The organism is Chroococcus sp. FPU101 (genome assembly GCF_017312365.1).
In the GTDB taxonomy this organism is placed as follows: Bacteria; Cyanobacteriota; Cyanobacteriia; order Cyanobacteriales; family Microcystaceae; genus Chroococcus.
The window spans coordinates 1-57671 of record NZ_BLJI01000010.1; the positions used below are offsets into that span (position 1 = coordinate 1).

The 57671-nt window shown below is 37.0% G+C and carries 52 protein-coding genes, 1 tRNA gene and 1 pseudogene (1 of these 54 running past the window's edge); 8 read left to right on the forward strand and 46 right to left on the reverse strand.

Annotation, left to right across the window (positions count from 1 at the left end):
- From pgk to CFPU101_RS26265, 8 genes and pseudogenes are all read right to left on the reverse strand, one after another.
- Window positions 1-149, reverse strand: a pseudogene (pgk, locus tag CFPU101_RS11000) (phosphoglycerate kinase); the annotation flags it as partial.
- A 162-nt stretch (window positions 150-311) separates the two neighbouring features.
- The gene (locus tag CFPU101_RS11005; RefSeq protein ID WP_206815402.1) at window positions 312-911 is read right to left on the reverse strand and encodes a HEAT repeat domain-containing protein; all 600 of its coding nucleotides are present in this window, start codon (window positions 909-911) and stop codon (window positions 312-314) included.
- A 127-nt stretch (window positions 912-1038) separates the two neighbouring features.
- Window positions 1039-1533, reverse strand: coding sequence for a bleomycin hydrolase (locus CFPU101_RS11010; RefSeq protein WP_206815403.1), 495 nt, complete (start codon window positions 1531-1533; stop codon window positions 1039-1041).
- A gap of 58 nt (window positions 1534-1591) precedes the next feature.
- Complete coding sequence (locus CFPU101_RS11015) at window positions 1592-2122, reverse strand: bleomycin hydrolase (RefSeq protein ID WP_206815404.1); 531 nt, start codon at window positions 2120-2122, stop codon at window positions 1592-1594.
- 262 nt (window positions 2123-2384) lie between these two features.
- Window positions 2385-3233 carry a photosystem I biogenesis protein BtpA gene (gene btpA / locus CFPU101_RS11020; RefSeq protein ID WP_206815510.1) on the reverse strand — a complete coding sequence of 283 codons (849 nt, stop codon included), beginning with the start codon at window positions 3231-3233 and terminating at the stop codon, window positions 2385-2387.
- 663 nt (window positions 3234-3896) lie between these two features.
- Window positions 3897-4895, reverse strand: a complete 999-nt coding sequence (locus CFPU101_RS11025; RefSeq protein WP_206815405.1) for an IS630 family transposase — start codon at window positions 4893-4895, stop codon at window positions 3897-3899.
- Window positions 4896-5020: 125 nt separating this feature from the next.
- Window positions 5021-5224: a hypothetical protein gene (locus CFPU101_RS11030; RefSeq protein WP_206815406.1), complete on the reverse strand. Its 204-nt coding sequence runs from the start codon at window positions 5222-5224 to the stop codon at window positions 5021-5023.
- A 60-nt stretch (window positions 5225-5284) separates the two neighbouring features.
- Window positions 5285-5425, reverse strand: a complete 141-nt coding sequence (locus tag CFPU101_RS26265) for a hypothetical protein (protein ID WP_374191948.1) — start codon at window positions 5423-5425, stop codon at window positions 5285-5287.
- 319 nt (window positions 5426-5744) lie between these two features.
- On the opposite strand from CFPU101_RS26265, the gene rimO reads away from it, so the two are divergent.
- Together rimO and CFPU101_RS11045 are read left to right on the forward strand one after the other, a co-directional pair.
- Window positions 5745-7067 (forward strand): 30S ribosomal protein S12 methylthiotransferase RimO, encoded by a 1323-nt coding sequence (gene rimO, locus CFPU101_RS11040; RefSeq protein ID WP_206815407.1) that lies wholly within the window; start codon window positions 5745-5747, stop codon window positions 7065-7067.
- A 102-nt stretch (window positions 7068-7169) separates the two neighbouring features.
- Complete coding sequence (locus CFPU101_RS11045) at window positions 7170-8600, forward strand: DEAD/DEAH box helicase (RefSeq protein WP_206815408.1); 1431 nt, start codon at window positions 7170-7172, stop codon at window positions 8598-8600.
- Window positions 8601-8649: 49 nt separating this feature from the next.
- Here CFPU101_RS11045 and CFPU101_RS11050 read toward each other — a convergent pair whose 3' ends face one another.
- Window positions 8650-9141, reverse strand: coding sequence for a crossover junction endodeoxyribonuclease RuvC (locus CFPU101_RS11050; RefSeq protein ID WP_206815511.1), 492 nt, complete (start codon window positions 9139-9141; stop codon window positions 8650-8652).
- Between the two features lie 73 nt (window positions 9142-9214).
- Between CFPU101_RS11050 and CFPU101_RS11055 the strand changes: the two genes are divergently transcribed.
- A tRNA-Gln gene (locus CFPU101_RS11055) sits at window positions 9215-9286 on the forward strand.
- A 5-nt stretch (window positions 9287-9291) separates the two neighbouring features.
- Here CFPU101_RS11055 and CFPU101_RS11060 read toward each other — a convergent pair.
- The 9 genes from CFPU101_RS11060 to rfbC all read right to left on the reverse strand — a co-directional run bounded on the left by CFPU101_RS11060 (window position 9292) and on the right by rfbC (window position 20957).
- Window positions 9292-9837 carry a TetR/AcrR family transcriptional regulator gene (locus tag CFPU101_RS11060; RefSeq protein WP_242577873.1) on the reverse strand — a complete coding sequence of 182 codons (546 nt, stop codon included), beginning with the start codon at window positions 9835-9837 and terminating at the stop codon, window positions 9292-9294.
- 294 nt (window positions 9838-10131) lie between these two features.
- Window positions 10132-11490, reverse strand: a complete 1359-nt coding sequence (locus tag CFPU101_RS11065) for an SLBB domain-containing protein (RefSeq protein ID WP_206815409.1) — start codon at window positions 11488-11490, stop codon at window positions 10132-10134.
- A 160-nt stretch (window positions 11491-11650) separates the two neighbouring features.
- Entirely contained in the window at window positions 11651-12583 is a 933-nt protein-coding gene (locus CFPU101_RS11070; RefSeq protein WP_206815410.1) for a beta-1,6-N-acetylglucosaminyltransferase, read from the reverse strand.
- A gap of 45 nt (window positions 12584-12628) precedes the next feature.
- Window positions 12629-13384 carry a DapH/DapD/GlmU-related protein gene (locus CFPU101_RS25555; protein ID WP_242577874.1) on the reverse strand — a complete coding sequence of 252 codons (756 nt, stop codon included), beginning with the start codon at window positions 13382-13384 and terminating at the stop codon, window positions 12629-12631.
- 79 nt (window positions 13385-13463) lie between these two features.
- A complete protein-coding gene (locus tag CFPU101_RS11080; protein WP_206815411.1) occupies window positions 13464-15149 on the reverse strand; it encodes a GDSL-type esterase/lipase family protein in 1686 nt (561 codons plus the stop codon).
- Between the two features lie 22 nt (window positions 15150-15171).
- Window positions 15172-17406 carry a hypothetical protein gene (locus tag CFPU101_RS11085; RefSeq protein WP_206815412.1) on the reverse strand — a complete coding sequence of 745 codons (2235 nt, stop codon included), beginning with the start codon at window positions 17404-17406 and terminating at the stop codon, window positions 15172-15174.
- A gap of 15 nt (window positions 17407-17421) precedes the next feature.
- Window positions 17422-19080 carry a GMC oxidoreductase gene (locus tag CFPU101_RS11090; protein ID WP_206815413.1) on the reverse strand — a complete coding sequence of 553 codons (1659 nt, stop codon included), beginning with the start codon at window positions 19078-19080 and terminating at the stop codon, window positions 17422-17424.
- 15 nt (window positions 19081-19095) lie between these two features.
- Window positions 19096-20409, reverse strand: coding sequence for an NAD(P)H-dependent oxidoreductase (locus CFPU101_RS11095; protein ID WP_206815414.1), 1314 nt, complete (start codon window positions 20407-20409; stop codon window positions 19096-19098).
- Window positions 20410-20411: 2 nt separating this feature from the next.
- Window positions 20412-20957 carry a dTDP-4-dehydrorhamnose 3,5-epimerase gene (rfbC, locus tag CFPU101_RS11100; RefSeq protein WP_206815415.1) on the reverse strand — a complete coding sequence of 182 codons (546 nt, stop codon included), beginning with the start codon at window positions 20955-20957 and terminating at the stop codon, window positions 20412-20414.
- A 542-nt stretch (window positions 20958-21499) separates the two neighbouring features.
- On the opposite strand from rfbC, the gene CFPU101_RS11105 reads away from it, so the two are divergent.
- Window positions 21500-22570, forward strand: coding sequence for a heparin lyase I family protein (locus CFPU101_RS11105; RefSeq protein ID WP_206815514.1), 1071 nt, complete (start codon window positions 21500-21502; stop codon window positions 22568-22570).
- Between the two features lie 93 nt (window positions 22571-22663).
- A complete protein-coding gene (locus CFPU101_RS25980; protein WP_206815416.1) occupies window positions 22664-24145 on the forward strand; it encodes a proprotein convertase P-domain-containing protein in 1482 nt (493 codons plus the stop codon).
- On the opposite strand, the gene CFPU101_RS11115 is transcribed toward CFPU101_RS25980, so the two are convergent.
- The 26 genes from CFPU101_RS11115 to CFPU101_RS11240 all read right to left on the reverse strand — a co-directional run bounded on the left by CFPU101_RS11115 (window position 24131) and on the right by CFPU101_RS11240 (window position 52472).
- A complete protein-coding gene (locus CFPU101_RS11115; protein ID WP_206815417.1) occupies window positions 24131-24940 on the reverse strand; it encodes a sulfotransferase family 2 domain-containing protein in 810 nt (269 codons plus the stop codon). The genes CFPU101_RS25980 and CFPU101_RS11115 overlap by 15 nt on opposite strands.
- 25 nt (window positions 24941-24965) lie before the next feature.
- A complete protein-coding gene (locus CFPU101_RS11120) occupies window positions 24966-27296 on the reverse strand; it encodes a sialidase (RefSeq protein ID WP_206815418.1) in 2331 nt (776 codons plus the stop codon).
- Window positions 27297-27301: 5 nt separating this feature from the next.
- On the reverse strand, window positions 27302-28327 hold the full coding sequence (locus CFPU101_RS11125; RefSeq protein ID WP_206815419.1) for an NAD(P)-dependent oxidoreductase: 1026 nt from the start codon (window positions 28325-28327) through the stop codon (window positions 27302-27304).
- Between the two features lie 6 nt (window positions 28328-28333).
- The gene (gene lhgO, locus CFPU101_RS11130) at window positions 28334-29557 is read right to left on the reverse strand and encodes an L-2-hydroxyglutarate oxidase (RefSeq protein ID WP_206815420.1); all 1224 of its coding nucleotides are present in this window, start codon (window positions 29555-29557) and stop codon (window positions 28334-28336) included.
- 26 nt (window positions 29558-29583) lie between these two features.
- Window positions 29584-30357, reverse strand: coding sequence for a glucose-1-phosphate cytidylyltransferase (rfbF, locus tag CFPU101_RS11135; RefSeq protein WP_206815421.1), 774 nt, complete (start codon window positions 30355-30357; stop codon window positions 29584-29586).
- Window positions 30358-30521: 164 nt separating this feature from the next.
- Window positions 30522-32003, reverse strand: a complete 1482-nt coding sequence (locus tag CFPU101_RS11140) for a glycosyltransferase family 39 protein (RefSeq protein ID WP_206815422.1) — start codon at window positions 32001-32003, stop codon at window positions 30522-30524.
- Window positions 32004-32138: 135 nt separating this feature from the next.
- A complete protein-coding gene (locus CFPU101_RS11145; protein ID WP_206815423.1) occupies window positions 32139-32492 on the reverse strand; it encodes a hypothetical protein in 354 nt (117 codons plus the stop codon).
- A 113-nt stretch (window positions 32493-32605) separates the two neighbouring features.
- Window positions 32606-33076: a glycosyltransferase family 2 protein gene (locus CFPU101_RS11150; RefSeq protein WP_206815424.1), complete on the reverse strand. Its 471-nt coding sequence runs from the start codon at window positions 33074-33076 to the stop codon at window positions 32606-32608.
- A gap of 12 nt (window positions 33077-33088) precedes the next feature.
- Window positions 33089-34399, reverse strand: a complete 1311-nt coding sequence (locus CFPU101_RS11155; RefSeq protein ID WP_206815425.1) for a hypothetical protein — start codon at window positions 34397-34399, stop codon at window positions 33089-33091.
- A gap of 37 nt (window positions 34400-34436) precedes the next feature.
- On the reverse strand, window positions 34437-35585 hold the full coding sequence (locus tag CFPU101_RS11160; protein ID WP_206815426.1) for a mannosyltransferase family protein: 1149 nt from the start codon (window positions 35583-35585) through the stop codon (window positions 34437-34439).
- 12 nt (window positions 35586-35597) lie between these two features.
- Entirely contained in the window at window positions 35598-36332 is a 735-nt protein-coding gene (locus CFPU101_RS11165; protein ID WP_242577875.1) for a DapH/DapD/GlmU-related protein, read from the reverse strand.
- 5 nt (window positions 36333-36337) lie between these two features.
- Window positions 36338-36850, reverse strand: a complete 513-nt coding sequence (locus CFPU101_RS11170; protein WP_206815427.1) for a glycosyltransferase — start codon at window positions 36848-36850, stop codon at window positions 36338-36340.
- 284 nt (window positions 36851-37134) lie between these two features.
- Window positions 37135-37584: a PssD/Cps14F family polysaccharide biosynthesis glycosyltransferase gene (pssD, locus tag CFPU101_RS11175; protein ID WP_206815428.1), complete on the reverse strand. Its 450-nt coding sequence runs from the start codon at window positions 37582-37584 to the stop codon at window positions 37135-37137.
- Window positions 37585-37615: 31 nt separating this feature from the next.
- Entirely contained in the window at window positions 37616-38476 is an 861-nt protein-coding gene (locus tag CFPU101_RS11180; protein WP_206815429.1) for a heparin lyase I family protein, read from the reverse strand.
- A 9-nt stretch (window positions 38477-38485) separates the two neighbouring features.
- Window positions 38486-40048: a glycosyltransferase family 39 protein gene (locus CFPU101_RS11185; RefSeq protein WP_206815430.1), complete on the reverse strand. Its 1563-nt coding sequence runs from the start codon at window positions 40046-40048 to the stop codon at window positions 38486-38488.
- A 98-nt stretch (window positions 40049-40146) separates the two neighbouring features.
- A complete protein-coding gene (locus CFPU101_RS11190; RefSeq protein WP_206815431.1) occupies window positions 40147-41412 on the reverse strand; it encodes a glycosyltransferase in 1266 nt (421 codons plus the stop codon).
- Between the two features lie 55 nt (window positions 41413-41467).
- On the reverse strand, window positions 41468-42985 hold the full coding sequence (locus CFPU101_RS11195; protein ID WP_206815432.1) for a lipopolysaccharide biosynthesis protein: 1518 nt from the start codon (window positions 42983-42985) through the stop codon (window positions 41468-41470).
- A gap of 14 nt (window positions 42986-42999) precedes the next feature.
- Entirely contained in the window at window positions 43000-44118 is a 1119-nt protein-coding gene (locus CFPU101_RS11200) for a glycosyltransferase (RefSeq protein WP_206815433.1), read from the reverse strand.
- Window positions 44115-45287 carry a glycosyltransferase family 4 protein gene (locus CFPU101_RS11205; protein WP_206815434.1) on the reverse strand — a complete coding sequence of 391 codons (1173 nt, stop codon included), beginning with the start codon at window positions 45285-45287 and terminating at the stop codon, window positions 44115-44117. The genes CFPU101_RS11200 and CFPU101_RS11205 overlap by 4 nt, the downstream gene beginning before the upstream one ends.
- A complete protein-coding gene (locus CFPU101_RS11210) occupies window positions 45280-46677 on the reverse strand; it encodes an O-antigen ligase (RefSeq protein WP_206815435.1) in 1398 nt (465 codons plus the stop codon). Before CFPU101_RS11210 ends, CFPU101_RS11205 begins: the two co-directional genes overlap by 8 nt.
- 15 nt (window positions 46678-46692) lie before the next feature.
- Entirely contained in the window at window positions 46693-48768 is a 2076-nt protein-coding gene (locus tag CFPU101_RS11215; RefSeq protein WP_206815436.1) for a GumC family protein, read from the reverse strand.
- A gap of 10 nt (window positions 48769-48778) precedes the next feature.
- Complete coding sequence (locus CFPU101_RS11220; RefSeq protein WP_242577876.1) at window positions 48779-48931, reverse strand: ribbon-helix-helix protein, CopG family; 153 nt, start codon at window positions 48929-48931, stop codon at window positions 48779-48781.
- Between the two features lie 114 nt (window positions 48932-49045).
- Window positions 49046-50098, reverse strand: a complete 1053-nt coding sequence (locus CFPU101_RS11225; protein WP_206815437.1) for a glycosyltransferase — start codon at window positions 50096-50098, stop codon at window positions 49046-49048.
- Between the two features lie 14 nt (window positions 50099-50112).
- Entirely contained in the window at window positions 50113-50508 is a 396-nt protein-coding gene (locus tag CFPU101_RS11230; protein WP_206815438.1) for a hypothetical protein, read from the reverse strand.
- Window positions 50509-50885: 377 nt separating this feature from the next.
- Window positions 50886-51695 (reverse strand): sugar transferase, encoded by an 810-nt coding sequence (locus tag CFPU101_RS11235; protein WP_206815439.1) that lies wholly within the window; start codon window positions 51693-51695, stop codon window positions 50886-50888.
- A gap of 612 nt (window positions 51696-52307) precedes the next feature.
- The gene (locus CFPU101_RS11240) at window positions 52308-52472 is read right to left on the reverse strand and encodes a hypothetical protein (protein ID WP_206815440.1); all 165 of its coding nucleotides are present in this window, start codon (window positions 52470-52472) and stop codon (window positions 52308-52310) included.
- 645 nt (window positions 52473-53117) lie between these two features.
- Between CFPU101_RS11240 and CFPU101_RS11245 the strand changes: the two genes are divergently transcribed.
- The gene (locus CFPU101_RS11245) at window positions 53118-53537 is read left to right on the forward strand and encodes a hypothetical protein (protein ID WP_206815441.1); all 420 of its coding nucleotides are present in this window, start codon (window positions 53118-53120) and stop codon (window positions 53535-53537) included.
- A gap of 28 nt (window positions 53538-53565) precedes the next feature.
- Here CFPU101_RS11245 and CFPU101_RS11250 read toward each other — a convergent pair whose 3' ends face one another.
- Window positions 53566-54786 (reverse strand): RNA-guided endonuclease TnpB family protein, encoded by a 1221-nt coding sequence (locus CFPU101_RS11250; RefSeq protein WP_206815442.1) that lies wholly within the window; start codon window positions 54784-54786, stop codon window positions 53566-53568.
- Between the two features lie 196 nt (window positions 54787-54982).
- On the reverse strand, window positions 54983-56125 hold the full coding sequence (locus tag CFPU101_RS11255; protein WP_206815443.1) for a hypothetical protein: 1143 nt from the start codon (window positions 56123-56125) through the stop codon (window positions 54983-54985).
- Window positions 56126-56223: 98 nt separating this feature from the next.
- Here CFPU101_RS11255 and CFPU101_RS11260 point away from each other — a divergent pair, with 98 nt between their 5' ends.
- Window positions 56224-56658 (forward strand): hypothetical protein, encoded by a 435-nt coding sequence (locus CFPU101_RS11260; protein ID WP_206815444.1) that lies wholly within the window; start codon window positions 56224-56226, stop codon window positions 56656-56658.
- Between the two features lie 216 nt (window positions 56659-56874).
- Window positions 56875-57671, forward strand: the 5' portion of a protein-coding gene (locus CFPU101_RS11265) for a DUF3536 domain-containing protein (protein ID WP_206815445.1). The gene runs 1783 nt beyond the window's last position; only the first 797 of its 2580 coding nucleotides appear in the window; the start codon lies at window positions 56875-56877; the stop codon falls past the right edge of the window.

Below are 57671 nucleotides of genomic sequence, written 5' to 3' on the forward strand. Positions count from 1 at the left end.
AATAGCGCAACTTGACCATTATTTAACTGACTAATTTGTGCTGTAACCTCGTCACCCACACAATCATCACATTTAACGACTTCTTGCCCTAATAGTTCCGATAAACGCGCTGCAACTGGAGTTAAACGCATACTCTCAACCACTTTACCAACTCCAGTTGTATGGGTTGATGGCAATAAGCAATCAACCCAAAAAGCCTTCTCTTGAGATGAAATAGGTTTTGCCTCAATCCGCTTAACCCGAACTCAGGCTAGATAGAATACGACGAATTCAAGTGAGTAGCAACGACAAACAGGGTTACTACCATATCCCTAAGATTTAGTCATTAAATCTAAACGAGATAACGCACTTGTAGCAGACTCTCTTAAGTATTCATCAACAGATTCATCATTCGCTAATTGAGTCAATACTTCTAAACCTCTGCGATCGCCTATTGAACCTAACGCATTAATGATTGCAATGGATAGAGCTAAATTATCGGTCGTTTTTAAAGATTCTACTAAAATATCAATTGCAGGTGTGCCAATTTGCCCTAAAGCCATTGCTGAGGCGATATAGACAACTGGATCAAGATCATTGAGAGATTGCTTTAATCCTAGTAGACCCATTTCGGGAAAAGTAACTTCAGGATGATTAAGAGAAATTTGGGCTAAAGCTTTGACACAACTGCCTTTGATGGTTGTATCTTGACTATTGAGTAATGTTTCAACTAGAGGAGGAACCGCATCAACACCTATTACCCCTAAAGCAACTACTGCCGAACGACGGTGGGAAACATCCGCTTGATCTAACATCTGCATCAAACGAGGAATCGTAGTTTCATCTCGAACTTCGGCTAGATCGAGCATCGCTCGTTTTCTCATGTGAGGGTTAGGGTGTTTGAGTTGTTCAAAAAGAGCGTCTATCGTCATATTTTTAAATATAATTTTTTAGATTTATTATCCATAGCTTAGGGGACTCATAGCCGATCACTTAACCCTATTTATAGGCAAAGCAACTGACTAAAAGTCCCCTAGAGTTCAATTTTAAGAACAATTACTAGGACAAGGAATTGATCAAATAGTCTAAGTAAGAACGGAACTCAACTAGAGCTTGAGAAGACATATCACGAGGAGCGCAAGCGCGATCGCGAGTGTATTCCATAGCAGCTACATAAGGAGCAGTAGGTAGGTTTAAAGCGCGGTAAACTTCACGTTGACCAGCAATACCCCACTCATCAAGAGGACCTGTACCACCAACAACTAAGCTGTAGTTGATCAGACGTAGGTAGTGTTTGATATCGCGGTAGCATTTGTCAACTTTAGTTTGGTTTTCACCAGCTTGACCTGCTTCTCTTAAGTAGGGGAACTTTTTGAAAACAGTATCTCCAGCTTCTCTGGTTACGTTTTCGAGACCAGCAGCGAGTTTTTCAGCCGCTTCTAAACGAGCATTAGCGCGCTGTAAACTTCCTTGTACGGACTCTAAATCCGATTGGGTGGGAAAACGTCCGGCTGAGTCAGCCGCAGCAACAGTGGTCGTAGCAACAGATTTCATAATTTCGATATCTCCGAATGGATCACAAAGTAATTGACTTTATTGTTAAAGGGATAACTTAGCTAAGAACGGAAATAACGCGATCAAAGTAGCTAGCCGCTTCAGCAGTGATAGCAGAGCAGTCACCTTGAATCATTTCCATTTTCCGTTCAGAGGTGTTGTTGATGTGAGCAACAGCACAAGCTTTCATGATGCCAACAGCACGAGCAGTAGACTGAAGGGGTACACCTAAAGCAACGTAGGTTTCTTTAAGACCATTTAAGCAACGATCATCTAATACAGACGCATCACCTGATAATAAAGCGTAGGTTACATAGCGTAGGATGATTTCGGCATCGCGTAAGCAAGCAGCCATACGACGGTTGGGGTAGCAGTTACCACCAGCTTGAATTAAGCCTTGGTTTTCGCAGATCATTCCAGCTACGGAGTCAGAAACGATACAGCTTGCGTTGCTAGCAATAGCGTTAACAGCGTCTAAACGTTTGTTACCATCAGCAATAAATTTTCTGAGGTTGGCTAGTTCTTGTCCACCGATGGCGGAAGTTTTGCTGTCAGCAGTTAAAACTGCTCTGGAAAAAGCGTCAAGCATTGAGCTCTCCTTGAATATAAACAAAATGACTTTCTTATGACTCGATTAACCTTGAGTATTCTTGGCTAATCGATATCTGAAGATAAAAGTTAGAGGCACCCAATGTCTCGATTCTTAAAAACTAATTAACATTTCGTAATCTTTCTTTGATTTGTTCTCGTCCTTTTTTGCTTGATCCCCTTATCCAATAAGACTTTTCTCGTTACTGTCTATTGAGAGTGCGAAAGTTATGTAAACGTTTTCTGAGATTTCAATCAATTTTTTAACGCTTGACTTTCAGTGATTGTAAAGTTTTTGCTTGTTCTTTCGCTTCACTGACTTGTCTAGCGGCTTCGACAAACTGCGCGACTCGGATCGGATCGACGGGTTCTGTAATTTTGCCCTGACGTTTGAGGGAACTGGCAACAATGACACCATCGGCTGCTTGCATCAAACTACCTACATTTTCCCAACTCGCACCACTGCCGATAAAAACGGGTGTGCCTTTAGCAGCTGCCGTCGCCAATTCTAAATCTTCTAAACTCGGTGGGCTACCCGTTGACCAACCTGATAAGATTACACCATCAGCGAGTCCTCTTTCAATGGTATCTTGTACAGCAGTCGTTAAATTCGGCGTTCCTAAAGGTCGGGCGTGTTTCACCAAGACATCTGCTAAAATTCCGACATTACAGCCTAATTCTCGACGATAACGCAATAATTCGTAAGCTTGCCCTTCGATAATCCCCTGATCGGTCGCCATGACCCCTGTTAGAACATTAACCCGAATAAATTGAGCATTGACACAAGAAGCGATCGCCATGCCACTTCTTGCATCATTACGCAGTACATTAATCCCGATCGGTAAAACCACTAAATTTTTGATTCGATCTACAATCAAAGTCATGGCACTGACAACGACTGGATCAACTTGAGATTTGGTAAAAGGGGCATCAAAAAAATTTTCGATAATAATACCATCTACACCGCCCGCAGCTAAAGCAGTTGCCTCTTGTTCCGCCCGTTCAATCACTGCTTTAAGACTGCCTCCCCAACGGGCAGACGTTGGTAAAGGCCACAGATGAACGACTCCGATAATCGGATGGGCTGTATTGAAGATTTTGAGCAAGTCCACTGGATCTATGTTTACCTTTCTGACATCTGTATTTGTTGGCCAATTGCCCATTATACACTGAATTCGGAACACAAAAACAAAGATCTGGTCTGGGGTAGGGCGATCGCTACTCACTCTGTAGCAGTAAAAAATGAGCAATATTCAACAATTTGATCTAGTTTCTCCAATTCATCTTTATAAATTTTTTTTAATTGTTCGTTAAGCTTCCTATAAAAATCGAGAATTATTTTGTAACAATCATTGAGAATTTCTTGAATATCTAATTAATCATCTTTATCTATTTTGTTAAACTCACTTTTAAATTTTTGATTGTCTCAAAAAGATTTACTTTTAATTTTCATTGCCTAGCTATAATTATGCTCACCATTTTTCAAAACTGCATTGATTAATAAACTATTAATAAAATAATGTAAAAAATAATTTCGTAAAAAAGATAAAATTTTTAAAGCGTTTTTTACATTTTGTTCAATAACTTGATATTTTTTTAAAATCATCGTTTGTTAATTGTGATCTCTTTAATCTTTTAATCAAACTCTTGCTATGTTCAAAAAATATCTGTGTAGAAACCATAAAATTTAGTAATCTTACTGTTTCATCAATCGCTGACTCAAAGCTCTCAATTTTTTTAGCTAAATATGAAATTTGGAAGTTATTGCTAAGTACTTAAGCAAAATTAATTACATATTTAGTACCAAATTCTTTCAAGATTTGCTCGACAGCATTAACCAAACTTATCCAATTTTGATAAGCATTCACATCTAACCATTGATACTTTATGAATCGCCAAAGAGTTTCAATCAAGTTAAGATGAGGAGAATAAGTAGGAAGCCAAAAAATCTCTAAATTCTTTTCCTGCCAAGAAGCACATTTCTCAACAAGAGAAGCACTGCGATGAATGGAAGCATTGTCCATAACGATAACTGTTTTTTGAGTCAAAGTTTCACTAAACTTATCTAAATAAGTAATGACGACTTGACGGGTAATTTTTCCTTCAAAAATATCAGGATAGAATTCATTTCTTTTATTCATTAACCCTAATAAGTTTAACCGTTGTCCTTGACGACTTTTTAAGGTGATCGTTGCTCCTTTTTCCTGCCACACATCCGGAACATAAGGAACTAAGCAAAACCCTGTTTCATCAAAATATCTTAAGTCAATTTCTCCTAGAATATCTAGCTTTTTTAATCGTTCCAGTTCTTGTTTTTTTTGTTGATAATCTTCTGGGTCAGGTTCTCCGCCTACTCCTTTTTTTAATCTTCTCCAACTCATCAAGAATGATTTTAAAACTCGCTTGATGGTATCTTTACTAACTTTAATTCCCCATTCTTTATCAATTTTACCCAGAATATTTTTTAGATTTTTTGGCGATTCTTTAGCCCAAGAACGAATTTCTTCTTTTTGTTGAGAATTGAAGATTTGTTTTCTTCCTCTACCCGCTTCATCGTATAAACCCACTAATTTCTTTTCTGACCATGCTTTTATCCAGTTGTGCATTGTCTTTCTACTGACTTCAAAAATTTTCATTAATTGAACAAAACTATACCCTTGAAAACTTAAAAGAATACAATGCGCTCTTTGCCTGACTTTATGATGTTTACTTTGTTTGTAGATCCTCTTTAACATATTTATCGTTTCTGGGCTTAGATCTGAAATAAATTTCATTACTGCTTTAGCTCTTAGGTTCGCTTTTAGCTTAACCCTTTTCTGAGTTTAAGTATGTAACTTATTTTGCATTACTACTTATCATCTCAATATTTTAGCCATTGATTTAATTCATCAAAATTGCATTAAAAAATTTTAGAACGTAGTTTTAACGCTTGTAATTGTTGCTCAAAAAAACCTAGAAACTGTTCAAATTCAGCTATTTTTCCAGCTAAATATGATTGATTATTTGGTGTTAGGTCTGTATGATTTGATTCTTTACGTCCTGAACCAACTTTACGAACTCGTAAGCTTTGTAAATCATATTCTGGTCTTAGTTCATCATTCATCTATGTATCAAGATTTTTCATAAACTTTTCCCTCTCTAGATGTAGCTTCTCTTGCACTGATTAAACGAATAGTATTTCCTCTTCTGTATAGTAAACAATTAGTAAACGACCTTGCTGTGATTCCCCAATTATAATATGGCGATCTGCATCAATAGAGTGATCGGGAGCGTAAAAATCGATGTAGAGAGGATCATTAAACACAGTTTTTGATTCTTCAAAAGACACACCATGCTTTGATTAGATAATGCTTTATTTCGATCCCACTCAAACTTCAGCATAAATATCTAGCCTACAATCTCTACTAGCTGTCACGCAAAGGGATAGCTGTGATTTAAGCTTGTTAGTCGAGTATGGGCCCAGAGCAGCCTTAAAAGATGATGAGGGGTTGGCATAACTGACCTTTCCGAGGCTAACATAAACTTGAGCAATCTTGGATAATTTCTTCAAATAAATTTGATGTTCCCCAAAATGTGTTAAAATGTCTTAACATATAGAAATGGTTACGCATTTTTCTTAAAGCATGGGCAACAAGCCAACCATTGCAATTTCTCACTTAGGTTGTGAAAAAAACCGCATCGATTCTGAGCATATGTTAGGGCTACTCGCGGAAGCGGGCTACTCAATAGATGCTAACGAAGACTTAGCAGATTATGTTATAGTAAATACATGTAGTTTTATTCAAGCCGCAAGAGAAGAGTCAGTAAAAACTTTAGTCGAATTAGCCGAATCGGATAAAAAGATCATTATTGCTGGCTGTATGGCGCAGCATTTCCAAGAACAACTCTTACAGGAATTACCTGAAGCCGTCGCTGTTGTTGGAACAGGGGACTATCATAAGATTGTCGATATTGTAGAACGGGTTGAAACAGGAGAAAAAGTTAAAGAAATCTCTACCGACCCCACTTACATCGCAGATGAACGTACTCCCCGCTATCGCACTACAACTGAGGGAGTCGCTTATCTAAGAGTAGCCGAGGGTTGTGATTATCGCTGCGCTTTTTGTATTATTCCTCATTTAAGAGGAAACCAACGATCGCGTACAATAGAATCAATTGTTGCCGAAGCCGAACAATTAGCAGAGCAAGGCGTACAAGAACTGATTTTAATCTCTCAGATCACCACTAATTACGGGTTAGACATTTACGGAGAACCAAAGCTTGCAGAATTATTAAGGGCATTAGGTCAAGTTGATATTCCTTGGATACGAATACACTATGCTTATCCAACGGGGTTGACACCAAAAGTCATTGAGGCGATTAAAAATACGCCAAATGTGATACCCTACTTAGATCTTCCCTTACAGCATTCCCATCCTGACATCTTAAAGGCAATGAATCGCCCTTGGCAGGGACGGGTAAACGATGGCATCATCGAACGAATTAAAGAAGCCATTCCAGAAGCGATATTAAGGACAACATTTATCGTTGGTTTTCCTGGGGAAACTGACGAACATTTTAACCACTTGGTTGAATTTGTCCAACGCCATGAATTTGATCATGTTGGAGTGTTCACCTTTTCAAAAGAAGAGGAAACAACGGCTTATAAGATGCCAAATCAAGTTCCCCAGGACATTATGGAAGAACGACGAGACATTTTAATGCAGGTTCAACAACCGATTTCTCTAAAGAAAAATAGAGCTTGTATTGGTCAAGTTGTTGATGTATTAATTGAGCAAGAAAACCCCCAAACAGGTGAATTAGTTGGTCGTTCAGGACGTTTTGCGCCTGAAGTGGACGGATTGGTTTACGTTACTGGGGAAGCTTATCTGGGTTCAATTATTCCAGTCAAAATTACTGATGCAGATGTTTATGATTTATACGGAGAAATTCTTATAGAAACTTAAAATAGCATCCTACTTTTTTTGATTTTCAACCGTTTTATACGGTCGTTTTTCCTCAAAAATTCAGAAACCCATTAACGTAAACCTTAAACCAAAATCATACTTATGACGACAACTTTTGCTGAATTAGGACTCTCAGAAAACCGTACTCAATTACTAGAAGAAATCGGATTTACTGAGCCTACAGAAATTCAAGTTAAATCGATTCCCTTAGTCTTAGCTGGACATGATATTGTTGGGCAATCACAGACAGGAACCGGTAAAACAGCAGCTTATTCTCTGCCTATCCTAGATGGAATAGACACCAAAAACCCATCAGTCCAGGCTCTTATTCTCACTCCGACTCGTGAACTAGCGCAACAAGTCGCCACAGCTATCAAAGATTTTTCCAACGAAAGACGGCTCTACATTCTAACCGTTTGTGGTGGTCAATCGATGGAACGCCAAATCCGTAGCTTAGAAAAAGGCGTGCAAATTGTTGTCGGGACACCAGGTCGCATTATTGATTTATTAGAACGGAGAAAACTAAACCTAGATCAACTCCGTTGGGTCGTTCTTGATGAAGCTGACGAAATGTTAAGCATGGGCTTTATCGACGACGTGAAAAAAATCATGCAACAAACCCCTGAACAGCGTCAAACGACTTGTTTCAGTGCCACAATGCCTCGTGAGATTCGAGATTTAATTAATCAATTCCTTAAATCTCCCATCACCGTTACCATCACCCCGCCACAAGTCGCGCCCTCGAAAATCGAGCAACGTCTTTATTTCGTGCCTCGGGGTTGGTCAAAGCTAAAAGCCCTACAACCGATTTTAGAAATCGAAAATCCTGAATCAGCCCTAATCTTCGTTCGGACAAAACAAACTGCTGCCGAATTGACCAGTAAACTGCAAGAATCAGGGCATAGTGTCGATGAATATCACGGCAACTTGACCCAATCTCAAAGAGAACGTTTAGTCCAACGTTTTCGAGATGGCAAAATTAAGCTAGTAGTCGCCACTGATATCGCAGCGCGGGGCTTAGATGTAGAACACATGACCCATGTCATTAACTACGACTTACCCGACAACACCGAAACCTACATTCACCGTATTGGACGAACAGGACGCGCTGGCAATACTGGGATCGCAATTTCTTTGCTTGAACCGATTGACCGTCGGATGCTCAAACAAATTGAATATCGTCTAAAACAGCGTTTAGAAGTGACTCAAATTCCGAGTCGTTCTGAAGTTGAAGCAAAACGCCTAGATAAATTACAAACTCAAATCAAAGAAACTCTAGCAGGGGAAAGAATGGCTTCTTTCTTACCTCTGGTGCGGGATCTAAGTGAAGAATATGATCCCTTAGCGATCGCTGCTGCTGCTTTACAAATGATCTATGATCAAAATAGCCCAGCATGGATGCAGAGTGATTGGGATGTTCCAGCATCGGGATCCCCCAAACCTGTACTAACTAAAGGTGGCGGTAAGTATTCTAACAATAAACCGAATCGCTATTCTGGTAGCAAAAAGCCTGTGTTTCAGCAAAGAGGCTAGAATTTTAGATTATTGTAGTTAAATGAAGGTGGGGATCAGCCCACCTTTTTTATTGTATTTCGTTTCTCACGCCAGATAAACCTGCATAGGCAATAGCGATCGCATCTACACTATCATTAATCGGCAATTTTTTTAGATCAAAAAGACGCTGTACCATTTCGCCAACTTCTTGTTTACTAGCCCTACCATTGCCTAAATGACATTTCCAGCTAGATTGATGTAAAAAAATCGGTTCGATATTGCCTTCGCGGTAACTGACTAGACTGACGATACCTAGTGCTTGGATTACTCCACCTGCTGCTTTAATCTGTCGGTTAAAAAAAGGCATTTCGATTGCAATTCCATCAGGTTGAAAATTGCGAACCAACCAAATCAAATCTTTTTCAATCTCGACTAACCGTTGAGGGGTAGATAAAGTCTTTGAAGTTTCGATCGTACCATAATCGACTAGACAAGGCGTTAATGACCCTTGATCTTGTAGGATAGCCCATCCAAGAATCGCTAAACCTGGATCAATGCCTAACCAAGTTTTGTAGGTTATTTCTTTGATATTCAATAAAAAACACTTGACAACTAGGGGGGAATTATTGTTATTATAAGTGAGGCGTGAGCATTGGGGTGTAGCCAAGCGGTAAGGCAGCGGGTTTTGGTCCCGCCATTCCTAGGTTCGAATCCTAGCACCCCAGTTAAATTATGAGTTAGTGTTATGAGTTGGTGTGATTCCAAGGACAAGCCGCAAAGCTCGACGGCTATAGTTTTCCCATGACTCAGATGAGACGGGGAAAACCAGTGTATAAAGCATCATGCCACTAATCGAATCAAAAGCTAACAAAGGATCTAAATTTTCTCGAACTTCCCTTCTAGCCTTAGCGCGTTCGATCACAGCCACAAACGCTTCTCGTCGAGGTTGTAGATATTTTGTCCAGTAGATTTGAGCAAACTGAGGATTAGTCGAGGTATGACTAATAATCATCGCCACAATTTGCCGCCCTAAAGGATTAAGGGTAATTTGTGCTATATTTTGGATTAAAGCCTCAAGATCTCCCCAGAGTGTACCCGTATCAGGAATAATGATTTCTTCTGGAAATTTGTCTAGGGCATCAGCTACTAATTCTTCTTTATTGGTATAGCGTCGATAAATCGTCGTTTTTCCAACTTTAGCACGGGCGGCGATCGCGTCAATACTCATCCCATCAAAACCAACTTCAGCTAGGAGTTCTAAAGTTGCTAGTAACATAGCTTGATGTGATTTTTCGCTACGGGGTCTTCCGGGTGATCTCTTATTCAAAACATTTATCCGTGCTATCATAATAAAAAATTTCCGACGTGTCGAATGAGCAATCAGCGTCCTTGTTCTGAATAGACTAACAAAAATATTATTCAAATCTGGGTAAGATTGGAAAAATCTTATCAATCAAGTAAGTGATCGCTTCGGTGGATTAAGATTTAATAAAACAGCTTTTCTGTTCATCAACAATTGAGTCTGTTACCGTTGATCAATAACAGACCAATACTTTTGATGATACATTATTTAAAAAGCAAAGAATCTGAAGATAGAAAAGATCGAGCCAAAAGGTTTTAAGATGGTTTGTATGCGATCGCTGGCGGTGGTTTGTCTGGAACGTTCAACCATAATCACATCTTCATTTTGCAAAGTTGGATTATTGGCATCACTAATATCTTTAGCTAAATCGATCCGAATTTTTTGTTTAGAAACCGTACCATCAGGATTAAGACGGATTAAATCAACCGTTTGAACGTCAGCCCGTTCCATATCAAAGCCACCCGCCGCTAAAATGGCATTATTAAGCGGAGTATTAGGCGGAACATCAATCGGGCCAGGTTTTTTCACTTCACCGACTACATTAACGCGAATTGTTGCTGGTGCGAAAGTTGCGCTCGAAAGTGTACTGACTTCAGATGAATCGAGTTTGTCGGCTTTAGGAATAATAATTGTATCCCCTTTTTGTAAAACAACATCTTTATTGGTATCGCCTGACTGTAACATTTCCCATAAATTAACATTAATCACTTGTTGAGTACCTGTTCGAGTCAAGCGGTGTACTTCAACATTGCGTACATCTGCAAGAGGTTTAATACCTCCTGCTTGAGTAATCGCCTCACTAAGTCTGGGTAAAGTAGACTGAGGATTTTCTTTATCTAGTTTTGATTCGATTTTATGAGTCCCTGGGCGATAAACTTCACCGACAACAGCAACATTAAGAGACTCAACGGGTTGTATGCCAAAATTAGCACTCGCCAACATCGGTGTTTCAGCAACATTTATTTGGTCTACCGTTGGGACATAAATTGTGTCGCCATCTTGGAGGGTTAAATCTTCGTCTTTGTTACCTTGTTGAATAAAATCCCACAAATTAGCCGTTAATACTTCGTTTTTGCCGCTAATGACTCGGCGAATTTGGACTTGACGAACATCGGCTGCTGTGGTGATGCCCCCCGCTAATTCCATGAGATCACTGACTGAGGGATACTGTAAATCGTCTTTTAAAGCAACTTCATAAGAACCAGGACGATCTATTTCTCCAGCGATCGCAATTTTCAAAGGACGGGGTTGACTCAAAATCACTGTAACAACAGAGACTTTGAGATAATCAGCATATTTGCGTTTTAGGAGATTTGTCGTTTGTGCGATGGTTAACCCTTTAACTTTAATATTACCAAGCAGGGGTAAGGTTATAGTTCCATCAGAAACAATTGCATATTCACCGCTATAGTCTTTTGCTTGAAAAATATCAATTCGTAGGCGATCGCCCGAACCTAATGTATATTCACTTGGATCTAATACTCTTTTGACTTCTACGGGTTGAGAAATCGCACTAATTGTTTGTTGTTGAGCCAAAGCTGGTAAGGGCAATGCTAATGATAACAAGAGTATAGAAGTTGAAAACAATTTATTTTGAGAAATCATGAAATAGTACCTCATGGCTAAAAAAATTTGAGAAAATTAAAAAAAGGTTATTACCGATGGGTTTTGTGGTGCAGTTGTTATTACTGCACCTCTCACTTACGCTACTTCGTCTTTCATGGTGTTACTTTTTAGATGTAAGTAACAACTCATTATCAATAAAATCAAAAATTTGTGGATTCTTATCTAAATCAAACTTTCTGGCAAAAAAGTAGTTTTGCCGAACAATATTAGCTAAATCTTTAAAAAGAACATCAGCAGCAAAACCACGCAAACCTAAAGGAAAGTTAGCATATTGTATAGAATTTTGAGACAGATTAAAAATTTTGCTATTGACTAAAACGGTCGCAATAATCGACTCTTCAGGTGCTAATGTTTTTTGATAGTATTTTAGTATTTTCGGATGACTTATTAAGAAATTTCTAAAATAGATTATACAGTCTTTAGAAAGAGTATTCCAATAATAGCCCCGATAAGGAATAAAGTTATTATTAAAAGGAGTTGACCACGATTTGATGCCGATCATATTACAATAAGCCTGTACTTTTAATAAAGGAATAAATCTTTCAACTTTCGATAGTCGATTGAGTAATGGTTTACTCCAATAAGGTAGACTAATATATTGACTTGTATAGCGTTTAATAGCATCTTTTCTTTTTTCTAAAGGTCGTTCTGAGTCCGTAAAATCATAATAATTCAAAAATCCATCATATTGAGTTGTTTTGAGCAAATTTTCAAGTTTATAGAGCGGTTGAATTGGGTAATCTTGTCCTGATAGAGTCACTAACCAATCAAAGTTTATTTGATTCTGTAATAAATAGTCAATGACTTGAATATAAATATTCAGAATTGAAGAATCACCTCGTCTTGCAGGCTTATTTCTTCTAATAATATTGATATTGGATAAATTATTAAAAGCCGTTACATCTAGAGTAGAACTACTAAAATCGTGACTGATAATAATGTGATAATTATTACTATTACCTTGAATATTTTTGACTAATCTAACAATTTGTTCTGGAGTTTTATGACTTTGAATAAAATAGCATATTTTCATGTTCTTCCTGTGGTTTTGAAATACTTGTCTAAGAAAAAATTAAATTTAAATAGGTTCTAATAATGTATTAATCCGTTTAGAAATTACTTGAGCAGGGACACCCATTGCTATTGAATAAGCAGGAATATTTTTTGTTACAACGGCTCCTGCACCGATGACACTTCCTTGACGGATCGTAACGCCATCCAAAACTTTTACACCGCTTCCTAGCCAACAATCATCCTCAATAGTAATTCCTTGACAAATAATACCTTGTTCAAAAATAGTGCGGTTAGGATCATTATAACGATGATTATTTCCATAAATACCTGATTGTGAAGCAATTAAACAATTATTTCCGATTTTAATTGGGCCTGGCCCTGCAATACAAACATAGGGGCCGATATAAGTACCTTGACCAATATCAATTAAGCCATTATCAAGAGATCTGATATCAACACCTCGATCCAAAATAGCTTTTTTTCTAAGGTAGATAGTACTATTTCGGCCATGACATTTGATATGAACATCGCAGCCAATTTTCACGCCATCTTCAAGATAAATGCGATTATTACCAACTTCAGTTTTATTGAGAGGAGCAGTACTAATATAAGCATGACGGGCAATATTAACCTTACTCCCTATTTCAAGATAACGAGGTTGAGTAAATTCTACAGCAGATTCAATACGAATCGAGTTTCCCATCCTAGCAAAAAGATAACGATAAAGCCAATTTCGCAATATTATTCCAGGTTTTTTGGGTATCCATCCTACTAATTCAATTAAAATTGTTTCTTTTTGATGAAGCAAGGATAGCGACATAATATTTAGTATTTTGAGATAAAAAGGGGTTAAGAGTTAGGAAACAATAATAAAGTTTATTCCTATAAACTAATTGAAATTAAGCAATCAAAAAATCATTGACACTAAGTGAGGGTAAACCCGTTAGAGTAGCAATTTTACGAGCAACTTGTGAACCCAGTCCATCAACATCAAAACTGAGTAGACCTTGATCAGTGTCATAAAGGAAATTAGCATTATTACCAATTGAAATTGGTGTCCTACTACTGACAAAGGTACCTGTTGAAGAAGCCGTTGTTTTTAGAGCTACACCCGCTTGTAAACCACCGCCGAAACCAGATGCACTAATCCGAAAAAGATCATCTGTAGGATTAAAATCGGTAATCGTGTCATTGCCGTCGCTTGATCGATTGTAGGCAAAAATATCATCGCCATCGCCACCAGTAAGTCTATTTATGCTATTTCCATTGATGAGTACATCATCATAATCTGTACCAACAATGTTTTCAATGCCAATCAGAGTATCTTTAGGTACAAGAGCTTTGTACCATTCATTCCCGAATTTTTGATAGCCTGTTGCGCTAGGATGGAAGCCATCCGACACCATATCGCTTAAACTTAGGCTACCACCTGCATTGACAAACGTTACTTTTTTTCCCACCTCCGCTTTATCCCTAACTAAGTCTGGAATCATCAGATTAAAATTTCTGACTTTATTGGCGGCTATCTGTCCTCTAGTTGCTGGATTAATTGGACTAATTGATGAAATTAAAACTTGAGTTGAAGGGGAGAGATTGGTAATTCGATCAATTAAATTGCTCAAATCTCCATACATTTCCGTCAGAGATTTGCTAGTTAAAATATCATTAGTGCCAATCATTAGCGTAACAATACTTGGTCGATAGGTGTTGAGGATGCCACTATTGATTAAACTATTAATCTGATCGATCGTATACCCTGGGTGTCCTTCATGATTTTTATCTCCTAACTGACTAGGCCCATTTAACTGTGAACCAACAAAATCGACCGTGATTCCATTAGATACAAAATTATTCCATAATTGAATTCGATAGCCTCCAGGAGTCGGGGAAACGGTGTGTTGTCCCGCAGTAATTGAATCACCCAACGGCATGATTTTAGGAACATTTGTACCAAATAATGGTTTAAGAACGATTCGCGTACTTAAATTGACAATAATTCCGTTAGATAGCTCACTATAATCCGCTGTATCAATCCCCGATTCACCATTAAGGATATCATTTCCTTTTCCAGCTTTAAGGGTATCATTTCCTGCTCTACCTGAAAGAGTATTATTTTGAAAATCACCTCTTAAGGTATCGTTAGCATTGGTTCCCACAACTGGATTAGGGACAACGGGAATCAATTCAATATAATCGATTCTTGCGGGTTCTCCTTGGTTTTCAAAACCTTGTATTTTAAGAACATCTCCTGCTTTTAAAGAAATGCGATTCCCTATCACTTCATAGGTTCGTGACTGTTGATTAGCAAGCGTACTTTCTCGAAGTTGATCCAAAAGCAAAGATTTAATCTGTACATTTTGCTTATAAAATTTAAGTTGGCTTTTGCCATCAGCTTCATCAAAATAACTGATAGCAATATTATAAAGACCTGTCGCACCCGTAAAAATAGTAGATGCTGTTCCGTTTTCTGTAATGCTTCCTCCTACTAGACTAATAAATTGACCACCTGATGCAAAGCTTCCTGACTCAAGATGATAAGCTCCAGACAAGTTCATGTCTTCAGCTTCGATCCGAATATTAGGCATTTTAAACACTCCTCTTAGTTGATTAAGACAAAACGACTTGATGAGATGATTTCCTAAAGAAAATTTTTCGACTCAGTTTTATAAATTTCCAAAGTAAATAACTAAACAGTGCCACCAATAAAGTAAAAATGATTTTTCGCTCTGTTGTATTGGTGATGATGTAATACAGAAGATCCAACCCATTATATTTTTTGAAATTAATTGGAAGAGTTTGCCATGTTAGACCGCCATCTATTGATTTGATTAACTCCATATTAGTTGAACCATAAATCGTTTGATCAACAGCATAAGACGGGGATAATTCAATCGAACCATAGAATGCTTGATGAATTTTTGTAAAAGTTTGTCCACCATCAATTGTTTTAAACAAACCTTGTCCTTTGAGATTAATCAAAAAAGTTTGATCTTTTTGATAATTAGATGATATGACAATATCTTCAACATTACTCTCTTGAGAATAAGCTTTATTTTCTAGCTTTTCCCAAATTTTACCTTGATCATGAGTTATAAAAAGCCCTTTAGAGGTTCCAGCAAATACTGTTTGGTCATTTTGATAATTGGGTGAAATGACTAATTTTTTACTAGCTCCCTCAATCTCAAGTATTTTAGTAACTGAGTGCCAAGTTACACCTCCATCAACTGATTGATTGATTCCACCTGTAAAACCTCCTAAATAAAGTGTTTGATCGACTGAAAAATTAGGCGATATCGCTAATGAAGGTGGCTGTATTGCTTTTCCAGTTAGTTTTCCAATTGCAGAAAAGTTTTCACCTCCATCGGTTGAACGTAAAATATCTCCTTCAAAAGTTGTTAAATAAAGGGTTTGATCGACCCCGAAATGAGGAGATATAGTCAGATATGAATCTGCTCTTAGATGTTTGGGTACCCAAAGTTTTTTCCAGTGTTTACCTTGATCAGTTGTTTTAAAAAGACTACCCCAAGTACTGGCTAATAGTGTATGATCATAGCGATAATTTGGAGAAAAAGCTAAGGAGATAATATTAGTAATTAAATGTTGTTTAAGAAGTGCATCTAACTGCACTCCACGCTCAATACTTTGCCAAGTTTTTCCTTGATCGTGGCTAATATAAGGCGCATTAAATAAGGTATTTATCGCTAGTGTCTGATCATTCGCAAAATTGGACGATAGGGCGATATGGTGAATATTATTAGCGACCGAAACAGCAATATTTGTATCCTGCCAATTTTTTCCGCTATTAGTTGTTTTAAACAATCCATCAAAACCAGCTACAAAAATAGTTCGATCTTTAACAAAATTCGGAGAAATAGAGATTTGAGAAAAGTTTGGATTATTCCAAGACGTTGCTTGTTCAACCGTTTGTAAACCTTGATTTGACTTTTGCCAACTTAGTCCACCATCATTAGATTGAAAAATGCCGTCTTTCCAAGCAGAAGTAAATAGAGTTTGATCTTTTTGGTAATTGGGTGATAAGGCTAAATTAGCAATTGAAAGATCGGTTAGTCCTTGATTGATTGAAATAAATGATTGTCCCTCATCAATCGTTTTAAATATTCCTTTTTCAGTTCCAATAAAGAAAGTATGATCTGTATTAAAATTAGGTGATATTTTGATATCTCGAATCATTCCACTATTATTAAAATGAGCCAAGGGTTGCCAAGTTTCGCCGAAATCTTTCGATAAAGAAATTTGGCCTTGACCATCACCGATAACAACCTGATTTTCTAAATTCGGAAAATATGCGATCGCGGTTATGTGCTGCTCTTTAATAACTGAAGTCCAACTTTCCCCCCCATCTTTAGTTTTATAAAGTCCATTTTCAGTTCCAAGGGCAAAAACTAAATTAGACGAATGGGGTGAAATCAAAACTTTTTTAATATTTAAGTTTTCTAAACCACTATTAACTTTTTGCCATGTGCTACCATGATTTTTAGATAGATAAATTCCATCGCCTAAAGAGGATAATAATAAAGTCTCTGGTGATTGAGCAGAAATATCCAACGAAGATAATTTATATTGATTATCTAAACCGTCTTCGATTCGTTGCCAGCTTTTACCTTTATCCTCTGACTTAAATAAATTGCCCCATGTCTGAATTCCCAGTTGAGTTATATGATAGAGGGTTCGATCTTGAGCATAGTTTGGTGATAGTTTAGTATCAATCACCACATCATGGGGAATATGCGCTAAAGCAACATTTACATTAAAAAATAAAACAGTTAAGAGTGATAGTCCTAAACCAACCATCACTCTAAATCTGGTCAAAATAGTATTCATTGGATATTAGGCAACTTATATTTTGAGTAGACGTTGTTCAGTAAGATTTATAGGTTGAGTCGCTTTTGTTTTAAGATGATCAGCAAGACGAATCGCTAAAGCAACGATCGTTAGTGTTGGATTAGAAAGCCCACTGGTCGGAAAAACCGAGCTTCCTGCAACATAAAGATTGCTAATGCCATGAACTAAACAATTTTCATCAACTACGCCCTGTTTCGGGTTAAGACTCATGCGGGTTGTTCCCATATGGTGGTAGGAACCTTGAACCTTTGACCAAATTTCGTCACTCTCTTCGATTTCAAGTTGTCCTAAACCAGAACGCGCTAACTCATCGGCGAGGATTTGCTGTGAGCGTTTAATTGTATATTTATCGAGTGAGCTTAAACGCCAGTCGAGTTGAGTCCGATTCATACCTAATTGATCTCGCTCAGAACTGAGAGTTATTCGACTATCAGGGTTAGGTTCTTGTTCTGCGATTAAATGAGTTTCGTAAAAGTTGGATTGTCCAGAATAGAAGGATTTGTTGAACAACTTGTGATAAGCTCTTGCAGAAACTTGATCGAGATTCGTGATGATTGTTTTCAAATCTTCTAGAACAGAAGTATTACTCTTATAACGGCAGATTTCAGTGATCGATGGGAAAGCTTGATGGATGGCTTCATGTTTGCGTTGTAATTTATACTTTAGGCTGTTAATCGCTTCCACCCAGTCGGGAAGAACACTGAGTAATCTTGTACTAAAATTAAGAACTTGCTCACTTTCTTGTCTTTTTTCGGATAACCCTAAAGCAGTCGCTAAAAACGTCTTACCGATTTGGATATTTTGCTGAGTGTATAGAATGGGAGGTTGAGCAAAGTAAATTTTTCCTGAATTTAAATAGGGATGTTCCATAAAGAAACGTCCCACTAAATCATGTTGATTCCCTAAACCATTTTTCTGAACTTGATTAGATGCTAGGAGTAAACGGGGGTTTTCAATACCACCGACTGCCAGAATAAAAACTTTAGCTTGAACTGTAAATTTTTTCCCGTTGAGACAGCCTATCCGTAGTTGTTGAACTTCTCTTGCACTATCGTTCGTTTCAATTTCTAAAACATTAGCATGAAGATAAGTTGTAACATTTTTAGCCTGTTCAAGTTCATTTCGGTAAACTTCTCCAAAACGTAAACGGTTCGGTGGAATAATTTGCCAAATGTTCGTTTCTATATCTTCCTTGAAGTTAGGACAGTGACAGCCTAAAATTAAGAGTGCATCTTTCCAATAACTAAAATTATAGGCAAATGAGCCAAGTCCCGACACTTCTTGAGCGCGTTCATAGTAGGGAATCAGTTCAGTTTTTGTAATGGGCCAGCTACTATAATTCATCCAAGGGCGATCTTGAAAATCGATGTCATCAAGAGGACGACTCCAACCACCCCAAAGATTAGTGGAACCCCCTAAAGAACGTGAACGAGTCTCTTTTAGCGGAAAATAGGCATCACCAATATTTTTACCCGCATAAAGATCTTGAGTGGTTTCCTCATGCTCAAAACCTCCACTTTCGAGTAAACAAACTTGCTCAGGTTGATTAATAAATTCTCTAGCAAGGGTAATTCCTGCGGCTCCTGCTCCAACAATGCAGATATCGCAGACAATTAGAGAATCATCTGATAAAGTCAGGGCATCAATTAACACGATCGATTTTCCTCGTTATTTGACTAAAACTAAATTTTTGGCAGGGAAAAAGTAAGCGTTTTGTTCAGCGCGTAATTGGTCGCAGAGTCGTCCTTGAGGAAGTTCTACATCGTCGTAGGTAAGAACTTGATCTCTGTCTAAATCACGTTTGAGACGACATCCTTCGGCTAATCCCATTGGTAGCAAATTTTGAGTTTGAACGATTTCTGAATTTTCACATTGCCCATAAGTCATGTAAAAACCAATGCCATCAAGAACATCACCTGCTTTAAGGTTAATTTTGGCGGTGGTTACTACATCTACTTTTGGCCCTGCAAGAGGCGACATCACTGCATCTTGCAATAAGACCGCCCGCGCTACAGAAAGAGGAACTTCAAAATGACACAGATGATAGGGGGTATAAAAGCTATAAAGTGGCCCTTCTCCAAGTTTGTATAGATTGAGATAATGGCGTTGTTTGGGGTCGTCATGGGTGGCAAAGACAAATACACCCGGCCCTGGTTGAGAACCGACGACATAATCAACAATACCGCCTAATTCTTTAAGCTGTTCAACATCATACATTGAGGTCATTTCATCAACATGACCTTTGTATTCATAGCCTAGCATCCCTCGTTTGGCGACTGTCATATTAGTTGCATTCGCCACAATTGCCTGTTCAAAAGAAATTTTTGTCCCATCGGCGAAACTGGTTACCATATGAGCTTTTTGTCCCCAACGTTTCGCAAAGCCTTCTTGAGTGGTAGGGTTGCGATAGGGGTCTTGTAATCCTTTGATATTGCCACAGAGTAGGGGAGTGAGTCCGATACTTTTGACAAAACGATAGAGATTCATTTGTACACCGGGTTGATCTCCATCACAAGCACTGAGAATCACACCAGCGCGATCGGCATATACTTTGAGAATGGGGCCAATTGTGCCATCGAGTTCTGCATTCATTAGGATAATATGTTTGCGGTGGGCGATCGCTTTCATGACGATATGTGCCGCATACTCAATTGTTCCTGTGACTTCGATTAAGGCATCAATTTGCTCGGCTTGACACAATAACATCGCATCATCGGTGATGGCGTAATGGTCAGATGCGATCGCTGTTTCTAAATCGATCAGGGTGTTGACGGTTTGAATATCTTCTATCCCTGTTTCTGTATAGGCTCGTTTTGCTCCTTCGAGATTTCGATTAGCAATGGCGACTAATTTCATGCCGGGGACTGAGTTAATGATCTGATTGGCAATCCCGCGACCCATAAAGCCTGCGCCAATCATGCCAACTTTAATCGGGTTACCCGATGCGGCGCGAAAAGCAAGCATATTATCAATAATAATCATGATTAAACACCTACTGTAATTTTTTGGAGTATTGGCCAAGCGGCATCTTTAGCAGAAATTTCACTGACTCTTAAAGGCCATTGAATGCCTAAAAGTGGATCGTCATAACGTAGTCCTCGTTCACATCCTGGGGTATAAAATTCACTAACTTGATAGAGAACTTCAGCACCATCCGTTAAAGCTTGATAACCATGAGCGAACATTTCGGGTACATAAAGCGCACTTCGGTTTTCTGCCGTTAGTTCGACTCCGATATGCTGTAGAAAGGTGGGAGATTCAGAACGCATATCGACGATGACATCATAAATCGCACCTTGAGTACAACGAATCAATTTCGTCTCAGTTGCGGGAAAAGTTTGGTAGTGCATTCCTCTGAGTGTGCCTTTGCGGTAGTTAAAGGACAGGTTGCATTGTGCGATCGCTGACTTTAAACCGTGATTTTCTAACTCTTGAGCGCAAAAAGTACGAGCGAAAAAACCTCGATGATCAGGTCGTGGTTCTAAGTCGATGATGAAAGCTCCTTTGAGTTTTGTTTCGATAAATTGCATAATTGTTTACTAATTTAATAAAGGTTAAAATTGTTAATTAGAACAAAGAAACAGATTTTTAGACAAAATTACGGGCTTAAAAGGCGTAAAATACGGTTACTTAGATTGGCACATAAGCTAATTTTATTGATAATCCATTTTTGATACAAATTGTTGACTTCCTTCAAAAATATTTGACTTTTTAACTATTTTTTGTATTTTCACTGAGTCTTGAATTCATACTTCAATATTTAACTTTTGGGTGTTAATTTCTACTAAGTACAAACATGGAGATAAGAACGAATCAAAAGCCGTAAAAGTCTTTAAATGTGCTCATTAATCAGGTCAGAGATTGCTCTAGTTTAGCCTCAGTTCTTGTTTTATACATTTTCTCTGTGTAGATTACTTATTAGCCTATTAATTTTTAATAGGCTTAAGTGACTGATTCCGTGTTTTCTCGGAGCCTTCCGCAGATTATATGAAAACTTAGTAGTTTTTCTCGTGACCATTTAAGAGCAATGGTTATTATCTTGGTAAAAATGTAAATTTCAAGGAACAATTAAATGATCAATCATCCGCAGCAGAATCCTATTGGTGTGAAATTTTGTAATGAGTTGCTATCCAAATTAGCTATTAGTATTAGTGCTTTACCATTTACCTTAATTAGCACTCCCTCAGAAGCAGTTATTATTAGACAATATGATTTTGAGAGTGGAAATTACAATGGAGTTAGCCGACAATATCAGGACAAAACCTGTAGTACTAGCCAATCCTATATCGACAATAGTCTGTTTGATATTGTGCCATCTCCAGGGGGAAGGTCTGGAAATGCAGTTAAGCATCATTTAGAAAATTGTGATGAACGAAGTGAGTTAGTTGTAGGGGGTGGAACGTTAAGAGCAGGTGAAGAATATTGGATCGGTTGGAGTATGTTTTTGCCGAGTAACCATAATATACCAGGCAGAGAATCTTATACCATCACTCAACAAATGGGGTTTCAAAATACTTGTTGGCAAAATCCGAATGGAGCTAACTGTAATAATCTGATTAAAAAGCCAGATGGTACAATTACACCCAAAGTTGGCTCACCAATTCATGCACTATTGCCCAGTGTTGATGGCACCAGCATCAAGTATGACCTTTATGGCTATCTTTCTACTGACTCAACTGGACGACATCTTTTTGAGAAAAAAGTATTTATCATGCCCTCACAACCTAACCAGTGGCAAGATTTTGTCATGTATCTCAACTTGTCAGGTGACCCAACTCAAGCCCGTTTTAAATTGTGGAAGAATGACAAACTATACATTAATGAAGCTGTAAGATTACTGCCTCCTTCTGTTTCAACATTGGGGGATTGGAAAATCGGTGCTTACAATGGTGAACCGGGCAATGGTGAACGGACTCTTTACACGGATGAATTAAGAGTTGGCGATCGCACCTCAAATTATTTAGATGTTGTTGCCCCCGCCCGCAGAAATAGATTAACTGGACTAGGGCAAAATCCTACTACTCTTTCAAGCTTGGCTACCCCCGTTCAAACAGCTTCTGCTTCAGTTCCAGAACCGAGTATGTTGGTCGGTTTATTAACGATAGGTGCTGTTGCTGTGGGTATGAGAGCAAAGCGGCACTAGATAGATATCTAGATTCATTTAATCTTTTTTTAAATCTAGTCATGGTTTTAACCCTTATATGGAGAACGTAAATATCGTTTACGCACAAATTTTATGGTGACAATATATGGCAACTCGAACAATAATAATTTGTTAGGAACCAGTGTTAATGACATTATCTACGGCTACGACGGAAATGATACCCTTAATGGCGGAATAGGTGCCGATACTTTTTATGGTGGTAAAGGGGATGACACTTTTATCATCGATAATGTCGGTGACACAATTGTTGAACTTCCTGGCGAAGGAGTCGATACCGTACACGCTTTGATTAACTATACACTGGGAAATTATGTTAATCATTTAACCCTCATTGGCACTGCTGCAATTAATGGCACTGGAAATGAATATGATAATGTCGTGATCGGCAATAGCGGTAACAATATTGTTAATGGAGGCGCAGGTAATGATCGATTAACAGGAGGAATCGGTAGTGATAGTTTGATTGGCGGAGTTGGGATTGATCAGATTATAGAAACAGGAGATTTTAACTATACGCTGACTAATACCACTCTCTCCAAAACGACTAGCAATATTACCTCTACTGCCATTACCGCTAATGCAACCGCTTACACTTTTACGTCAAACACGGTTATGACGATCGCTGACTATTCTACGATTACCTCTAACTTAAGTGTTAGTGGTGTATCGGGGAATATTAGTGATGTCGATGTTCTCATTAACATCAATCACACTTGGAATAGCGATTTAAGAGTGTTTTTAATCAATCCTTTGGGTACCCAAATTGAGTTATTTACCGAAGTGGGTATCGGTGGACAAGGATTTCTCAATACACGTTTAGATGATGAAGCAAGTGCCTCCATCGCTAGTGGTAGTGGAACTTTTACGGGATCATTTCGCCCAAAAGGCAGTCTTTCTAATTTTGATGGCACGGATGCCAATGGTAGCTGGAAACTGAAAATTACTGACGGTGCCGAGGGAGATACAGGCACTCTCACCAGTTGGTCATTAATGATCAATGGTGGAACGACACCACCGCCACCGCCGCCGCCACCACCCGCATCTGAAGTTGATACCCTCAGTGAAATTGAACAGGCTAATTTAACGGGAGGAAACAGTAACAATCGGTTAGATGCAACTACTTTTAGTTTAGGTGCCGTCACCGTCAATGGCGGAAATGGTAATGATACTTTAATTGGAGGCAGAAGTAACGATTTTCTTTATGGGGGAATGGGTAACGACAGTTTAACGGGTGGAAGTGGTGCGGATCGTTTTATCTATAATGCCAAATTAGAAGGGATTAATCAGATTACCGATTTTGTTGTCGTTGATGATACGATCGCTGTTTCGGCTGCTGGTTTTGGGGGTGGACTCTCATCCAGTACATCTATTAGTACCTCTCAATGGAGAGTCGGAACAGCCGCTACAACCTCAAGTCATCGTTTTATCTATAACAACACTAACGGTAGTCTATTTTTTGATTCTGATGGTAATGGAGCAATTGCACCGATACAATTAGCTACATTAATTGGTAATCCTACCCTTACTCAAAGTGACATTCTAGTGATGGCTTAATGACACTTTTGGCTTTGATTCAAAGGTATAACTAAACATAGCAAGTTCTTTTCCTAGTTCCTGTTCAACAAATTTGCGGGCTTGTAAAGAATAATAATCCTGATAAGGTATCTTATCAGGTGTTTTGTTTGTGTGCGGAATTGGAATAAAATCATTAACTCCTATTTTTCTCAAAATTTGGTTAAAATCACCTTCAAGATCTTCATGATGGATAATCTCATCAACACCTTCAATATAAGGATAGGCAATATTCATTTTAAGAGCATCTTTAGTGAAATACAAAGAATTTCCTTTGAAGTATGATTTAAGTCCAGAATTAATCCTTTGATCAAAGCGTTGAGGTAAAACAATTTTACGCCATAACCATTGTTCAAACCCTTCTAGTCGAGCTAACTTGATTTCGCGTTGCATTGTTCTCAGGTATAATAAACGATTGAGTTGACCTGAGCGATTAGCTGGACTATTAGGATCTTGAAGTTGTTTAGATAAATTATCTTCCCACCAACGACCAACACATCTTTGATAGTCAGTCACAAAGCGATCAAAAGGATTTCTTACCGTCGCAAATTTTACATAAGAATCGAGTTCAGTTTTAGAGATTAAATTAAACCTCCTCAATTGACTAAGTGTATTATGCTTAACGGCTACTAATTTATAGTTACCTGCTAATAAAACATCAGATTTGGGAAGTTTTTCACCGCCAAACTTTTTGATTAAAACATCGCTAATAGATGAACATCCAGTACCAGGGACTTGAATAAATAGAAGTTTGTAGTCACGACAAATAATCGCCATATATCACCTATAGATGAGAATTAAATTAGATAGTCCAAGCCGATAAAAACACAAACACGCCAATAAATGTCATGAGTGCCACACCCGTTCTAAATAAAACTTTTTGCCAACGCTTCAGTAAAAAATAACCCATCATTGCAGCAATTCCCGCAATCATAAATCGATAAAATGGTGAGTTAGTTAAGCGAGCATAGGCATAAAAAGCAAGACTTTTAACTTGAGGTTCAGGAATTGTACAGATTTGCCAATTCAAACCGCCATCAGTTGATTTTAAAAGCTCAGTTCCAGAAAATCCGAAAAGAGTATGATCCTGTACATAAAACGGTGAAAATTGTATTGGCATCGTTGCTGATGGAAAATGGTGCATATGAGAAAATAGACGATTTTGATTGAGTAAATCTTTACCAATTTGAGTAAAGCTTTTCCCTCCATCAATCGTTTTAAAGATTCCATCACCTCTAATACTAATGATAAAAGTTTGGTCATTTTGATAATTAGGTGATAAAGCAACTGCTTCAACATAACCCTTTTGGTCTATTGTCGGAAGTGGTATTGCTTGCCATTTTTCTCCAGCATTGACAGTGCTAAAGAGTCCTTTTTTAGTTGCTACTAAAAGCGTTTGGTCGTTTTGATAATTAGGAGAAATAGCAAGCGCAATCCAATTATTTTGTTTTAAACTACGTTGATAAGCTGTAGGTTGCCAAGTATAGCCCCCATCAACCGTTTTATAGATGCCAAATGAACCATCTGAAACACTAGCATACAACGTTTTATCTACTGCAAAATTCGGTGAGATGACTAGATAATTTACTGAATGTTTCATATCACCTATCATTGAAAAACTGTCACCGCGCTCAGTTGAGCGATAAACTTCTCCATTCCAAGTGACTACATAAATAGTCTGATCGGATGTAAAATTTGGAGAAACAGCAAACATTGGCTTTTTAGCTTCAGACTGATTTAACCACCAATTTTTCTGAGTTAATTTTTGCCACCAAGATGAGTTAGATAGACTGATTTTATGCCAATTCTGTCCTCCATCCGTTGACTTGAGAAAGTGCGTCCATGATGCCGAAAAAAGTGTATGATCTTGAGCGTAATTTGGAGAAAAAACAATTCCAAATAATCGAGCTACATATTTACGGCTGCGAATTTCCTCTAATCCTTTATTAATCGCTGTCCATGTTTTACCTCCATTTTTACTTAGATAATTGCCGCCTAAATAGGTTGTCAGAGCAACAGTCTGATCGTTTTTGTAGTTTGATGATAACGCGATTCCTTGAATCAGAGAGGCTGATAAGGTATCCATTTCTCGCCAATCTTGTCCGCTATTAGTTGACTTAAATAAACCATTAAATCCTGCTAAAAAAATAGTCTGTCCCTGATGTTTTTTGTCTAATGGAATCATTAAGTTACTAAAAGACGGACGACGATAATCAGGTAAATCTGCTTGACTATTAGTCGTTAATCCTTGGCTTGTTTTTTGCCATGTTTTGCCATTATTATCCGATTGAAACACGCCTTCATGCCATGTCGAAGCTAAGAAGATAGAATCTTTTTGAGCATTATGTGAAAAAACAAGAGATGTAATCGATAAATCCTCTAATCCTTCATTAATAGGGGAAAAACTTTTACCACCATCATCACTTTTAAAAATGCCTCCCGTTTCAGTTCCGACTAATAGCGTATGATCTTTGAGGTAGTTTGGCGAAATGGCGATCGCTCTAATTGAACCACTATTTGAAATAGTCTGGAAAAGTTGCCATGTATCACCCCCATCATCGGATAAATAGATATTGCCTATCTGATCTCCAATCATTATTGGTTGTTTTTGTCCTGGAAGATAGCCAATAGCCGTAATTTTTTGCTCGCTCACTTGATGCCAGCTTGTACCGCTATTTTGAGTTTTATAAAGTCCTTGTTTTTCTCCTGCTGCAAAAACAATCTGATCAGAAATAGGCGAGACAGAAATCAGAGCAATATCTAAATTGCCTAACCCATTATTCACTTTTTTCCAAGAAACACCCCCATTAAGAGATTGATAAATTCCATCACCTAATGAGGAAACAAATAACGTTTTCTTGGTTTGAGCCGACATCGCCAAAGAATACAAACGAGATTTTTGATCTAACCCGTTAATACTTCGTTGCCAACTCAAACCCCCATCTACAGATTTTAGTAAATTACCTCTGACGATAATAAATAGTGTGTGATCTTGTTGGTAAGTTGGTGAGACTTCCACATCAAAAATATCATCATGTGGAGAATGAGCTAACACTGGAGTAACTTGTATACCAAAAATAATAATCAGGAATAGTAATAAACCAAAAATCCCTTTGAGAAGATGGTTATTCATCTAGATTACCTTTTCCAGAAAAAATTATGATCGATTTGTTGAGTTTTGATTAGATATTCCAGTTGCTTCAACCGCGTAAATCCTCGAAACATAAAGGTTTCTTCAGACAAATCAATCAGTTTAAATAAATCAAACAGTTGTTGTGCGCCGCGTTGTGCGTTCCAATCACACTTAAAACCAGGTAAATTATGGTTAATTTTCTCAAAAGAGACGCGATAACTACGGTTATCTGAACCATTATCACCAAAACTTAATTGACAGCCTTCAAAAATATTAGCGATCGCTTGAGCAATTTCTTTGACTTGATAATTATGAGTCGTATCGCCCACATTAAACACTTGATTGTGAATCAGATCCCGTGGTGCTTCTAGAGTACAAATAATGGCTTTGCAGATATCTAAACCATGTACTAACGGTCGCCAGGGAGTACCATCACTACTCATTTTAATTTCTTTAGTTGTCCAAGCTAGACCCGCCAAGTTATTTAAAACAATATCAAAACGCATCCTTGGAGACGCACCATAAGCGGTCGCATTTCGCATAAAAGTCGGCGAGAAACCATCATCGGCTAAAGGTTTGACATCCTGCTCAACAAGGGTTTTACAAATGGCGTAGGCGGTTTGAGGGTTAACAGGAGACTCTTCAGTAACATAGTCTGCTGTAGCAACACCATAAACACTACAAGAAGACATATAGACAAAGCGACGAACTCCAGCCGCTTTAGCCAGTTTAGCCAGATGCACTGATCCTTTATGATTGATTTCATAAGTGACATGAGGGGCTAATTGTCCTGCGGGGTCATTGGAGAGTTCAGCCATATGTACCACTGCATCAATACCTTTAAAGTCTTCTATCGTCAGATGGCGAAGATCTTTATTTAAGGTTTTGGGTGTGGCTGAATTGGTGTTATAGAGCCAACCAACTTTATAAAACCCAGTATCAACGCCGATAACTTCGTGTCCGTACTGCATTAACAAGGGTGCCAAAAGTGAACCGAGATAGCCTTCGGTTCCAGTAATTAATACTTTCATGAGTTTTTAATTTCTTAATAGAGAATGGGGTGAATTAAGTTCTGCTTGTTCAGCAATTTGTGTAACCACTGCCTTACCAATTTCAAGAGAAGATGTCGCAGCCGGGGAGGGAGCATTGCAAACATGGATCGAGGCGTTACATTTCACAATTAAAAAATCGTCTACCAGTTTGCCGTCATTCATCACCGCTTGAGCGCGTACTCCTGCATGGGTGGGAATGAGATCACTAGATTGGACTTCGGGAATCAATCGCTGTAAACTACGGACAAAAGCAGCTTTACTCCAAGAACGAATCATTTCTTCAATTCCTTGATCTTTATGTTTAGCGGCTAATTTCCAGAACCCAGGATAGGACATGATTTCAGTAAAATCACGTAGGTCAAAATCGGTTTTGTGATAACCTTCTCGTTTGAAGCTAAGAACCGCATTCGGCCCAGCGTGAACACTTCCGTCGATCATGCGTGTGAAATGTACACCCAAGAACGGAAAATCAGGGTTAGGAACGGGATAAATCAGTGTTTTGACCAAATAACGTTTGTCGGGTTTGAGTTCGTAGTATTCTCCTCGAAAGGGCAGGATTTTCGCTTGGGGGTTCGCTTGTCCTAACCGCGCCATGCGATCGCTATGCAGTCCCGCACAATTGATCACAAAGCGAGTTTCAAAATCACCGTTTGTTGTTTTGAGAATTTGACCATTACCAAAGGTCAGAATTTCATTAACTTTGGTATTGAGAAACAAATCACCTCCTTGGAGTCTGATTAAATCAGCGTATTTTTGACAAACTTGCTGATAATTAACGATTCCCGTACTATAAACTCTAATTCCTTCTAAAGACTGGACATGAGGTTCAATCTCTCGAACTTCCTCTGCACTAATTTTAGTAACCTTTAAGCCATTCTCTAAACCACGACGGTAAAGATTTTCCAACAGAGGTCTTTCTTTTTCTTCTGTTGCTACGATGACTTTGCCGCAGATGTCGTAAGGAATATCATGTTGTTGACAAAATGCCACCATTGATCGGTTGCCTTCACGACACAAACTGGCTTTTAAACTCCTTGGTTTATAATAAATGCCCGAATGAATGACACCGCTATTGTGACCCGTTTGATGAAAAGCCCATTGGTTCTCTTTTTCTAGAACAACAATACGGGCTTTGGGATAGCGTTGTATTAAAGCCATACCCGTAGCAAGGCCAACAATTCCACCGCCAATAATTGCAAAATCATACATAATGTTATTTGTTGAATAATAAATTTTTACCAAACTTTCCAAGGAGCTTGTCCACTTTTCCAGAGTTCTTCTAAATAATTTTTATCTCGTAAAGTGTCCATCGGCTGCCAAAAACCATCATGTTTATAAGCCGATAATTGTTCCAAGTGGGCTAATTTTTGTAAGGGTTCTTGTTCCCAAATCGTTGAGTCATCCTCAATAAAATCAATGACATCAGGTTCTAAGACAAAATACCCACCATTAATCCAAGCACCATCGCCATCAGGTTTTTCTTGAAATTGAGTAATTTTGGTCTGTTCTTGACCTAAACAAATTGCTCCAAAACGACCAGGAGGCTTAGCTGCAGTAAGAGTTGCCAGAGTTTTTTGTTCTTTGTGAAAAGCCAACAAATTTGTAATATTGACATCACTAACTCCATCACCATAAGTAAAGCAAAAGGTTTGGGAGCCTAGATGTTCTTTAACTCGTTTTAGTCGTCCACCTGTGAGAGTTGCTTCACCCGTATCGACTAAAGTAACGCGCCAAGGTTCAGCATATCCGAAATGGACATTCATCTGATTAAAACGCATATCAAAGGTGACATCAGACATATGTAAGAAATAGTTAGCGAAGTATTCTTTAATCACATAACCTTTATAGCCACAGCAAATAATAAAATCATTGATGCCGTGTGCTGCATATGTTTTCATGATATGCCATAAAATCGGCTTACCACCAATTTCGACCATCGGCTTCGGTTTGATGCTGGTTTCTTCACTCAAACGTGTTCCTAAACCGCCAGCTAGAATGACAGCTTTCATAAGTATTATTTCCTGTTTAAAACAAATTTGAATTTTTTAGGAGATAGAAAATCTAATTGACTTTACTTGATACCAAACACAGTAAAAGTCTTTTATTTAGACGTTTCGGGTATAAATCATAGTCAAGCAGTAAAGGGTATCAAAGAAACTTTTCGTACATTTACTTAACTCTTAATTGGAGTTAAAAAAGCCTGAACGTTTTTGTTGTTATTAATGCTAGAATACCTGCGAATTTGATAATTTTCATTGATTTTTGATTGAATGTCCTCTGGTAATAAATTTGAATTAACATTAAGTTGAATTAGAGAAAATGAATGATTTTCTATATTTTTAATCAGTTCATTTTTATCAATTAAACTTTTTTTTGTTTTAAGTTTTTGCCCAAGGTTAAATACATCGACTGTAAAAGATTTGTTAGCCCAATAACATAAAGCAAGATTTTCACATATTATAGGCTCATCAAAAGATTTAACAAAGTTAATATCTTCAAGAGCCATTGTTTTTCGATTATTTAACTCTTGAATTGTTAACATAAGCCCACCTGTTTTTTCGGGAATTGTAATTAAAACAGATAAAAATAGAATTAACATTGCAGTAATTTGTATCCAAGATAGTCTATTAAGTCCGTACGGTTTATAGTCTCGAATACTAACTAGATTATGAATCGCAATTCCAGACATAATACATAACCCAATAATTGTATCAAATATTGCATTAAAACTGACACCTTCTCCTCCAGAAATAAAAATTCCAAAAATAGTAGAAATTAAAATATAAAGACTAAGCAAATGAATTGTTTTGTTAGAATAATCTAGCATTATAGCAATAATTGCTATTCCAAAAAATAATAACAAAGGCGTTATGAAATATTCAATGCTTTTAATAGCACTAAAGATTGAATAAACCCTAGCAGTAGAGAAGAAATTTTCATAAAAAGAAAATCCATATATAAAATAGCAAGTTAAACCTAAAGTTATTAATAAAATTCCCAACACTATGATTGAAAAGTAATAACTTTTTCGTTTATATATAAACAACCAAATTATGATCGATAGAGGAAGTGAAATTAAATTTTGTTTAATACAAACTCCAATACTTAACAGCAGTAAACTTAGTAATAATAACTTATTCTTATTATTATCAATAAACACAATAAATGTGTATAGCCCACTAATTTGAATTGCATGACCTAGAATTTGTGGATCATTCATTGCAATATAAGTGTAATAATGACCTGTGATATATCCAATAAAAAGTAATCCAGAATAAAGGGATAAATATTTAGATTTGCTTAGATAATAAATGCTCAGACCAATAAAGAATGAAACTAATATTAAACTAACAAAAGAAATAATTCGCCCCGCTATGATGTTGTCACCAATCAATTGACCTAACGCGCCTACTATATAAAATGATAAAGGTGGATAATTATTGGAAATATACGATTCAATTTTAGGATATAAAGCAATCCCATGAAAAGCATGAAAAGTTTGATAAGCATTCCAACCTTCATTATAGTTTTTAAAAATTTTATAGGGGATTTCGATAACTGGCCTAAATACTAACAAAAATATTGACAGCAATAATATTGTATTTAGCGTATATATTCCATATTTTTCAATTTTTTTTTCTAGAAAAATCTGCATAGTAATTAATTTCCAATAAAAAAAGATTAGTTAGCTTTTTTCCCTTTGAAACATTTGCAAAATCAGAAACTGCATTAAGATTTCGTTATTTTCTCAAATCTTTATTTTTCCTTGTAGGAACTGGATACTTAAGTTTTAGGCAGGCTGCTGAGTTTTATTATCTCGTAGATAAATCCATAACTTGATGATTGGCCAAGTTATCGCTTTGCATAAATCTTTAAGTAACCCTAGCCAATTCCAAGAAATCCATTGCAACATCTGTACATAACATAAAAATTTCTCAAGTAAGGAAATGGGTGCTGATTGAATAGCTCTGAGATATTCTAAAAACCATTTCCATTTTGTTAAATAAAGTTGATCTTTTTTCGCTGGATCATACCAGGCAATTCGTTCTCGATAAGTTGGATATGCTCTAATTGAATTACTAGGATGATCTCTTTTAAAAAAGAGAGTTTTTGGAATTTCAGAAAATTCACCATACAGAACCAATTCACCTAATAAAACTAAATCTGAAGATGGATAACTTCCAACGATTGGTGTTTTTTTCAGAATATTAGTTCTGATTAATCCATGAAATGGATTACATAAATTTCCATAACGGACTAACTGATGATATCGTCTAAATCGTTGATGAGCTTTTGTTGAACGAAGATCAAATCATCGGAGCATTGTTCTACTGGATTATTCCATTGATTAATAATCGTCGTCTGTGGATAACACAAAACAATTGATAGATTTTGTTCGAGTACCTCAACACATTTCTCTAAAAGTTCGGGAGCGCAAAGATCATCATGATGCGCCCATTTAAAGTAATTTCCTTTTGCTAATTTAACAACTCGACTTTGATTCCACGCCGCACCCATATTACACTCGTTTCGATAATAACGAATGCGTTGATCTTGAGTCGCGTAGAAATAACAAATTTCTTGAGTTTGGTCGGTTGAAGCATTATCAGAAATGATTAATTCAAAATCTTGGAATGTCTGATTTAAAATTGAATTAATCGCATCTTTTAGAAAAACTTCACCATTATAGACGGGCATTCCAATACTAACTTTAGGAGTTGAATTCATATAAATTAATCATTATTCTAAAAGAATTTGTTGCAAGGATATTGTCGCCATTAAACCCGTTAAAATTAAAGAACCCAAATAGCTTTTTTTAGAGTATTGCATCTGACGAGAGGCTAAAAAAGCTAAGGTAATAAGGATTAATGGTTCATAGTAACGTTGATAGGTTCTCATGCTAGAGGTGCCGACAATCGTCCAAGCAATCATACTAAAAAGAATTAAAAGATCGTTACTATTTTTATTAAATGTAGTCACTTTATACCATAAACTCATTAATACAGTACCCAAAGGACTAAGGAATAAAAATAGAATAGAACGATCTTGAACCGTTGGTAAACTTTTAACAAGAATCCATAACCAGCCACCATAACGTCCAGCAGCTTTGTCATAGTTGGAAGGAAAGAGTATAGCAAGACTCAAGCCGATAATAAGGCTAATAATTAGCATTCCATACAGTTCTGATGCTTTAATTTCCTTTAGTTCTCTAACTAAATAACCGGTATAAAATAAGCTAAAAATAGCAAACAGAGAACTCACAAAAGGTAAAACTGTCCAATTAATTTGTTTCGATTTGCTGATATGTTCACTCACAAATTCTGGAGGTAAAAGTCCATGCCATAAAGCTAGGAAATAACCAAGAACTAAACAGGCAGGTAATAAAGCTAATAAATAAAGCCAACCATTAAACTGTTTTGTAGAACTTTTCAGAAGACGAAGTAAAGTAGGAACAATTAGCCAGATATGAGTTTGTCGATAAAAAACTGCTAGAGAGGCAAAAATACCTGCTAAAGAAAGCGTCCAATGATCACGATTAAGTGAGATAGGTAAAATGAGGAGTAATAACGTTAGAGTCACCCAAAGCAGAGACGCATTATCAGTCATCACCCAAATTGAACTACCTAGAAACTGATAGGAAAAAAGAAACGGTAAAACTAAATAAGTTGAATTGGCAATATTATTATTACCGCCTAAATAGATCAGCCACCATACACTTAATAGTAATCCTAGACCAAATAAAGCATTGACTAACCGCACTGGGAAAGCATTGGCATCCGCTTGACCATGATTAAACGTTTTTGCTACCCAAGATAAAGCCAAATGATATCCTGGTGTCGTTGCTGTTTTGGATGGATAAAGCTTACCGAAATCCATCGAATCTTTGACAAAAATTTCAACTTGTGGTAGATGATAATAATTTTGATCAATTGCCTGAAAACTATTGCTTTTATCATAAATAATTCCAGGAATCACAATCGCAATAAAAATCAGGGCAATGATTAAATTAGCTAAAATAATTTTTGAGAATTTGGAAGTCGTAATCAGCATTTTTTTAGGCTTAATAAAGACTGATGTAAAATAAACTTTAAAGCAAAATCTTAGGTAGACCTGCTACCCATTGCCCTTGAGCGAAACGAATGGTAAAACCAAGTAGTAAAACAGTGAAAAAACTCATTATCAGATATCCCAAACGAGGATGACAACTTAACAGTAAACCCAATGCGATCGATAGAGAAATAATGGTGTAGGCAAATCGATTAGCCGAACCACTAGCCCCAGAAGCTAAAAGAATCCCAAATGCACAAAAACCGTAGGTTCTCACCACTAGACTTAGTTGAGCGCGTAGTCTCCAAAGCAGATAAAATCCACCAAAAACCATGACATTTTTAGTCATACTGCTGAATGCTTTACTAAAACCATTAACAAAGGTCAAATCCACGAATTTACTTAACCAACTGCCCCACGCGAGTCCACCACCTGATGACCATGCTTTTTGTGCTTGAACAAAGACAAAGGGTTCACCAAACCAAATCCAGCAATAACTAATAAAAAACAGTAATCCTACGGTTGTGGCCAACCCAACAACGTAAGCAATAGGGGGGCGACGTTCTTTCCAAGCGACAATCAGAAAAGTCGGTACCAATGCACAACCCGTTGCGCGAGTTGCTGTAGCCATTGCACCCCATAAAGTAGCCCAAGCATAATGATGTTCCTCAAATGCTCGTAAGGCTAATATAGTAAGGAGCAAAAACAGCCCTTCAGTATAAATAACCGTTCCAAACAAGGAAAATGGACATAATGTTAAAACAGCCGTTGCCCATTTTGCCGTATTAGTACCATGTAGTTTTTTGACCCATGAGTACAGCAGTAGTAACGCTCCTAGAAAGGATAAGTTATTAACCAGTATTCCTGCTACTTCAAAAGACAAACCGAGGGACATGAGCAAACGAGTTGCCAAAGGAAATAGGGGAAAGAAAGCAATAGAATGTTGCTGTCCATCATTAGCATAGCTATAGCCGATGGTTGCAATTTTTCGGTACCAGTTGCCATCCCAGTTCGCAAAATTCGCCCATCCTGAGTGGGAGATCCCAAACCCAATGAATAGCATCGCAATGACAATTAATAAGCGGCTGAGTAGCCAAATGGTCATGACAAAGATAAATTCATTTTTTAGAGTCTGTGCATTTTGGTCAATTTCTAGATTAATTTTTTTTAGTAAATTTTTTTGAGCCATAACATCAAATCACTATGGAACTAAAGCTAAATCTAGACTGTGACGCATTTTCACAACACGGGCGGGAACTCCTACGGCGATCGCGTTTTCTGGAATCGAATGGGTTACTACAGAACCCGCACCAATGACGGCTCCTTTGCCAATGTGGACTCCATCTAGAACAATTACGCCATATCCAAGCCAGACATCATCCTCAATGGTGATGCCTCCTTTGGTTATCAAAGGTTGCTCTTTAATCAATTTGTCGGGTGCAATGCCATGATTGTAGGAATAGAAAGCGCAATTGGAGCCAATTTGAACCGAACAACCAATCTGAATCGGAGCTTTATAGGCACTAAACTGACATCGAGGTTGAATGTGACTATCTGCGCCGATGGTTAGGCTGCCTTCTTCTCCTGTTTGAATGCAAAGATCACCATAGAGATGAACACGATCATTGAGTTTAACTTTTCCTCCTTTTTTATCCTGATAAATTAGGACGCGATCGCCAATAAAAATATGATTTCCAAGTTGCAAATCACGATGATAAATAGTGGCATTCGGAGCAATATAACCTCGCCGATGATAACTGGCTAGACGACGACGTTCATAATAAGGAGGAGCGCACCAAGTCGCTAAAAAGGTGGACACTCTACCTAAAAAACTTTGTCCCGAAAAACGCATCCAAAACCACATCCAAGATCTAGTCAAAATTCCTTGAATTCCCCAAAAATGCCATTTTGACTGTTTATTAATAAGTAATTCCATAGCTCTTATCTAGTTGTTTTGCTATAAATAGAAGCATCTAAGCTTTGATAATGATTAATTAAATGTTCAACTAACAAAGGTGCTTCAAATAAGCGACCAAAATAAGGTAATGGTCGTTGCCTAATCAATCTAACTAGCTGATGATATTCCGTACAATAATGAATTCCAAATTGTTCAACTTGGCGTGCGAATATTAACTGATGGTCATCAATATGCTCACCATAACGTTTTAATCGAGGAAGTAAGATAAAACTTGCTCCGAGTTCGGCAAGATTTCGCGTAGAACCTTGACCCGCATGAGATACAACTAATGAAGATTTTTTAATATAATCTTGCATTTCATAGCGAGTCAGTGATTTATGTAGTGTCACTAAAGGATGATTTAAGTTATTAACAGGTGTTGTGCCATGTTGAAAGACTACGGGTTCATTGATCAATTTCGATTCTAATAAACTATTTAACCAATCAACAGAGCGATGAAAGGGAAAATTAATGGTACCTAGTGTAAAAACAATCATAATCTTTAGCTCCTAAGTTTTTGGGCTAATTCTTTAATCGTATTGTGATAAAATTCATCGCTTATTTCAGGATGTATTTGATTTACAAATTTAGATTGCTGAACATAATCATGTTTTTTTGTTAACTTTTCAATTAGCCAAATCACAAAATCATAGATAACGGCAAAAGTTAATAAAAAACATGATAGAATAAACAGCAATAAATAAAAAGATCCTACATATAAGAACTTTCGGATAATCAGTTTCATTGATTGACCCTAACTTGTGAGGTTTGTGCTAAAAATTTAAACAACAATCCCGTGATATTGAACTTTTGGATAATGAGTTAAACAATTTGGCCATTGTACATATAGCTCATCAACGATGTTATAGATTAATTTTCCGCTTAAACTTAAGGATTCTGAGCGAGTAATGCTTTCAACATAAACTGTTTTTATTCGCAAAATTTTAGCAGCAAAGATAAAAGGAACTGCTAAACTCGCTCCAGTAGAAATTACTATATTAGGGCGATATTTTACCAAAATAATTATGGCTTTTATAAAATTAATCATAGCTCTTATAACCATTCTGGCTTCTTGCATCGTGACCCAATGAACAATTTCTTGACCTCTAAGCATTTCAGTATCAAATTTTGGATAAGTTACCCATGCTCGTTCATGTTTAGACCAAAATTTCTTTAAACCTAGCATAGTTGAAAAATGACCGCCTGGGTTACAAACAAGTAGTAATCTCATTTAGATTTCCTCATCGTAAAAAAATCTTATTTTAGGGAGAAACGTCATTAAAAGAGGCATTTTTATTACCAAGTTTGAGAGCATCAGTATATAGAATACGCTCACCATTACCAGGTTCACCATTGTATGCACCAATTTTCCAATCTCCCAAACTTCCTACATTGGGTGGCAGTAATCTTACTCTCTCATCAATGTAAAGTTGACCATTTTTCCAAAGTTTAAATCGCGCTTGCTTTGGATCACTTGAAAGGTTAAGATACATAACGAAATCTTGCCATTGCTCAGGTTTTGCAGGCATAGTAAACACCTTTTTCTCGAAGATAAGTCGTCCCTCTGGATCTGTCTTGATATAATCATAAAGATCATATTGAAGGTTAGTTCCATCAACACTTGGCAAAAGTGCATTAATGGGTGAGCCTATTTTTGGGGTAATTGAACCATCAGACTTTTTAATCAAATTATTACAATTAGTTCCCTTAACATTTTGCCAGCAAGTATTATTAAATCCCATTTGTTGAGTGATAGTATAAGATTGCTTGCCTGGTTTATTATAGTTTTTGGGTAAATACATACTCCAGCCAATCCAATATTCTTCATCCACTTTTAAGGTTCCATGTTTAATTACTAATTCGCTACGTTCATCACAGTTAAGGATATGATGTTTAACAGCTTTACCACTTCTTCCTCCTGGAGCATCTACAATTTGAAATAAGCTATTGTCAATGTATAAGGAATTTTGGCTACAAGTTTTATCTTGATATTGTCGGATGATACCTTGATAATTCCCTTGGTCAAAATTATATTCTTTAATAAGATTAGCTGATTTCATTTTGCTACCTAGTAAACTCAAAAGAAATAGACAACCAAAACTTAACCAAAAAGTACTTTTCATTTCTAATAACTAACGACGCTGGCTAAAGCGATATAGAGTAATATATTGATAGCTGACTTGTTTATTTAAAACATATAAATCACTCATAGCTTGTTGAAGCTTTTCTTTGGGGTTAGCTCCTAAAGTATGTTCTCGATTAATGACAAGAAAAACAGCAGGTGAATTATTTGTAATCTTTTGAATCAATTCTGCAAAATTTTCTTGTTCTAACTGTTTGAGATATTGCCATCCGTCTATTGTCTGCATATCTCCATAATGCTTAAGTAGGATAGTATTACCCTGCAAAATAATTGATTTAGCATCAGGTTCTCGATTTTTAATTAAATAATATGCCACTCCTCGATAATCATCTCTCCAATAAGCTTGATTAAAATAATGATGGGAAATGGAATATAGATTTAAAATAATTAAACATATTACTGCTAATTTACTGTATTTACGCCAGCCGTTCGTCAAAGTTGAAGGTAACAAAATTACTAAAGGAATACACAGATAAAAAGAATGACGTGGCAGCCAATTTAATTGTGTTTTTAGCGTAAAAATTAAAGCAATAGCAAAAGAAATAATAAAGGTAAAGGTAAATAAGAGATTGAATTTATGATAATGTTGAAACTTTTGACCAAAGTAAGTTTTTAAAAGAATATTTAATAAACTTACAAAAACAATCAAAATAATGCTAAATAATAACGTTAACTGTGGTAAATAATTAAGAATAACTGCTAATTTATTGTCTCCTCTTAATTGAGTAAGTGGTGGGCCATAAGTTGTACCTACTAAAATGCCATAGATCACAAAAAAGATATTTTGTATAATCGGTAGATTAGTTCTAGTGACTGTTGTTATTGTTGGATTACTGACCGCAGGAGATGAAAGATAAAACCAAAGAATCGGACTCGAAAAAATTAGGGGCAGTAGCCATATTCTTACCCATTGTTTGAAGTTTTTATAAACAAGTAAATGAGCTAAACAAAGAGCAATACTAAAAAAACTAAATAGAAGACTACCGAAACAGCCAAGAGCCGTAAAAATTGCTATCAGGAATTGATGAATTAACTTTGGTTGTTTTTGACTAATTAAGCGACTAAAAAAGTAAACTTGAGTAACGGTCAGAAAGATTAATAAAGAATAGGGTCTAGCCTCTTGACTATAATAAATCGAAAAAGAACTACAAGCTAAAAGTAAGGACGACCAAATGGCGTGTTTTTTTCCATAAAGTTTTAAGGTCGCAAAATACAAGATGATAACCGAACCGACTCCTAAGATAGCAGAAAATGACCGTAGTGCAAATTCAGTTTTCCCAAAAGCAGACCGCCAATAAAATAGTAATAAATAGTAAAGAGGTTGATACTTATCACCCGCTTCACGACCTAAGATCTTTAATAATGCTTCTTGAATTGTTTGGCTATCTGCATAATATAGACTCATTCCTTCGTCATACCAAAGACTTTGATGACCAATGATAAAAAATCTCAAAAGTAAACTAATGCTAATAATTAACATTAGAGGTAGATAATTTTTAAGATATTTTATTCTTGCTTCGGTCAATCGTTCAACGTTATTGATAGAAGCCATAAAAATGAAATAAAAACAATAGAATAATGGTAGGGTTTTGAAAACTCAACCCTTACCATTAGGGAACAATTACTAAAAATTTGATCTGATCGAAAAAATCAGGATATTTTAGTCGTTCGCCAACTTAACTTAAGATTAAGCCAGAAATTCCAGATAGTGACCAAGCCAATCGCAATAAAGTTAGCTAGATAACGATTGATTCCTACAACATTGAAAAGGAAATTTAAGATAAAAACATTGAGAATTAATCCTGCTAGACAGATAATATTAAATTTTAAGAAACGTTTGAGACGTAGTGACCAACCACGTTGACTGGCAGTAATATAACCAAATGTCCAACGGTCATTCCAGAAGAAATTATTAATAATAGCCACTTCAGCCGCAATGATTTTACTGCGAGTTAAACCCCATCCTAAAGCATTTGGATCGCTCAATAGATAAAAAATCGCCATATCAACAAAAACGCCACTTAAACCAACCAAACAAAATCGAATTAACTGGCTAATCGGTAGTTTAAGCGATCGTTTTAAGCGACCGACTCGACCCTGAGACAGACGCAAACGTAAAAGATGATGCAGATATTCGATATACTGCTTCCAAGTAACTTTACTATTACCTTCCTTGCGTTCACGAAATACATAGCCTGACTCAGCAATTTTGTCAATATTTCCGCGTCCTAAAACCTCGATCAAAATCTTATAACCAAGAGGACTCAGCCGCTTACCGATTAGAGTTTGACGACGTACCATAAAATAACCACTCATGGGGTCTGAAACTCGACCGATGACATTGGGCAAGAGCAGTAAACCTAAAACCTGCGCCCCACGAGAAAGAATGCGTCTCGTCAGACTCCAATTACTGACCCCTCCCTCACTAACATGGCGACTAGCAACGGCTAAATCTGCTCCTTGTTGCATCTGGGTCAAAAGACTTAAGAGAATTTCTGGAGGATGCTGTAAATCACCATCAATCACCCCTAAAATTTCCCCTCTTGCGGCCTGCCATCCGCGTATCACAGCAGTAGATAGTCCTCTTTCCTTTTGACGACGCATCACCCGAAGTTGTGGATAGTCTGATATCAGACTCTGGGCAATTTTCCAAGTCAAATCAGGGCTATCATCATCGACGACAATTAATTCATAATTATTCAACAACACTTGATCTAACAGGGTTGTTAAAATTCTAACGAGGGCAGTAATATTTTTACCCTCGTTGTAAGTTGGAACAATTAGAGAAAACCAAACAGAATCGGTTTTAAGGTCGTCATGAGAATCATATTGGTCAATTTGCAATAACCCAACAGGAGTCGGTAAAAGTGATTCGTTGTCGTTAATTAGAAATTCATATTGATCATGAGCCTTCATATTGGATTCAATCCTTTAGTCATAAAATTTTAGAAACTTTAAGTTAATTTTTAGATTATTTTTTCAAGATTAAAGTTAGTAAATCTCGCCAATCTTGAAGGGCGATTCGTCCTGAAGGCAGCACCGCAAAAGCTAACAAGGCAGTTGGAACAGATAAAATAAAAGCAATGGTCAGACCGAATAAGGGATGAGAAATCGTTACGAATTGACGAAAAGCAAGTAACACTAAAAAAACGCAACCAGTAGCAAATAGTGAAGGTCTGCTAGTGCGATAAAAATCATGTTGGCGGATGGGGCCAGAACGACCAATAAACCAATATTGCAAGGGGGTATTAATTAAGAGTCCAGTAATCGAATAGGCTGCGGCGACCCCACTTGATTTCCAAGGCAAACCCGTAATAAATGCAGCGACTGTAATTCCCCCAGTGAGCAGCCAAAAGCGAAACATCTCCCAAGTGCGACCTTGGCTAATGAGTAGCCAACCTGTGGTATATTCAATCGGTTGAACAAATGCCGAGAAACTAAACCAACGAAAAATATCACTAACCGCGCTCCATTTTGGCCCCAGTAAAATTAAAACCATCCAGTCGGCTGTAACGATTAAAAAGGCAACAAAGGGCATTGTTACCATGATGATTTTCTCTAACATTCGTAGATAAGTTTTGCGATATTGTTGAGGAGAATCAACTAAGCGACTCAACGTATTAACAGCGACGACACGTAAGGGAGCATTAATTGAAAGAAGCGGTATCATCAGCAATTGATAGGCTCTTGAATATAACCCTAATTCTTGCGCTCCCCAATACTTTCCAATCAAAATATTATCGAGGTTCCGTGTTAGATAGTTGATGAAGTTAGTACTGGTTAAACCTCCACCAAACAATAACATTGCTTTTATATCTTGACTCCATTGCGGGAAACCAGGTCGCCAACCACACTGTAGCCAAAATCCAAGGGCGAGAATCATTGAGTTAGATACAGTAATCAAAATTAACGCCCAGTATTTAGCCCCAAACCATGCCGCAATAATGCCGATTCCTAATGAAACGACTTGAGATAATAAATCAATGATCGCTATGGTACGATAGCGCATCTGTCTACTTAATAATGCTCCGTGTTGTGTACCCAGTCCACTACAAATAAAGCACAAAGCTAAAGCTAGAGTGATCGAGACTAACCGCGTTTCTCCATAGAACCAAGCAATAACAGGCGCAAAAGCGATCGCCACAACGGTACAGGCTATGCTTACCCCAAGATTAATCCAAAACAGAGTACTAACTTGATGATGATCGATTTCCTCTCGTTGAATGGTTGCTGTATTTAACCCCAAATTTTTGAATAATTCAATAAACCCTGTTGTTGCTTTGACCATTCCGACTAATCCATAGTCTTCAGGGGTGAGCATTCGGGCTAAAATCATCGTTGCACCAATTTGTAAGATCAGCTTACTGAGTTGCTGAAGCAGTGTAATACTACCCCCGCGAACTGAGCGATTTTTTAGATTCTCCTTGAGCTTTTTAGTACAGAAATATTGATCAAATTCAGAAACGTTTTGTTTAGAAATATTTGACACATTTTTAGATGTTTTTACTCGAATGAATCATAAATCATTTCTAGTTTGGCGGTTTGTTGTCGAATATCAAAAGCATCACACATCCATTCTCGACCCCGTAACCCTAGTTTTTTGGCTAAGGCACGATCCTTGAGTAATAGATCGATTTTGTCAGCGAGGGATTGGCTATCTTTTTCGGGGACTAAAAACCCTGTTTCTCCATCCTTGACGGCTTCAGGGATGCCGCTATGCCAAGTAGACACGACGGGAATACCACAGGCTGACGCTTCATTAATGACAATAGGCAACCCTTCACAGTCTCCATTACTTGCGGTCTGACTCGGTAGGGCAAAAATTTCTGCCTGTTGCATTAGTTTAAAGACGATATCGTGTTTCTGTGCGCCCAAAAACCGAACGCGATCGCTGATACCCAGTTTTTTAGCCAAAGCGTGTAAATATGGAGTCATGCGACCTTTGCCAACTTGAATCAGGCTAACATTAGGATGTTTAAGAGCAATCAGGGCAAACGCTTTAAGCAGGGTATCAATTCCTTTTTTTTCGGTATGTCGTCCGACACAAAGAATGTAACGCTCATCTGCTTTAATATTTGTCGGCGCAAATCGAACTGTATCCACTCCAATATGATGTAAATGTATTTTGTTGGGTGCATAACCTTTTTCAATCAATTTCTTCCGAATAAAGTCAGAAACGGCAATAAAAGCGGCTGCTTGTTTTTTAAGTTGTTCCTCATAAAAAATCAGTTGATAGTATAAAAATTTGCCAGCTTTCCATAATTTTTCTCGATGAATGGTAATATCATAACCGTGAAAAGTAACTAGAAAAGGAATTTTGAGTTTTTCTGCTAATGCCATTGCATAAACTCCATCTATTCCAAAATGTGCATGAATTAAAGATAATTTATTTAATAATTCATAATTGTTGAACAAATAAGGTGAACGACTTAATAAATAACTAAGTTGTTTAATGTAAAAAAAATCATTTTTGCTAAGTGTAACAGACGCAAACGTTGATTGAGCAACCAGTTTGCTTGTAATAAAAGTCGGCTCAAAACGTTGAAGATGTTCAGCTTGTTCAGAAATAAATGTTTCTGAAACAAGGGGGTAAACACGACGATAAATGCCAATTTTTTTCATAGTAATATAACTTTCTTGGGCTTAGGTTGCATCTCATCAAGTTTGGTGATTTTGATGAGTCTTCTGGCATACTGTACAGGGTTACACTGTTCTTTAACCCAACGCTGTCCTTGAGCGAGAAGGGTTGATGTGAGAGGATCATTTTTGAGACGGATCATAGCTGCTGCTGTGGCTACAGGATCATTGGGATCGACTGTCCATTGTGGAGCAAAATGATTGAGGATCTCGCCGATGCCTCCAGTTTGACTACCAATAACGGGAACACCGCAAGAAACCGCCTCAATGACGGTTCGCCCAAAGGGTTCGCGGGGAGCAAGAGTAACAACAACATCAGCATATTGATAGTAATTTTGTATTGAAAATGTGGGAGGTAAGACGGTAAAACGATCTGCTACTCCAAAATCTTGAGCTTGCTCTAATAACCGTTGGGTTTGTATTCTATCAGTAGAATAATCGCGACCAATGACAACACCGTGATAATAATGACCAGATGCTTTAAGCTCGGCTAAAACTGGAATTAAGGCTCGTAGGTTTTTATCGTTAAACTGTTCGGGTTGGCTAATTCGTGAAGGAGTTAGCATAATCGAAGCACCTGAACGAAGAATTGGTTTTAAAGGTTCTGGTGGAGATGCGACATCATAATTAAAAATGTTAAGTTCGACAGGTTGATAAAAAATCTCTTTAACTTCCAAAGTTAAACGAGGACAAATTGTTTGAGCCGTAAACCGAGAATTACACAAAGAAACGGGCTTCAAACTTGCGAAAATCATTTTAAAAGCCCAATTAAAACGCGCTGAGTAAGCTGGATCATGGAAGAAATGATAAACAGGGCGACCACTGAGGCGAAGTTCAGGGATTGCTAGGGATAGTGATGGTAACACACGGCTGGATGTCCAACTATCTAAAAATAATGGCCAGTTACGCGGTTGTTGGGTTGCCCATCGCAAGGCACGATAACAGAATTGATGACGACTTTGAACAGATAAAGAAGTTAAAGAAGCACTGTGTCCAGCTTGTTGTAAATATTTTTCTAGCTCTGAGCCTGATCTAACCAAAACACATAATTGTTCAGAATACCCCAACTGTTCAAAGCCTTGCATCATTAAAGATAGAGAAACAGTTGCCCCGCCGATGCCACCAGAACCAGGAATAATGATCAGTTTACGCATAATGAGGCTTTCCTTTTAAGGAAGAAAAATTCCCACTCGGCTGACGAATGATCATACACAGTAATACGCTAGTGGTCATAGTCAGGTGAATGATCGAGACACTTGAGGTAATGGTTAACATGATCAGTACCAAAAAACAAGACAACGGCCGACCTCTGCGAGTCTCATACATCCAGAAAAATAAGGATATCCAAAACGTCCCAAATAACGTCGCGCCAAGGATTCCTTTCTGATAAAGAAGGGTTCCTAGAATAAAGCTATGAGAGCCGATCGCAGGCCCACCATCTGTATAAAGATTAGGCCCCTGTCTTGCTGCTTCTCCTTCAACCTTATAGCCAAATAGGGGTTTTTCTGGAATTTTGTTGAGGGTTTCTTGATAAACTTTAGATCGTGCTTCAGTTGAACCTGGACGTGCTTTGGCAATTGATTGTTCTGTTCCTCTAATGGTATCTACTGCTAAATTGGTGATCGATGGTACTGATAGAAGTAAAAAACTGCACAAAGCAAAGGCAGCAAATAAGAACCATATTCCTTTAGTTTTAAAAGAGTTTGATAACAAATGCACAAAGACAGCAGGAGTAAAAGCGATCCAGACAGCCCTCGCACCTGTCACACCCATCAAAAAACAACAGGCGATAAATAATAAAATAGACCACAGACGATTTTTAAGGTCAAGTGCCAGTAAGCCGACAAAGCCGAGAAATACGGCACAGGTTTGATAATGGTCAAAGAAAAAGCGATAGCGTCCTTCTTCTTTAATCAATAAATAATTCCCCGCACCATCACCCATAGCACTACCATATTCGTAGACTGGGTTTTTTTTCGTCAAAATTGCATAAAGTGTTCGAGGAGGTGGGTTAAAGGCTGTTGGGTTGACGAATTCTACCACTAGCCACAGCAGTAGCATCATGATAACGCTAACCGAACAAGCCCAGATAAGCGGCTCTTTACGAACTTTAATGTTATGACTTTGAAGATACCAAACCAAGCAAGGTAGGGCAAATTGTAAGGTTGCTTTTACTAAATTGTTTGGATTTCTGGCCCAATCTGTTGGTAAGTCTATTGATGGATATAAATCAAAATAAACTAACCAAGTATCCAAATAACCATATAAGTAATAAGCAAACAAGGCTATTACAAACAAGCTTGGTTGTTTAAATTTTATTTTTCCGTACTGTTGCCATTCCTGAAATAAGCCTATTAGCAACAAGATGAGCAACATATGGGAAATAATTCCAGCAGTCCACCATAGGGGAAAGAAAACGATGTTGGCACAGATTAATTGTTCAGCTTTGGTTAAAGCTTTCCAACGTAGCCAAATTCCAGAAAATAGTTGAGCGTCTTTTGTTTTTGGTAGTGAGATTTTAGAGTAAAGAAGCTTTTGTGTCATAGATTTTTTGTTTTTTTAAGATTCAGCTTCTAAGAATTCTTGTCGAGAGTCGTAGTAGCGGTAATTAGCAGTTCGTGTTTCAACTCCATTAACAATTAGTCCTTTAACTTGTGCTTCTTGTTGTTTGAGTTGTTCTATACTGTCGATCACTGAGTAGCGATCGCTATTACCTGGACGTACTACAAACATCACGTTTTGGATCAGGCGACTCATTAAAGAGGCTTCACTGGTCAGATTCACTGGGGGACTATCAACTAAGATAAAATCATAGTTATCAGATGCTTGCATTCGTTTTAAACGTTGTTCAAACTCCCCGCGTAAAAAGTATTCACCGATTTTGTTTGGTTGAATTAATGGAGCTAACATTAAATCAAAGCCAGGATGGATAGGTAACAGTGTTTCTGGATAATCTGTCCCTCGGCGAAATTGGGGATAACCGAGTTGTCGGCTCATTTGTGCTTGTCTAAGATCCGCATCGATTAATAAGACTCGATAACCGAGTTGCACTAGAGCCCAAGCAAGTCCTAAAGTGAGGGTTGTCTTGCCCTCGTTTCTAGTCGCACTGGTGATCATTAAACACCGATTTTCTAGATGGAAAGAACTGACAGTTGCTGCTAAGCGTTGAAATTCTACGCCAGTTTTTTCATCTAATCCTTTTTCTAAAAATAATCCTTTCAAACGCGGGAATCTGAGAATTAATGGAAAACCTGCTAATTGTAAATCTTTTGAGTTAAATAATGGGTTGCGAGATTCAAGGAAAAGTAGTATACTCACACTACCCAAAATTGAAGCTAAAAGTCCTCCAAATGCAATCAATTTACGACTCGCTGTGGTCGGTTTTGGATCTAGTGTCGGCCCATCAAGTAACTGCACACTGGGATAAGCATTAAAAGCATTAATTTTGTTTTGGCTTAGTTGAGCAGTAATACCTTTATATACTCCTTCGGCAATCTCATACTTGCGTTTAAGCTCGATGAGCATTCCTTGGTTTTGGGCGATCAAGTCAACTTCGTTATTGAGTTTGTTGAGTTCCTTTTCGAGTAAGTTAGATTGTTGTTTTAATCCTTTGGCTGTGCTTTGCGATCGAATAACATCTGCAATCAGAGCGGTTCTTGTATCTGTACTACTCGGCCCCAATGTGACATCAATTTGAGATGATGGAACGCTTGGCAGCACTCGCGCCATCTGCTGGTTGGCAGCACGGCGCAATTCATTGCGTTTTAGCATTAATGATTGAATTTGCGGCATTTTATCGGTATAAATCCCACGAGATTCCGATAATTCGATTTCAGTGGCAGCCAATTTATCTCGAACACTTTGATACTCTTTGTTTTCTGCTAAACGCAGAGAGTTAAGAGCTTGTTCAGGTGCCATCCCTAATTGTGCGGCAGCGACTTTCGCTTGTATAGCATGAGATTCAGCCTCTGAGCTAATTTCTGCTTTTTTGGCTTTAAGTTGATTGATAGAATGAATTAATTCTTGGGTTTGTGTTTCTGAATCTAATAGTCCTGTAGATTGTTGAAATTGGTTTAATTTGTTTTGAGCTACGATTAAATTGTTTTGAGCTTTTTTAAGAGAGTTTTCGGCAAATTTTTCTTGAGCTTTAACATCTTGTTGACGCAGTTCATCAAGTCTTTTTTGATAGGAATTGATCAATGTTTTAACTCGCTGATAGGCTAATTCGGGGGTAGTTGCTTCGACTTCTAAACTCATGATGGTTGTTTGAGCTTGAGGTTGTATTTTAAATAATGCTTTGTAATCTTCTAAGCTAGTATATTCGCTTTTTTGGGGGTCAGATGCCAAGACACGACCAAGCACAGTATCACTCATCAAAATAGCTGACTGAGTATAAAGTGGATTAACTTCTTTTGTAAAGTCTATATTTCCATCGCTTAAATTACCCAATGTTCCTAAATTTGCATTTAATTTATCTCCTTTGATCGGGATACTCAATTCGGCATTAGCTTTCCAAATGGGTGCAACTAATTCTTTTATATTGACGATGACATAGACAACTGAGCTAATTAGTAATAAATTGAAGACTAACAAAGGTGGCCAATGCCTACGAACAATGGATAAAGTGTGATTCATAATATTACGTTTAACTCCCCAGAGAAGGTTTAAGTTTCCGAATACATTCCCTAATTACATCGCTGTAATTTCGTCCTGTTTCTTTGCAGTAAGCTTCTAGTCTTTCTATCTCAGGTTGGCTTAAGCCGATAGTCAGACGTTTTCTAATTAATTTCTTTTTCAAGGTTATAATTTCCAAGAATAAGGTAGTCTCAAAAGTCTGATCACCCCATACAAGCTCTTTTGTAACTATTTGACGATTGCTATTAATTTTGTTGAAGTATTTTTAGTTTTTTCACTACTTTTTGAATTCTGACCACCGAGAACGTAGATAACCTCGTAATCCTAAACGTAGCACTACTTTTCCTTGAGATGGAAATGTAGCACAAATACTTCGCCGTAATAATCTTTCTAAAGCATCTTTCGGACTACGTCCAATCACTATACTTTCTTCAATGGACATTTTAATAATTTTGACTACTTCCACTAAAGAAACTCCATTTTGTTGAATTGCTTTTAAACTTCGATAGTCTACATCTTGTTCAACATTAAAGCTTTCCTTGAGTCCAACTTGTTGAGCAGCCTGATTAATAAAAGCTGTCATGTTTTCGTGTTCTCGGATTAAATAAGGAATCTGATCACAATGCGCTCGTACATTATTGCCGTGCATTCTATAAAACATTAATGGTTCCTTAATACAACCAATTTGTCCATAAAAAGGAACCGTAGTCGTTAGATATGTATCTGCACTTTCAGTGTAAAGCTTCCCATCAACTTCAAAAAGTTTTGTTGAAACTGGAAAAACTTGTTGCAATACAGTACGACGATAAGCAAGCGCTGAAGTAATTCCCATTGCATATCTTCCTTTTTGCAACAATAAATGACGCACATCACCTGTATTAAGGGTTTTACCTCCTTTACCAATGACTTGATCATTTTGATTAACCGATATCCAACTATGAGAAATTTGTACCCACTCTGGATGCTCAAAAAAAGCAATAACTACTTTTTCAAGTTTATCCTTGCAAAAGTAGTCATCAGCATCTAGAAAACAAACAATTTCGCCTTTAGCTTTGGCAATTCCAGTATTGAAAGCGGCTCCTTGTCCAGCATTTTTTTGAAAGATTGCAGTTAGTTGATTTTCATAACGTTTAATTATTTCTGGTGAATCATCAGTTGAACCATCATCAACAACAATTAATTCAAAGTTTTGATAGGTTTGATTTAAAACACTCTCAATTGCTTGAGCTAAAAATCGCCCGTAATTATAGTTGGTGATGATGACACTAATAAGAGGTTGGCTTAGAGAACAAATCGAACTAGAATTGATAGATGGTTTAACTTGTAACATTGTTTTATACTGTTCTAACGATCTTTATTACGACTCATTCGATATGTATATTCACTTACTGATGGATTAGGACGATCTGGAAGTATAGTTTTAGTTGTACGGTTCCAGTCTTTCCTATCAGGTAAATGAATCGATAGTTTTTGATCCTGTTTGCGAGTGACGAGTAGCCATAATTGACCATCATTAGGACAAAAGAATTGTTCTATCCATGCAGTTCTATCAACATAAACAGGATAGTTTGTATTGATCATCTTGGCCTTTTTAGTAGAGATATTTAACTCTTTTTTGAGTTCTACGGCATTTTGATAAAATAAGAAATGCTTGGAACTACCTAAACGCCAAATTCTTGCTTGACAGTGAGGGCAGTAAAAATGTCTATCTTCCTTGTATCGACTTCTTTTATTAGCCATAATAAGTTTATCGCTCCTTCTACAGTTGTAATACTTGTGAATAGATTAACTAATATCTTATTGCTTGTAATTCATTTTTTTAGCCTCCTTAATAATCAACCCTAACCTAAATTATTTTAGCAATGCTCGTAGATTTATCCTCTAAGTATTACTTCATTTATTCTTCTAAAAATTTCGGAAAAATAAAAAAAGTTTTTAAAAACGGCTTGATGACTATCTATCTATGTCACCTATCAAAATGACTGGTATTAATTATGACTAATAATTTTATTTTTTATTGTAGCCTCAATCGTTTCAAATAAATGATTATTTGAAACTCTTAATATTTTCTAAATATTTCAATACGCAGTTAACCTAAAATATATATTTCTCATCGATTAGTAAGCCCCTTTAGCCCTAAACACAACAATGATTGTATTTAGAATTAACTTTAGATCGTAAATAGGTGACCATTTTTGCTGGTACTTTAGATCCATCTTGACTACCTCTTCAAAATTTTTAATGCTAGAGCGTCCGTTAACCTGCCATTCTCCAGTCATTCCGGGTTTGACGACTAATCTTTGATAGTGATGATTTTGATATTGACAAACTTCTTCAGGATGAGGGGGACGTGTCCCTACTAAACTCATTTCGCCTCGAAAAACGTTCCAAAACTGAGGAAATTCATCTAAACTGGTGGAACGCAAAAATTTACCTACTCTCGTCACACGCGGATCGTTTTTGTTTTTGAATAGCTGTCCTTCAACTTCATTTTCAATAAGATATTTTTGTTGATCAGCATTTGCGACCATTGTTCTAAATTTCCAGATCTTGAAGGGCTTTCCTTTTAAACCACAACGAATTTGCGAATAGAATACGTCTCCTGGACTATCTAATTTAATAGCGATAGCAATCGGAATAATTATAATTGATAAAATTCCTAAACCAATTAAAGCTCCAATCAAATCTATTAAACGTTTAGATAAACTATAAACAGAGCAATGGTTCTCTAGTTTAATCAGTTGTTCTGTCACAAATTCTTTACAATTTGCTTGAGCAAGAATTGTTTCCCATTCTGGCCAGATATCTCCAATTAACTGAAATTCTTTGACTGACAAAATTTGAGATGCTTGTCTAGCTTTCTGAATTTCCACACCAGCTTTAATCAACTGTTCTTGATACAGTTGTTGTAATGATTGAGAGTTCATCACGATATGTGCCTCTGCTTAAAACCTTAAATTACACCTGAAAAATTTGCTCAATTGATGTCCAGTTTAAGTATTCTACTCAAATGCCAAAAATCCGCTACCTCAAATTTAGAAGTAACGAACTAGATTGTTTGAATATAGCTCTTAAAAGCTGATTATTTAAGCGAGAACGTGAAAAAACAAGATCAATCTAGAAAACTTGAGAATTATTATGGTCATGATAATCCTTCCTTTATGAAGAAAATTTGACCAAATTACTCAAATTCCTTAAACTGATCAAGTTCACTCAATGGTGTCTGCTCTTACAGTTTTCAATAACTTGGCTACTAACTTGCTCCTCTTCGGTGTCTCAACCATTCAAGTTCACTCAAGGGTGTCTTCTCAAATAGTAAGTAACTTCGCTATTGACTAATTTTTATATATTTTATTACGTTGTGTAGATGATTTTTAGCTGTCTATTTGATGAGCTATCTCTAGCATAAAAGTTTTTTGTTTTTATTCTGTATCAAAATATACAAAATAATTTTTTTTACGCTCAATGACATTGGTGGTTGCGTTTTTAGACTATAGGACATCGCATAGGGTTTTAGATCGAGGTAACTAATTTGCTGTTTAGATCCACATATCATAGATATCCCAGACCCCCTCTAATCCCATAACTCCGTTTTTACATAATGCTTCTGCTTCGTTTTTTGAACAAAGGAAAGGTCTAACTTGTTTTAATTGAATAGATGGCTGAAATGGGGAAAATATAGCCAAAAGCTCTTTAAAAATCATTATTTACCTCCTTTAACAAATTTTATTCTTAATTTTTTTTAATAGATTAATTGAGAATCGACTTTGATAAGGTGATCAGATTAGGGAATTTTTAAATACAGACTTCGATAGAGTAAAGGAACTTTACTCGCAACAAACTTGTCTACTAAAACTACTTAAGTTCACTCAGAGGTGTCTTCTTAAATAGTTTTCAACAGCTTCACTAATACATACTTAGGAGCAGTTCGACTATTCAAGTTCACTCAGAGGTGTCTTTTTAAATAGTCAATAGTTTAGCTATTGGTTACTTTCTTATTAGTTGCTTTTTGATGTCTCTTATACATCAGATTATTATTCAGTGTTTTTAAAAACTGTAGCAAAATATACAGAAAATTTGAATTAGAGTCCCAAAAAGTCACTTGAGAAGTCATATGCAATTTATGAACTCTAACGACGCGAAAATAAGCTTTTTAAGATGTGACTAAGTATAAATACTATTTAATCTCTTAAAAAAGTCACTAATAAGTCATATGTTAACTAAAAAAGAAGATTAATGTTAAGTATTATTGCTAATTTTTTTCTGAGCTTTAACGAGGAAATCTTCATAACCCAAAACTGCTCATCATCGTCTAATTTTAACATTTATTTAATAAATCGGAAATTGTCATGATTCGTCGTTTAGCACCTTCTTTTTTAGAGGAAAAAACTCAGGAAATTAAATCAGATCACTATTTAGACCATTTAACAAAGTCTATCCCCTCAGAAATTGTCATGGCATGGGTGACAATCACTGGATTAATTAAAAGTGATACTCAGATTCCATTAAATACGGTTCTCTGGATTTTATTACTGATTTTTATAGTTTTAACGATCGCTTGGACGTATCATAAAAACTCTGGACTTTATCAAAAACCGACCATTAAACAAGTTATGCTCTCGACTGGCTCATTTGTGATCTGGGTTTTTGCTTTAGGGGAGCCTTTTTCATCTCTGTCGTTTTATCATCCTGTATATGGTTCGATTTCGTTGATTCTTTATTCCCTGATTGTTCCTTTAATTTCGTCTAGATCGAAGAGCAGTTTCTAAATTAATTGCAGCAACGAGCGCATTGATATTACAGGTTGACACTCCCCGCCATCAATGGCGAGGATTCCTTGTTCAACGATTCGACTTGCTTCAACAAAATTTCTTCAGTCAAAGTAGTGGTCAAATCTCCCAAAGCGTAAGTTCCGAAGTGTCCCGTCGTACTTAATCCTAATTTTAAAATGTTACGCGCCGCGTTTTCGTCTCGACAAAGGTTAGCAGAGCAAGAACAGACATGAGTTCTAGTAGACAAAGATTTTTTAACAATCTTTCCACAGCTAGAATATGCAGCAGAAGTGTATTGAGGTGGTACAGCTATAGTTAGCTTGCCATATTTAGAACCCAAATACTCTAACCATACTCTGAACTGATACCACGCAACATCGTTTATTAACTTAGCAAGACAATGATTTTTAACTAAGTTCCTAATTCTTAAATCTTCGTAAACGACCACATCATTAGAGCGGATAACGGAGTAAGCTATTCCCTTAGCAAACTCTTTTCGCTGTCTACTTATTTTAAGATGAGCTTTGGCTAATCTCTGTCTTGCTTTTCTTCTATTAGATGATTTTTTTTTCTTTTTAGAAAGTCTTTTTTGTAGTAATTGAAGCTTTTTTTCTCCTTTTCTTAAAAATTTAGGATTTTCAACTTTATTGCCTTGATCATCGGTGTAAAATGATGCCAACCCAACATCCAATCCAATTGTTTGATTGGTTGGTGTTGAGTCAATTTTTATATCAACTGCTAAGATGAATTGAGTATAGTAACCGTCTGCACGACGTACTAATCTAACTCGTTTTATCGACTCAACTGGATAAAAATGTAAGTCGTATGAGCCTACAAGCTTAAGCCTCCCGATGTTTTTCTTGTCAGTAAAAGTAATGGCTTTCCTTGTGTTTGAGTCTAACTTCCATCCTGTCTCTTTATATTCAACAGAGCGACAATTTTTCTTAAAACGCGGATAGCCTTTCTTCTCTTGAACTTTTCTCTTGCAGTTATCGTAAAATCGAGCAATGGCTGACCAAGCTCGTTCAGCACTTGACTGTCTAGCTTGTGAGTTTAATTGTTCAGCAAAACTAAATTCATGAGCGAGTACACGACAATATTTATTGAGGTCGTACCGTCCTACTTTCTCGTTATCCATCCAATATCTTAAGCATTTATTTTGGATGAACTGAGCAGTCCGAATTGCCTCATCTATTGCTGCATACTGTTCTTTTTTTGCTCTGACTTTAAACTCAACAACTAGCATTTTTATGTCAAGCACATCAACCTAAACTTTGTAACACAACCTTGGATTTAGTGGAAGTTTAGGCGCACGGTGAGTCTAGTGCGGTCTTGGGCTTTGCCCAAGTAGAGCAACTAGCGAACCCGAAGGACACATAAGCGTCATGAATGACGAGGTTTTCCCTCGCCATGTATTGATAAAATAAATTAACAAACTTCTACTATTTAACAAGAATAATTTGATCTCCAATTACTGGGCTACGTGCTACAATTTCTTTCTCTGAATCTTTTATTTCTAACTTTTTAAAGTCTAATTGTTGTGAACGTTTCCAAACCGAATCCGCTAACTCTAATTGTTTAGACTCGCTTAATTGTTTCCAATCTTGACTAACAAAAACTGTTAACAAACTATCGACAAAATTAGCTTTTAGAGAACTAACTAACCCTTCAGGAAACTTTTGAGTCAAACTATTAATTTCACCTTGAATAGAAGCCACTAAATTTTGTTCTGGTGTCAATGCTACGGGTTCTGGTGGTTCAATGACAACAGGTTTTGGTGGTTCAGGTGCTGTCAATTCAGAGGGTGTAGAAATTACTTCAGGAGAGGGTTCTAATTCTATCTCAGGTGCTTTTTCTTCTACTGGTGGTTCAATGGGTTCTAAAATTGGTTCTTCGGTGGTAACTTCTACTGATGTTTCGGGTGGCAAATCTTCTAAAATAATTTTAGGAAGTTCACTAACTTCTGTTTTTGGAGAAGGATTGAGTAACGAAACAGAAGTTAGTAAAATAACGACCAAACTTCCTGTAAGAATTCCTGTTAATACCCAGTCTGATAATTTATTACTGACTGATGTGGGCAGGAAAGCACGAATTGTATCTAAAACATTATCCCACCAACTTTGTAAACGATTAAAACTTGGTAACAGTTTATCAATTCCTTCATTATCTTCTTTAGTAACCCGTTGTGATGGTTTGGGTTGAGAAACTTTTGTTTGTAGAGGTTTGGTGGGAGTAATGGTAACAGGAGGTTTGGGGGGAGTAATGGTAACAGGAGGTTCTGAAATAGCAGTGACAGGGATTTCAGGTTTGGAGGGTTCGGGAGGAACTTCAGTAAAAGTCGGTTCAATAATCGGTTCTTCGATCATTACTGAAGTTGATTCTAGTGACTCAATTAATCTATCTGTAATCACCACCCAGCTATCAACCGCCACTTTTGAGGGTAAATTCTCAACGGATTCTATGTTAAGTTTAGAAACAAGGTTATTTAATTGAGTAATCGTTTTTTGAAGTTGCTCAATGACTTCTGATTGTGAAAGTCGTTCCTCTGAATCTTGATTTGAGAAGTTTGGCGGCTGCTGAGACATTGTCTTCCCTCTGACACAATTAAATTTTTTGAGCAATTTTTGTTATTTGGGTTTCGCCATTATTTTAGGCTGATACTGTCTTCACTTTACCAAATTATATGAACACTCGTTGCTATACACTGATTTTTGTTGGCTTATTGATCTTACTGCTAAACGCTTGTAGTAGTCCGACACCTCCAAAAGAATTCGCACCCGATGGAGAAACAGTCAAAAAAGCAATTATGCTTCAGCTTAAACAAACAGAAGCAAGCTTGAGTGAGTATTTAGATGCTTCTAGTCCTAAATTAGATATTAGCAAAATTAATGTTAAGAAACTTGAACCAATTTTTATCGCCAAATTAGCGACTTATCATCTGCAAGGAACTTATAACCTAAACCTTAAACTACCGCGCCAAAAAGTCACACAACAGAGTAACCCTTTTGATGTTTATATACAACGTCAAATAGAGGGAAAAACGTGGCGACTACTCAAACGAGATTTACATAATGACGATGCACAACCGCAATGGACGAGCTATTTGATCGAACCGTAAAGGAAGATTTTGTATTATGTTGTTAGATAGAGTTTTGTATAGCTCTAGTTAACTTATCTTAAAAGCTATGATAATCTATTCAAATGCTTGGAAGAATCTTAAAAGTTTTAGATTAATTTAACACTTGTTCAGGGTGACTTGTACTACAAACCAGCATTTCGCTACAGCTTATCTACTAAAGACCATAGGTTAATGATTTACGATTAGGTATTATTTATGACTTTTACGGCACCGAATAGCAAGGCAATTCCACTCGCACATCTGGAAAGTAATTTAGATCCATTAAAAGTAGCTAATGGAGTCTATATAACCATTCATGGACATTATTACCAACCCCCCCGCGAAAATCCTTATTTAGATACGATCGAACGCCAACCCAGTGCCTATCCGTTTCATGACTGGAACGAACGCATTCTTCATGAGTGTTATCGTCCGAATGCTTTCGCAAGAATTATTAACGATCGCGGCGAAGTGATTAATATTGTTAATAACTTTGAGTATTTAAGCTTTAATATTGGCCCAACACTGATGTCATGGTTGCAGATGTATGACATAGAAGTGTATCAAAAAATCATTGAAGCCGATCAAAAAAGCTGTCAAAGACTGAATGGACACGGCAATGCGATCGCTCAAGTCTACAATCATATTATTCTACCTTTAGCCAATCAACGGGATAAAACTACTCAAATTCGTTGGGGAAAAGCAGACTTTAAACGACGTTTTGGGCGTGATCCCGAAGGAATGTGGTTAGCAGAAACGGCAGTAGATTATGCAACCATAGAAACATTAATTGATGAAGGAATTAAATTTACCATTCTTGCACCTTCTCAAGCTGAACGATGCAGACCTTTAGTTACAAAACGTGATCCCGAACCCGAATGGTTAGAAGTTGGGGGGTCACAAATTGATCCCACTCGTCCCTATCGTTGTTTTCTTAAAGATGGTCGCTCGATTGATATTTTCTTTTATGATGGCCCAATTTCCCGTGATATGGGATTTAATGATGTTTTAAG

Coding starts and splice junctions, on each gene's coding strand:
- CFPU101_RS11255 (WP_206815443.1), bottom strand. CDS start 56,125: ATGTCTCAGCAGCCGCCAAACTTCTCAAATCAAGATTCAGAGGAACGA.
- CFPU101_RS25980 (WP_206815416.1), top strand. CDS start 22,664: ATGGTGACAATATATGGCAACTCGAACAATAATAATTTGTTAGGAACC.
- CFPU101_RS11185 (WP_206815430.1), bottom strand. CDS start 40,048: ATGGCTTCTATCAATAACGTTGAACGATTGACCGAAGCAAGAATAAAA.
- CFPU101_RS11060 (WP_242577873.1), bottom strand. CDS start 9,837: ATGTTACTAGCAACTTTAGAACTCCTAGCTGAAGTTGGTTTTGATGGG.
- CFPU101_RS11115 (WP_206815417.1), bottom strand. CDS start 24,940: ATGGCGATTATTTGTCGTGACTACAAACTTCTATTTATTCAAGTCCCT.
- CFPU101_RS11095 (WP_206815414.1), bottom strand. CDS start 20,409: ATGATTATTATTGATAATATGCTTGCTTTTCGCGCCGCATCGGGTAAC.
- CFPU101_RS11225 (WP_206815437.1), bottom strand. CDS start 50,098: ATGTTACAAGTTAAACCATCTATCAATTCTAGTTCGATTTGTTCTCTA.
- CFPU101_RS11240 (WP_206815440.1), bottom strand. CDS start 52,472: ATGATTTTTAAAGAGCTTTTGGCTATATTTTCCCCATTTCAGCCATCT.
- CFPU101_RS11150 (WP_206815424.1), bottom strand. CDS start 33,076: ATGAATTCAACTCCTAAAGTTAGTATTGGAATGCCCGTCTATAATGGT.
- CFPU101_RS11105 (WP_206815514.1), top strand. CDS start 21,500: ATGATCAATCATCCGCAGCAGAATCCTATTGGTGTGAAATTTTGTAAT.
- CFPU101_RS11085 (WP_206815412.1), bottom strand. CDS start 17,406: ATGAATACTATTTTGACCAGATTTAGAGTGATGGTTGGTTTAGGACTA.
- CFPU101_RS11200 (WP_206815433.1), bottom strand. CDS start 44,118: ATGAAAAAAATTGGCATTTATCGTCGTGTTTACCCCCTTGTTTCAGAA.
- CFPU101_RS11250 (WP_206815442.1), bottom strand. CDS start 54,786: ATGCTAGTTGTTGAGTTTAAAGTCAGAGCAAAAAAAGAACAGTATGCA.
- CFPU101_RS11230 (WP_206815438.1), bottom strand. CDS start 50,508: ATGGCTAATAAAAGAAGTCGATACAAGGAAGATAGACATTTTTACTGC.
- CFPU101_RS11180 (WP_206815429.1), bottom strand. CDS start 38,476: ATGAAAAGTACTTTTTGGTTAAGTTTTGGTTGTCTATTTCTTTTGAGT.
- rimO (WP_206815407.1), top strand. CDS start 5,745: ATGGGCAACAAGCCAACCATTGCAATTTCTCACTTAGGTTGTGAAAAA.
- rfbC (WP_206815415.1), bottom strand. CDS start 20,957: ATGCAATTTATCGAAACAAAACTCAAAGGAGCTTTCATCATCGACTTA.
- CFPU101_RS11155 (WP_206815425.1), bottom strand. CDS start 34,399: ATGCTGATTACGACTTCCAAATTCTCAAAAATTATTTTAGCTAATTTA.
- CFPU101_RS11010 (WP_206815403.1), bottom strand. CDS start 1,533: ATGAAATCTGTTGCTACGACCACTGTTGCTGCGGCTGACTCAGCCGGA.
- CFPU101_RS11045 (WP_206815408.1), top strand. CDS start 7,170: ATGACGACAACTTTTGCTGAATTAGGACTCTCAGAAAACCGTACTCAA.
- CFPU101_RS11260 (WP_206815444.1), top strand. CDS start 56,224: ATGAACACTCGTTGCTATACACTGATTTTTGTTGGCTTATTGATCTTA.
- lhgO (WP_206815420.1), bottom strand. CDS start 29,557: ATGTATGATTTTGCAATTATTGGCGGTGGAATTGTTGGCCTTGCTACG.
- CFPU101_RS11215 (WP_206815436.1), bottom strand. CDS start 48,768: ATGAATCACACTTTATCCATTGTTCGTAGGCATTGGCCACCTTTGTTA.
- CFPU101_RS25555 (WP_242577874.1), bottom strand. CDS start 13,384: ATGTCGCTATCCTTGCTTCATCAAAAAGAAACAATTTTAATTGAATTA.
- CFPU101_RS11165 (WP_242577875.1), bottom strand. CDS start 36,332: ATGGAATTACTTATTAATAAACAGTCAAAATGGCATTTTTGGGGAATT.
- CFPU101_RS11080 (WP_206815411.1), bottom strand. CDS start 15,149: ATGCCTAATATTCGGATCGAAGCTGAAGACATGAACTTGTCTGGAGCT.
- CFPU101_RS11120 (WP_206815418.1), bottom strand. CDS start 27,296: ATGAATAACCATCTTCTCAAAGGGATTTTTGGTTTATTACTATTCCTG.
- rfbF (WP_206815421.1), bottom strand. CDS start 30,357: ATGAAAGCTGTCATTCTAGCTGGCGGTTTAGGAACACGTTTGAGTGAA.
- CFPU101_RS11005 (WP_206815402.1), bottom strand. CDS start 911: ATGACGATAGACGCTCTTTTTGAACAACTCAAACACCCTAACCCTCAC.
- CFPU101_RS11140 (WP_206815422.1), bottom strand. CDS start 32,003: ATGCAGATTTTTCTAGAAAAAAAAATTGAAAAATATGGAATATATACG.
- CFPU101_RS11125 (WP_206815419.1), bottom strand. CDS start 28,327: ATGAAAGTATTAATTACTGGAACCGAAGGCTATCTCGGTTCACTTTTG.
- CFPU101_RS11210 (WP_206815435.1), bottom strand. CDS start 46,677: ATGACACAAAAGCTTCTTTACTCTAAAATCTCACTACCAAAAACAAAA.
- CFPU101_RS11015 (WP_206815404.1), bottom strand. CDS start 2,122: ATGCTTGACGCTTTTTCCAGAGCAGTTTTAACTGCTGACAGCAAAACT.
- pssD (WP_206815428.1), bottom strand. CDS start 37,584: ATGAGATTACTACTTGTTTGTAACCCAGGCGGTCATTTTTCAACTATG.
- CFPU101_RS11245 (WP_206815441.1), top strand. CDS start 53,118: ATGATTCGTCGTTTAGCACCTTCTTTTTTAGAGGAAAAAACTCAGGAA.
- CFPU101_RS11160 (WP_206815426.1), bottom strand. CDS start 35,585: ATGGCTCAAAAAAATTTACTAAAAAAAATTAATCTAGAAATTGACCAA.
- CFPU101_RS11235 (WP_206815439.1), bottom strand. CDS start 51,695: ATGAACTCTCAATCATTACAACAACTGTATCAAGAACAGTTGATTAAA.
- CFPU101_RS11030 (WP_206815406.1), bottom strand. CDS start 5,224: ATGAATGATGAACTAAGACCAGAATATGATTTACAAAGCTTACGAGTT.
- CFPU101_RS11070 (WP_206815410.1), bottom strand. CDS start 12,583: ATGAAAATATGCTATTTTATTCAAAGTCATAAAACTCCAGAACAAATT.
- CFPU101_RS11025 (WP_206815405.1), bottom strand. CDS start 4,895: ATGAAATTTATTTCAGATCTAAGCCCAGAAACGATAAATATGTTAAAG.
- CFPU101_RS11205 (WP_206815434.1), bottom strand. CDS start 45,287: ATGCGTAAACTGATCATTATTCCTGGTTCTGGTGGCATCGGCGGGGCA.
- CFPU101_RS11170 (WP_206815427.1), bottom strand. CDS start 36,850: ATGATTGTTTTTACACTAGGTACCATTAATTTTCCCTTTCATCGCTCT.
- CFPU101_RS11190 (WP_206815431.1), bottom strand. CDS start 41,412: ATGAAGGCTCATGATCAATATGAATTTCTAATTAACGACAACGAATCA.